This is a genomic window from Egibacteraceae bacterium (assembly GCA_035540635.1).
In the GTDB taxonomy this organism is placed as follows: Bacteria; Actinomycetota; Nitriliruptoria; order Euzebyales; family Egibacteraceae; genus DATLGH01.
On sequence record DATLGH010000108.1, the window covers coordinates 1 to 57,235 of the forward strand.

General features: G+C 72.9%; 55 protein-coding genes (1 of these 55 cut by a window edge). 34 read left to right on the plus strand and 21 right to left on the minus strand.

The window, feature by feature from the left end; genetic code table 11:
• The first annotated feature begins 144 nt into the window (after nt 1-144).
• The 8 genes from VM324_16260 to VM324_16295 all read left to right on the plus strand — a co-directional run bounded on the left by VM324_16260 (nt 145) and on the right by VM324_16295 (nt 9,079).
• Nucleotides 145-2,064, plus strand: coding sequence for a DNA topoisomerase subunit B (locus VM324_16260; protein ID HVM00844.1), 1,920 nt, complete (start codon nt 145-147; stop codon nt 2,062-2,064).
• Between the two features lie 225 nt (nt 2,065-2,289).
• Nucleotides 2,290-4,242: a M48 family metallopeptidase gene (locus tag VM324_16265; protein ID HVM00845.1), complete on the plus strand. Its 1,953-nt coding sequence runs from the start codon at nt 2,290-2,292 to the stop codon at nt 4,240-4,242.
• A gap of 74 nt (nt 4,243-4,316) precedes the next feature.
• Nucleotides 4,317-4,748, plus strand: coding sequence for an OsmC family peroxiredoxin (locus VM324_16270; GenBank protein HVM00846.1), 432 nt, complete (start codon nt 4,317-4,319; stop codon nt 4,746-4,748).
• Between the two features lie 63 nt (nt 4,749-4,811).
• Entirely contained in the window at nt 4,812-7,202 is a 2,391-nt protein-coding gene (locus VM324_16275) for a DNA topoisomerase (ATP-hydrolyzing) (GenBank protein HVM00847.1), read from the plus strand.
• A 59-nt stretch (nt 7,203-7,261) separates the two neighbouring features.
• Entirely contained in the window at nt 7,262-7,576 is a 315-nt protein-coding gene (locus tag VM324_16280) for a hypothetical protein (protein HVM00848.1), read from the plus strand.
• A 129-nt stretch (nt 7,577-7,705) separates the two neighbouring features.
• Nucleotides 7,706-7,810 (plus strand): MetS family NSS transporter small subunit, encoded by a 105-nt coding sequence (locus tag VM324_16285; GenBank protein HVM00849.1) that lies wholly within the window; start codon nt 7,706-7,708, stop codon nt 7,808-7,810.
• 2 nt (nt 7,811-7,812) lie between these two features.
• Nucleotides 7,813-8,439 carry a nitroreductase family protein gene (locus tag VM324_16290; GenBank protein ID HVM00850.1) on the plus strand — a complete coding sequence of 209 codons (627 nt, stop codon included), beginning with the start codon at nt 7,813-7,815 and terminating at the stop codon, nt 8,437-8,439.
• 37 nt (nt 8,440-8,476) lie between these two features.
• Nucleotides 8,477-9,079, plus strand: a complete 603-nt coding sequence (locus VM324_16295) for an isochorismatase family protein (protein ID HVM00851.1) — start codon at nt 8,477-8,479, stop codon at nt 9,077-9,079.
• 43 nt (nt 9,080-9,122) lie between these two features.
• Here VM324_16295 and tal read toward each other — a convergent pair whose 3' ends face one another.
• The 3 genes from tal to VM324_16310 form a co-directional block, all read right to left on the minus strand.
• The gene (tal, locus tag VM324_16300) at nt 9,123-10,196 is read right to left on the minus strand and encodes a transaldolase (GenBank protein ID HVM00852.1); all 1,074 of its coding nucleotides are present in this window, start codon (nt 10,194-10,196) and stop codon (nt 9,123-9,125) included.
• A 5-nt stretch (nt 10,197-10,201) separates the two neighbouring features.
• Entirely contained in the window at nt 10,202-12,199 is a 1,998-nt protein-coding gene (gene tkt / locus VM324_16305) for a transketolase (GenBank protein ID HVM00853.1), read from the minus strand.
• Nucleotides 12,200-12,275: 76 nt separating this feature from the next.
• Complete coding sequence (locus tag VM324_16310; GenBank protein ID HVM00854.1) at nt 12,276-12,653, minus strand: DUF2203 domain-containing protein; 378 nt, start codon at nt 12,651-12,653, stop codon at nt 12,276-12,278.
• A gap of 176 nt (nt 12,654-12,829) precedes the next feature.
• Here VM324_16310 and VM324_16315 point away from each other — a divergent pair, with 176 nt between their 5' ends.
• The 9 genes from VM324_16315 (at nt 12,830) to serC (ending at nt 20,590) form a co-directional block, all read left to right on the plus strand.
• Nucleotides 12,830-13,807 (plus strand): COX15/CtaA family protein, encoded by a 978-nt coding sequence (locus tag VM324_16315; GenBank protein ID HVM00855.1) that lies wholly within the window; start codon nt 12,830-12,832, stop codon nt 13,805-13,807.
• On the plus strand, nt 13,804-14,703 hold the full coding sequence (locus tag VM324_16320; protein HVM00856.1) for a heme o synthase: 900 nt from the start codon (nt 13,804-13,806) through the stop codon (nt 14,701-14,703). Before VM324_16315 ends, VM324_16320 begins: the two co-directional genes overlap by 4 nt.
• A gap of 14 nt (nt 14,704-14,717) precedes the next feature.
• A complete protein-coding gene (gene fabF / locus VM324_16325; protein HVM00857.1) occupies nt 14,718-15,995 on the plus strand; it encodes a beta-ketoacyl-ACP synthase II in 1,278 nt (425 codons plus the stop codon).
• A 16-nt stretch (nt 15,996-16,011) separates the two neighbouring features.
• Nucleotides 16,012-16,302, plus strand: coding sequence for an acyl carrier protein (locus tag VM324_16330; GenBank protein HVM00858.1), 291 nt, complete (start codon nt 16,012-16,014; stop codon nt 16,300-16,302).
• Nucleotides 16,299-17,210: an ACP S-malonyltransferase gene (locus VM324_16335; protein HVM00859.1), complete on the plus strand. Its 912-nt coding sequence runs from the start codon at nt 16,299-16,301 to the stop codon at nt 17,208-17,210. Before VM324_16330 ends, VM324_16335 begins: the two co-directional genes overlap by 4 nt.
• On the plus strand, nt 17,207-17,941 hold the full coding sequence (gene fabG / locus VM324_16340) for a 3-oxoacyl-ACP reductase FabG (GenBank protein HVM00860.1): 735 nt from the start codon (nt 17,207-17,209) through the stop codon (nt 17,939-17,941). Before VM324_16335 ends, fabG begins: the two co-directional genes overlap by 4 nt.
• Before the next feature lie 78 nt (nt 17,942-18,019).
• Nucleotides 18,020-18,241 carry a hypothetical protein gene (locus tag VM324_16345; GenBank protein HVM00861.1) on the plus strand — a complete coding sequence of 74 codons (222 nt, stop codon included), beginning with the start codon at nt 18,020-18,022 and terminating at the stop codon, nt 18,239-18,241.
• A gap of 3 nt (nt 18,242-18,244) precedes the next feature.
• A complete protein-coding gene (locus VM324_16350; GenBank protein ID HVM00862.1) occupies nt 18,245-19,378 on the plus strand; it encodes a PQQ-dependent sugar dehydrogenase in 1,134 nt (377 codons plus the stop codon).
• Between the two features lie 96 nt (nt 19,379-19,474).
• Nucleotides 19,475-20,590 carry a phosphoserine transaminase gene (gene serC / locus VM324_16355; protein HVM00863.1) on the plus strand — a complete coding sequence of 372 codons (1,116 nt, stop codon included), beginning with the start codon at nt 19,475-19,477 and terminating at the stop codon, nt 20,588-20,590.
• Nucleotides 20,591-20,594: 4 nt separating this feature from the next.
• Here serC and VM324_16360 read toward each other — a convergent pair whose 3' ends face one another.
• The 4 genes from VM324_16360 to VM324_16375 form a co-directional block, all read right to left on the minus strand.
• Nucleotides 20,595-21,374 (minus strand): hypothetical protein, encoded by a 780-nt coding sequence (locus VM324_16360; protein ID HVM00864.1) that lies wholly within the window; start codon nt 21,372-21,374, stop codon nt 20,595-20,597.
• 93 nt (nt 21,375-21,467) lie between these two features.
• Complete coding sequence (locus VM324_16365) at nt 21,468-23,120, minus strand: AarF/UbiB family protein (GenBank protein HVM00865.1); 1,653 nt, start codon at nt 23,118-23,120, stop codon at nt 21,468-21,470.
• Nucleotides 23,121-23,172: 52 nt separating this feature from the next.
• Complete coding sequence (locus VM324_16370; protein HVM00866.1) at nt 23,173-23,934, minus strand: class F sortase; 762 nt, start codon at nt 23,932-23,934, stop codon at nt 23,173-23,175.
• 26 nt (nt 23,935-23,960) lie between these two features.
• On the minus strand, nt 23,961-24,362 hold the full coding sequence (locus VM324_16375) for a hypothetical protein (protein ID HVM00867.1): 402 nt from the start codon (nt 24,360-24,362) through the stop codon (nt 23,961-23,963).
• Between the two features lie 195 nt (nt 24,363-24,557).
• Between VM324_16375 and VM324_16380 the strand changes: the two genes are divergently transcribed.
• Genes VM324_16380 through VM324_16395 form a run of 4 tightly spaced genes read left to right on the plus strand, consistent with a single transcriptional unit; the run spans nt 24,558 to nt 30,160 of the window.
• Nucleotides 24,558-26,570, plus strand: coding sequence for an elongation factor G (locus tag VM324_16380; GenBank protein HVM00868.1), 2,013 nt, complete (start codon nt 24,558-24,560; stop codon nt 26,568-26,570).
• A gap of 35 nt (nt 26,571-26,605) precedes the next feature.
• Nucleotides 26,606-28,027 (plus strand): pyridoxal-dependent decarboxylase, encoded by a 1,422-nt coding sequence (locus VM324_16385; GenBank protein ID HVM00869.1) that lies wholly within the window; start codon nt 26,606-26,608, stop codon nt 28,025-28,027.
• On the plus strand, nt 28,024-29,727 hold the full coding sequence (locus VM324_16390) for a glycerol-3-phosphate dehydrogenase/oxidase (GenBank protein HVM00870.1): 1,704 nt from the start codon (nt 28,024-28,026) through the stop codon (nt 29,725-29,727). The genes VM324_16385 and VM324_16390 overlap by 4 nt, the downstream gene beginning before the upstream one ends.
• 10 nt (nt 29,728-29,737) lie before the next feature.
• A complete protein-coding gene (locus tag VM324_16395) occupies nt 29,738-30,160 on the plus strand; it encodes a DUF1697 domain-containing protein (GenBank protein HVM00871.1) in 423 nt (140 codons plus the stop codon).
• Nucleotides 30,161-30,408: 248 nt separating this feature from the next.
• Here VM324_16395 and VM324_16400 read toward each other — a convergent pair whose 3' ends face one another.
• Together VM324_16400 and VM324_16405 are read right to left on the minus strand one after the other, a co-directional pair.
• Entirely contained in the window at nt 30,409-31,314 is a 906-nt protein-coding gene (locus VM324_16400) for a hypothetical protein (GenBank protein ID HVM00872.1), read from the minus strand.
• Nucleotides 31,311-31,901, minus strand: a complete 591-nt coding sequence (locus VM324_16405) for a sigma-70 family RNA polymerase sigma factor (protein ID HVM00873.1) — start codon at nt 31,899-31,901, stop codon at nt 31,311-31,313. Before VM324_16405 ends, VM324_16400 begins: the two co-directional genes overlap by 4 nt.
• 238 nt (nt 31,902-32,139) lie before the next feature.
• Between VM324_16405 and VM324_16410 the strand changes: the two genes are divergently transcribed.
• From VM324_16410 to VM324_16440, 7 genes are all read left to right on the plus strand, one after another.
• Nucleotides 32,140-33,267 (plus strand): aminotransferase class I/II-fold pyridoxal phosphate-dependent enzyme, encoded by a 1,128-nt coding sequence (locus VM324_16410; GenBank protein ID HVM00874.1) that lies wholly within the window; start codon nt 32,140-32,142, stop codon nt 33,265-33,267.
• A 417-nt stretch (nt 33,268-33,684) separates the two neighbouring features.
• Nucleotides 33,685-33,882, plus strand: coding sequence for a hypothetical protein (locus VM324_16415; protein HVM00875.1), 198 nt, complete (start codon nt 33,685-33,687; stop codon nt 33,880-33,882).
• A 743-nt stretch (nt 33,883-34,625) separates the two neighbouring features.
• Nucleotides 34,626-35,243, plus strand: coding sequence for a sigma-70 family RNA polymerase sigma factor (locus tag VM324_16420; GenBank protein HVM00876.1), 618 nt, complete (start codon nt 34,626-34,628; stop codon nt 35,241-35,243).
• Nucleotides 35,244-35,299: 56 nt separating this feature from the next.
• Nucleotides 35,300-36,301 carry a CU044_5270 family protein gene (locus tag VM324_16425; GenBank protein HVM00877.1) on the plus strand — a complete coding sequence of 334 codons (1,002 nt, stop codon included), beginning with the start codon at nt 35,300-35,302 and terminating at the stop codon, nt 36,299-36,301.
• 189 nt (nt 36,302-36,490) lie between these two features.
• Entirely contained in the window at nt 36,491-38,905 is a 2,415-nt protein-coding gene (locus VM324_16430; GenBank protein HVM00878.1) for a family 10 glycosylhydrolase, read from the plus strand.
• Between the two features lie 140 nt (nt 38,906-39,045).
• The gene (locus VM324_16435; GenBank protein HVM00879.1) at nt 39,046-41,334 is read left to right on the plus strand and encodes an S-layer homology domain-containing protein; all 2,289 of its coding nucleotides are present in this window, start codon (nt 39,046-39,048) and stop codon (nt 41,332-41,334) included.
• Nucleotides 41,335-41,386: 52 nt separating this feature from the next.
• Nucleotides 41,387-42,349 (plus strand): zinc-binding dehydrogenase, encoded by a 963-nt coding sequence (locus VM324_16440; GenBank protein ID HVM00880.1) that lies wholly within the window; start codon nt 41,387-41,389, stop codon nt 42,347-42,349.
• A gap of 15 nt (nt 42,350-42,364) precedes the next feature.
• Here the strand turns inward: VM324_16440 and VM324_16445 are convergent, their stop codons facing one another.
• Genes VM324_16445 through VM324_16465 form a run of 5 tightly spaced genes read right to left on the minus strand, consistent with a single transcriptional unit; the run spans nt 42,365 to nt 47,138 of the window.
• The gene (locus VM324_16445; GenBank protein ID HVM00881.1) at nt 42,365-42,928 is read right to left on the minus strand and encodes a type 1 glutamine amidotransferase domain-containing protein; all 564 of its coding nucleotides are present in this window, start codon (nt 42,926-42,928) and stop codon (nt 42,365-42,367) included.
• Nucleotides 42,925-43,050 carry a hypothetical protein gene (locus tag VM324_16450; protein HVM00882.1) on the minus strand — a complete coding sequence of 42 codons (126 nt, stop codon included), beginning with the start codon at nt 43,048-43,050 and terminating at the stop codon, nt 42,925-42,927. The genes VM324_16445 and VM324_16450 overlap by 4 nt, the downstream gene beginning before the upstream one ends.
• Nucleotides 43,051-43,066: 16 nt before the next feature.
• Entirely contained in the window at nt 43,067-44,263 is a 1,197-nt protein-coding gene (gene glgA / locus VM324_16455) for a glycogen synthase (protein ID HVM00883.1), read from the minus strand.
• Nucleotides 44,260-45,495, minus strand: a complete 1,236-nt coding sequence (gene glgC, locus VM324_16460) for a glucose-1-phosphate adenylyltransferase (protein ID HVM00884.1) — start codon at nt 45,493-45,495, stop codon at nt 44,260-44,262. The genes glgA and glgC overlap by 4 nt, the downstream gene beginning before the upstream one ends.
• 41 nt (nt 45,496-45,536) lie before the next feature.
• On the minus strand, nt 45,537-47,138 hold the full coding sequence (locus tag VM324_16465; GenBank protein HVM00885.1) for a hypothetical protein: 1,602 nt from the start codon (nt 47,136-47,138) through the stop codon (nt 45,537-45,539).
• 169 nt (nt 47,139-47,307) lie between these two features.
• Here VM324_16465 and VM324_16470 point away from each other — a divergent pair, with 169 nt between their 5' ends.
• The gene (locus VM324_16470; GenBank protein HVM00886.1) at nt 47,308-48,198 is read left to right on the plus strand and encodes a fumarylacetoacetate hydrolase family protein; all 891 of its coding nucleotides are present in this window, start codon (nt 47,308-47,310) and stop codon (nt 48,196-48,198) included.
• Between the two features lie 79 nt (nt 48,199-48,277).
• Nucleotides 48,278-49,483, plus strand: coding sequence for a cupin domain-containing protein (locus VM324_16475; protein HVM00887.1), 1,206 nt, complete (start codon nt 48,278-48,280; stop codon nt 49,481-49,483).
• Here VM324_16475 and VM324_16480 read toward each other — a convergent pair.
• The 4 genes from VM324_16480 to VM324_16495 form a co-directional block, all read right to left on the minus strand.
• Nucleotides 49,417-50,160: a hypothetical protein gene (locus VM324_16480; GenBank protein HVM00888.1), complete on the minus strand. Its 744-nt coding sequence runs from the start codon at nt 50,158-50,160 to the stop codon at nt 49,417-49,419. The genes VM324_16475 and VM324_16480 overlap by 67 nt on opposite strands.
• 59 nt (nt 50,161-50,219) lie before the next feature.
• Nucleotides 50,220-50,447, minus strand: coding sequence for a hypothetical protein (locus VM324_16485; protein HVM00889.1), 228 nt, complete (start codon nt 50,445-50,447; stop codon nt 50,220-50,222).
• 76 nt (nt 50,448-50,523) lie between these two features.
• The gene (locus tag VM324_16490; protein ID HVM00890.1) at nt 50,524-51,012 is read right to left on the minus strand and encodes a DUF456 domain-containing protein; all 489 of its coding nucleotides are present in this window, start codon (nt 51,010-51,012) and stop codon (nt 50,524-50,526) included.
• A 22-nt stretch (nt 51,013-51,034) separates the two neighbouring features.
• Nucleotides 51,035-51,256 (minus strand): hypothetical protein, encoded by a 222-nt coding sequence (locus VM324_16495; GenBank protein HVM00891.1) that lies wholly within the window; start codon nt 51,254-51,256, stop codon nt 51,035-51,037.
• Here VM324_16495 and VM324_16500 point away from each other — a divergent pair.
• Nucleotides 51,255-51,857, plus strand: coding sequence for a hypothetical protein (locus tag VM324_16500; GenBank protein ID HVM00892.1), 603 nt, complete (start codon nt 51,255-51,257; stop codon nt 51,855-51,857). The genes VM324_16495 and VM324_16500 overlap by 2 nt on opposite strands.
• Nucleotides 51,858-51,930: 73 nt before the next feature.
• Here VM324_16500 and VM324_16505 read toward each other — a convergent pair whose 3' ends face one another.
• Both VM324_16505 and VM324_16510 read right to left on the minus strand, forming a co-directional pair.
• Complete coding sequence (locus VM324_16505) at nt 51,931-53,007, minus strand: glutamate--cysteine ligase (GenBank protein ID HVM00893.1); 1,077 nt, start codon at nt 53,005-53,007, stop codon at nt 51,931-51,933.
• Nucleotides 53,007-54,194, minus strand: a complete 1,188-nt coding sequence (locus VM324_16510) for an amidohydrolase (protein ID HVM00894.1) — start codon at nt 54,192-54,194, stop codon at nt 53,007-53,009. The genes VM324_16505 and VM324_16510 overlap by 1 nt, the downstream gene beginning before the upstream one ends.
• Nucleotides 54,195-54,319: 125 nt before the next feature.
• Here VM324_16510 and VM324_16515 point away from each other — a divergent pair, with 125 nt between their 5' ends.
• Together VM324_16515 and VM324_16520 are read left to right on the plus strand one after the other, a co-directional pair.
• Nucleotides 54,320-55,225 carry a sigma-70 family RNA polymerase sigma factor gene (locus VM324_16515; GenBank protein ID HVM00895.1) on the plus strand — a complete coding sequence of 302 codons (906 nt, stop codon included), beginning with the start codon at nt 54,320-54,322 and terminating at the stop codon, nt 55,223-55,225.
• Nucleotides 55,226-55,321: 96 nt separating this feature from the next.
• Nucleotides 55,322-55,900 (plus strand): phosphatase PAP2 family protein, encoded by a 579-nt coding sequence (locus VM324_16520; protein HVM00896.1) that lies wholly within the window; start codon nt 55,322-55,324, stop codon nt 55,898-55,900.
• On the opposite strand, the gene VM324_16525 is transcribed toward VM324_16520, so the two are convergent.
• On the minus strand, nt 55,884-56,399 hold the full coding sequence (locus VM324_16525) for a YetF domain-containing protein (protein ID HVM00897.1): 516 nt from the start codon (nt 56,397-56,399) through the stop codon (nt 55,884-55,886). The genes VM324_16520 and VM324_16525 overlap by 17 nt on opposite strands.
• Before the next feature lie 462 nt (nt 56,400-56,861).
• On the opposite strand from VM324_16525, the gene VM324_16530 reads away from it, so the two are divergent.
• Nucleotides 56,862-57,235 carry the 5' end (the start) of a transglycosylase domain-containing protein gene (locus VM324_16530; protein ID HVM00898.1) on the plus strand. 1,546 nt of this gene lie beyond the right edge of the window, so the window shows 374 of its 1,920 coding nt (coding positions 1-374); its start codon is at nt 56,862-56,864; its stop codon lies off the right edge, out of view.

The following is a 57,235-nucleotide window of genomic DNA, read 5'->3' on the forward strand; positions in this document are numbered from 1 at the left end:
TCCCCGCGTCAAGCGTCCACCCGGCCGCCCCCCCCGGCGGTTCCCCGGCGTCCACGAGGTCGCCTGCGTGGCTTGCGCGGGAAGTCGCGGCGGGCCGGGCAGAATGGGCCTGGGAACCCCCCGACAGGAGCGTGACCGACCGCCGTGACCTACACCGCCAAGTCCATCAGCGTGCTCGAGGGCCTGGAGGCCGTCCGCAAACGCCCCGGCATGTACATCGGCTCGACCGACGTCGGCGGCCTGCACCACCTCGTGTGGGAGGTCGTCGACAACGCCGTCGACGAGCACCTCGCGGGCTATGCCCGCACGGTGACCGTCACGGTGCGGGCCGACGGCGGCGTCGAGGTGACCGACGACGGGCGCGGCATCCCGGTGGAGCGTCACCCGAAGGAGCGCAAGCCCGCGGTCGAGGTCGTCCTGACGAAGCTCCACGCCGGTGGCAAGTTCGACCAGCAGGCCTATGCCGTGTCGGGCGGACTGCACGGCGTCGGCGTGTCGGTCGTGAACGCGCTGTCGGCCCGCACCGAGGTGGAGGTCGCACGGGACGGGGTGCGCTCCGCGATCGCCTTCGCGCGCGGCAAGCGGACGAAGGCACTGCACGCGATCGGCAAGACGCGGCGCACCGGCACGCTCGTGCGCTTCTGGCCGGACACCGAGATCTTCGACACGGTCGTCTTCGACGTCGAGCGGATCGCCACCCGCCTGCGCGAGACCGCCCTGCTGAACCCGGGCCTGCGCATCGAGCTCTCCGACGAGCGCGACGGCCGCAAGGAGACCTTCCACTTCAGGCGAGGCCTTCCCGACTTCGTCGCGGAGCTGCTCGGGGACGCCGAGCCGCTGCTGTCCAAGGCCGTGAGCATCACGCGGGAGGAGACACTCGACGGCAAGGCGCTGGCCTGCGACATCGCGGTGAACTGGACCGCGGGCGGCTACGACACGCGGGTGCGCAGCTACGTCAACGTGATCCGCACCGCCGAGGGGGGCGCGCACGAGGAGGGTTTTCGCAAGGCGATCACCGGCACCCTGAACCGGTGGGGGCAGGTCAACGGCGCCTTCAAGAAGAACGACCCGACGCTGACCGGCGACGACCTGCGCGAGGGCATGGTCGCCGTGGTCAGCGTCAAGATGCCCGACCCCCAGTTCGAGGGCCAGACGAAGGGCAAGCTCGGCAGCGCGATCATGCGGCGCTTCGTCGAACGGGCGGTCAACGACGCGCTGGGGGAGTGGCTCGACGCCAACCCCACGCTCGGTCGAAAGATCGTGCGCAAGGGCCAGGTCGCCGCGAAGGCGCGGGAGGCCGCCCGTCACGCCCGCGACCTCACCCGTCGCAAGGGCATCCTCGACGCGACGTCGGCCGGGCTGCCGGGCAAGCTCGCCGACTGCTCGTCGCGCAACCCCGAGGAGTGCGAGCTCTACCTCGTCGAGGGCGACTCCGCGGGCGGGTCGTCGAAGATGGCGCGCGACCGTCACACCCAGGCGATCCTGCCGCTGCGGGGCAAGGTGCTGAACGTCGAACGTGCGCAGCTGCGCCGGGTCCTCGCGAACAACGAGATCGGCAACCTCATCAAGGCGATCGGCACGGGTATCGGCGACGACTTCGACTACTCGCGCCTGCGCTACCACAAGGTCTGTCTGCTCGCGGACGCCGACGTCGACGGCGGCCACATCACCACGCTGCTGCTCACCTTCTTCTACCGGCTCATGCCGAAGCTCGTCGACGGCGGTCACCTCTACCTCGCGCAGCCACCGCTCTACCACCTGCGTGCCGGTAAGAAGAGCGCCTACGCGATGAGCGACCGTGAGCGCGACCGGCTGCTGCGCACCGAGTTCAAGGGCAGCGCGGGCAAGGTCGACATCGGCCGCTTCAAGGGGCTCGGCGAGATGGACCCAGAGCAGCTGTGGGCCACGACCATGGACCCGGCGCGGCGCACTCTGCTCCGGGTGAACATCGAGGCCGCCGAGCGAGCCGAGGAGGTCTTCTCGCTGCTCATGGGCGAGTCCGCCGCCGACCGGCGGGAGTGGATCGAGGCGAACGCCCGCTACGCCGACAACGTCGACGTGTGACCTCCAGTTTGGTTCCGGGCACGATCCGATGGGTTGATCGCCGCGCCGGCCGGGTGAGAACTCCCGCGCATCCGCAGGATCTCGAGGCGGTGGCTCCGCCGGGATTTCCAGACCGGCAACAGAAACCGTCAAAATTGAGGATGTTAGCGCTCTCCGGCAACCCCACAGTTGTGTGGAACGCGGCACCTCTGGGCCGGTGCCGCCGCAGGATGGAGGCGGGTTGTGGTGGGGTCGAGGTCGGTCACGGGGCGGGCGGTGCTCTCACTTATTCTGCTCATGGGGTTCTACGTCCTGGCGGCAGGCGTGCTCACGGGGCTCTACGCGCTGAACGCGCTCGTGCTGACCGCAACTGGACGGCTGTACTTCGCGCTCGTCGCCTTCTCCATCCTCACCGCCCTCGCGGTCCTGCGGGGAGTGACCTCGGTTCTCCGCCGTGTGCCGGACGCGGAGGAGGGCGTCGCGGTCACCCGGCCGCAGCAGCCGGGCCTGTGGGCCCTCGTCGAGCAGGTCTCCGGGGAGATGGGCACCCGCGCGCCCGACGAGCTGCGGGTGACGAGCGACGTGAACGCCTACGTGTCGGAGGCGGGAGGTCTGCTCGGCCTGCGGCGCGGACGCCGGCGCATGGTCATCGGACTCGGCCTCCTCGACGTCCTGACCGTCGACGGCCTGCGATCGGTCGTCGCCCACGAGTTCGGCCACTACGCGGGAGGGGACACCCGGTTGGGCCCGCTCAACTACCGGGCCGGCGCGTCGATGGGCCGCACCATCGCCCACCTCGGCAGCGACACCCTGCTCGGGAGGGTGTTCGCCGCCTACGCGGACCTGTACCTGCGGGTCAGCCTCGCCGTGCGACGCCGGCAGGAGCTCGGCGCGGACGCCGCGGCGGTGCGGGTGGGCGGCCGGTCCGCGCACATGCGCGCGCTCACCGACACGACCGCCGGTGGGGTCGCCTACGCCTACTTCGTCGACCGTTACCTCCGGCCGATTTGGGAGGCCGGGCGAGCTCCCCGTAACGTCCACGACGGCTTCCGACGGCTGTGGGCCGCCGTGAACGACCATCCTGAGCTGCTCGGCGCGATCGACGACGCCCTCGGGCGGGAGCCGCATCCCCTCGACTCGCATCCGCCGCTCTGCCACCGGCTGGCCGGTGCCCGGTCGCTGCCCGACCGGCTGCGAGCACCCGAGGATGCCCCCGCACGCGCGGTGCTCGAAGGGGCGGAGCAGCTCGAGGAGGAGGTCTCCCGTGAGCTCTGCGCTCGTGCGGCAGGCGTGACCGCCGACCGTTGCCTCGAGTGGGACGAGGTCGCCGCCGTCGTCTACGGCCCCATGCTCGCCGGCCGTGCGCGCCACCTGCTCGACGCGGTCGCGCGGGTCGACGGCGGACCCGCGCCCGCGGACCTCGCCCGGCTCCTCGCCGTGCTCGAGAGCGACGCGGTCCTGCCGCTTGCGGTCGGCCTCGCCGGTGACCTCGACGGCGTGCCGGCCTGTGACCGGGGCGAGGTCCAGGCGGCGGTCCTCGCCGCCGGCGTTTATGCGGCGTTCGGGTCGGCACTCGTCGACGCGGGGGCCCGCTGGCACCTGTCCTGGTCGGGTCCCCTCACGGTGCAGGCCACCGACGCCCGCCCCCTCGACGTCGACGGCGTGGTGCGCACCGCCCTCGACGAGCCCGAGCGGATGGCTGAGGTCCGCGCCACGCTCGCCGCTGAGGGCGTCGGGCTGTGGTGGGCGCCGCGCCACCTCCCGCCGCAGCAGCCTCCCGCCGCGCCCGAGCTCGTCGGCGTCATCACCGACGTCGGCCACGACCGCAAGCGCGCGGACGCGCTGCTGCTCGACGACGAGCTCGTCGTCGTGCGCGCCCGCTCGAGCGCCTGGGAGCGAATGTCGTCGGCCCTCGCGGCCAGCGCCGGGATGCGCCGCGGGGCCGCCACCGACGACCGTCTCGCGCGGCTGTTCGCGCGCCCGCTCGACGAGGCGGTCGCGGAGGACCCGCACAACCGGCGGCTGCGGTGGGACGACGTGGTCGCCGCCCGCGTGCGCCGGCGCCTGGGCGGGTGGCGCCTCGAGCTCGCGCTCGTGGACGGGCAGGGACTGCGACTCGACGCGACCTCCCTGTCGCCGCCGCGCCGGGCCGTCGCGGCGGCGCTCGGCGACCTGCTCGGCGACCGCTTCGTGCGCTGAAGGACCGCGCGGGGAGTGCCGTCCCGCCAGGCGCGGTAGGTTCCCGGGAGCCCCGACACCGAAAGGACCCTCCCATGCCGACCGACCGCCAGGCCACGACGATCTGGCAAGGCGACCTCGCCTCCGGGACCGGCCAGACGACGCTCGACACGACGAACGTGGCCGGGCCCTTCGAGGTGTCGTGGCCCTCGCGCGCCGAGGAGCCGAAGGGCCGCACGAGCCCCGAGGAGCTGCTGGCCGCCGCGCACTCCGCCTGCTTCTCCATGGCCCTGTCCAAGGAGCTCGCCGACATGGGCAACCCGCCGGAGCGCCTGGAGACCTCGGCGGTCGTGACGTTTGTTCCCGGCACCGGGGTGACGGCGAGCAGGATCACCGTCAGGGGCACCGTGCCGGGTCTCGACACGGACGGGTTCACCCGCGCGGCGGAGGCCGCGAAGACCGGCTGCCCCATCTCGGGGGCGTTGGCCGGCAACGTCGACATCACCCTCGACGCGCAGCTCGCCTGATCCCGCCGTCGGCCGTGGGGTGACATCCGTGGAAGGCCTCCCTCGGCGATGCAGAATGCGCCCATGAGCAACCAGCCGAGCCTTCTGGAGTCGGGCGGCACGGTCGTTGACGTCGACATCGCCGACCGCATGGAGGCGTCGTTCCTCGACTACTCCATGTCGGTCATCGTCGGTCGTGCCCTGCCCGACGTGCGTGACGGACTGAAGCCGGTGCAGCGCCGCATCCTGTTCGCCATGTGGGAGGCGGGGCTGCGCCCGGAGCGGCCCTACCGCAAGTGCGCGTCCGCCGTCGGCGACGTCATGAAGAAGTACCACCCCCACGGCGACGCGTCGATCTACGAGGCGCTCGTGCGGATGGCCCAGGACTTCTCGTTCCGGGAGCCGCTCGTGGACGGGCACGGCAACTTCGGCTCCATCGACGGCGACGGTGCAGCGGCGATGCGCTACACCGAGGCGCGTCTGTCCCCGATCGCGATGGAGCTCCTCGCCGGCATCGACGAGGACACGGTCGACTTCGTACCCAACTACGACGGCTACGAGCAGGAGCCGGTCGTCCTGCCCGCCCGCTTCCCGAACCTTCTCGTCAACGGGGCGAGTGGCATCGCCGTCGGGATGGCCACCTCCATACCGCCGCACCACCTCGGCGAGACGATCAACGCGTGCCTGCATCTGGTCAGGCGGCCTGACGCCACCGTCGACGAGCTCATGGAGATCGTGCCCGCGCCGGACTTCCCCACCGGCGCCCGCATCCTCGACACCCCCGGCATCCGCGACGCCTATCTCACCGGCCGCGGTGCCATCACGATGGAGGCCGTCGCCACGACGGAGACGCGCTCGGGCGGGCTGCCCCGCATCGTCGTCACCGAGATCCCCTACCAGGTGAACAAGGCGGCGTTGCTCGAGCGCGTCGCCGACCTCGTCAAGGACAAGAAGCTCGAGGCCATCCGGGACCTGCGCGACGAGTCGAGCCGCGACGGCATGCGGGTCGTCATCGAGCTGAAGCGCGGCGAGCAGCCGGCCCACGTCCTCGACCGGCTCTACAAGCTCACCGACCTGCGGACGAACTTCAACGTGAACCTCGTCGCCCTCGTCGACGGCCAGCCCCGCACCATCGGGCTGCGCGAGTGCCTGGTCGCCTACCTCGTTCACCAGCGGCAGGTGCTCACCCGCCGCACGACGCACCGCCGCGACAAGGCGGCCGCCCGCGCCCACGTGCTCGAGGGTCTGCTCGCCGCCCTCGACCACCTCGACGAGGTCATAGCCCTGATCCGCGCGGCCGACACCGTCGAGGACGCCCGCGCCCAGCTCGTCGAGCGCTACGCGCTGACCGAGACGCAGGCCAACGCGATCCTCGACATGCAGCTGCGGCGCCTGGCGGCGCTGGAACGCCGCAAGATCGCCGACGAGCACCGTGAACTCGTCGCGCTCGTCGCCGAGCTCGACGCCATCCTCGCCGACCCCGCGAAGCTCGACGGCCTGCTGACCGGCGAGCTGCGGGCTCTCCGAGACCGGCACGTCAACCCGCGGCGCAGCCGGCTCGTTGCGCCCGGCACCGCCGAGGACGACGCGCTCGCCGACGCCGCCCTGCCCGAGCTCGCCGCGCAGGAGGTGACCGTCTACGTCACGGCCGGCGGCTACCTCAAGTCGGTCGGCCGCCGCCGCACGACCAAGCCCCACACCCACCCGAGGGACCCGCTCGCCGCGGTCGTGCGCGCGACCACCGACGACACGCTGCTGCTCGTGGACGCCGACGGCAACGGCTACCGCGTCTCGGTCGGCGACGTGCCCGTCACCACCATGCGTCAGCGGGGCGCGACCGTGGCGCAGCTGCTTGGGGACGGCGCCGCCGCGCCCCTCGTCGGGGCGATCCGCCTCGACGACGCGGACACGGTCGTGACCGTGTCCGCCGGTGGGCTCGTCAAGCGCAGCGCGGCCGGCGAGTACGAGGGACGGACCCGGTCGATGGTCGCTGCTGGTGTCCGCGACGACGACGCGCTCGTGTGGCTCGGAGCCTGCCGGGACGACGACCACCTGCTGCTCGCCCACGACGGGGGGCAGGTGATCCGCTTCCCCGCCGCGGACGTCCGCACGACCGGGCGGGCCGCGCAGGGCGTCGCGGGCATCGCCGTGCCCGAGGACGCCCGGGTCGTGGCCGCCTCGGTCGCGCCCGACGGTGACGACGGTGACCGCGAGGTGGTGACCGTGGCAGCCGACGGCAGCGCGAAGCGAGCGCCCCTCGCCGAGTACCCCCTGCAGGGCCGGGGCGGGAAGGGGGTGCAGACGGGGGTCGTGCCGCTCGCGTGGTGCGGGGCGGCCGCCGACCTGCACGTGCTCACCGCGGCGGAGCCGGCCGTGCTGCGGCCGGCCGACGTCCAACCCGGCCGGCGCGCGGGACCGGGGTTCCCGGCGACCGGTCCCGTCACCGGTCAGGTCGTGGCCGAGCGGACCGAGTGATTGCGCTCGTCGCGAAGGGGTATCCGGACCACAGGAAACCGACGACTCAGGAGGTTTGCGTGTCAGAGCACGAGTTCCAACCGCACGAGCACGACGCTGTCGTGCACAGCCACCCCCATTACCACGTCACCCACAACTGGAGCGATCAGGCGCAGACGTTCATGCACCTGAGCTCCCAGCACGAGCACGAGCACGACCACGCCGCCATCGATCACGCGCACTTCCCGCACCAGGACTTCGACAAGGAGCACCCGCAGGAAGCGCACGACCACGACCACGACGAGCCGGTGAAGGAGCGAGCCCCCGCGAAGGCGGCCGCCAAGAAGGCAACCGCGAAGAAGACCGCGAAGAAGGCCGCCGCGAAGAAGGTCTGAACCGGCACGGGCGCGGGTCGCGATGGAAGGTGAGGAGTGGGGGACCCGCGCCGGGTTCCTGCCCGCCGCGGGCATCGCCCTGTCGTTCTCGCGCTGGCCGTCCACGTTCGCCGACGCGGAGCCCCGGTCGTGAGCCCGGCGGCCATCGTCGTCATGCTCGTCGCCATGGTGGCGATCTGGGGCGCGCTGGCGGCCAGCGTCGCTTGGGCCGTCCGCGGGGAGCGCCGCCGGTAGCCGTGGACCTCGCCGAGGTCGTCCGCCGCCGCCGGATGGTGCGCCGCTACCGCCCCGACCCGGTCGAACCGGCCGCCCTGACAAGGATCCTCGACACCGCCCGCCGGGCGCCGAGCGCCGGCTTCTCCCAGGGCCAGCACTTCGTCGTGGTCACCGACCCCGGTGACCGCGCGCGGCTTGCGGCGGTGTGCGGCGAGCCGGCCTACGCCGCCGCGGGCTTCGAGCCGTGGTTGTCGAGCGCGCCGGTGCACGTCGTCCCGTGCGTTCGTCGGGCCGAGTACCTCGCGCGCTACCGGGCACCGGACAAGGCCTCCTCGACGCCTCCGGACGAGTGGCGGGTGCCGTTCTGGTGGGTCGACGCCGGCGCGGCGCTCATGCTCCTGCTCCTGGCTGCGGTGGACGAGGGGCTCGGCGCGGGGCTGCTCGCCGTCGACGACGTCGCGGGCGTTCGCGCCCTGCTCGCGCTCCCGGCCGACGTCGAACCCCTCGGCGTGGTCACAATCGGCCATCCCGCACCCGACCGGCGCTCCCGCTCGCTCGACCGCGGCCGCCGGCCCCTCGACGAGGTGGTGCACGACGGTCGCTGGCGCTCCGGGCGCGACGAAGACGCCGGCGGCCGAGGGTGCTAGACAGGAAGGAGGACCCCCCGCGAGCCAGAGGAGCGCCATGACGTCCGACCCGCAGGGCGTCGACTACGACGAGCGCACCGCCCTCGTCGTCGTCGACGTGCAGAACGACTTCGCCGATGCGAACGGCAGCCTCTACGTGCAGGGCGGGGAGGAGGTCGTGGCCGCGGCCAACCGCGAGATCGCACGCGCCCGGAGCGCGGGAGCGCTCGTCGTCTACACGCAGGACTGGCACCCGGAGACGACCCCGCACTTCGCGAAGGACGGTGGGGTGTGGCCCACCCACTGCGTCCAGGACACGTGGGGGGCGGCGTTGCACCCCGGCCTCCGCGTCGAGGGCCCGGTCATCCTGAAGGGCGTCGACGGTCAGGACGGCTACTCCGGCTTCTCCGTCCGCGACCCGCAAAGCGGCGAGCAGCAGCCGACCGCGCTCGAGCAGATCCTGCGCGACCACGGGATCGAACGCGTCGTCGTCGTGGGGCTCGCGCAGGACGTCTGCGTCAAGGAGACCGCGCTGGACGCCCGCAGGCTCGGGTTCGACACCGTCGTGGTGCGCGACGCCACCGCGGCGGTCAACCTCCAGCCGGACGACGAGCAGCGCGCCTACGAGGCGATGAAGGACGCGGGCGCCGCCATCCGCTGAAGGCCGCCACGCCGCCCTGGGACCCCGGTCCGCGTCCCCGACCTCAGGCGACGTGGCGGGCGACGGTGGCGACGGCCGACTCGAACGAGGCGACGAACTTCTCGACGCCCTCGGCCTCGAGCTCCTTCGTGATCTGCTCGAGGTCGACGCCCTGATCGGCGAGGCGATGCAGCTGGTGGCGGGCTTCCCCGCCCGCGCCGGACAGCCGGTCCTCCACGGTGCCGTGGTCGCGGAACGCGTCGAGCGTCGACTCCGGCATGGTGTTCACCGTGTCGGGTCCGGCGAGCTCGTCGACGTAGAGGGTGTCGGGCAGGTCGGGGTTCTTCGTCGACGTCGACGCCCAGAGCGGTCGCTGCACCCGGGCCCCCGCTTCGGCGAGGTCGGCGAAGTCCGCGCCGCCGAAGATGCGCTGGAACGACTCGTAGGCGACCCGGGCGTTGGCGATGCCCGCGGTGGCGAGCACGGCGTGCGTGCCCCCGAGGCGCTCGTCGACCTTCGTGTCGACGCGGCTGACGAAGAAGGACGCGACGCTCGCGACGTCGGGCGGCGCGCCGGCCTCGGCCCGGGCCCGCAGGCCGGCGAGGTAGGCCTCCGCGACGGCTTCGTAGCGGGTCACGTCGAAGAGCAGGGTGACGTTGACGTTCACCCCCTCGGCGATGAGGCGGGTGATGGCGGGCAGGGCCGGCTCGGTGCCGGGAACCTTCACCATGAGGTTGGGGCGGTCGAGCTCCCGGAAGAGCACAAGGGCCTCGCTGACGGTCTCCTCGGTGTCGAACGCCTTCGAGGGGTCGACCTCGATGGAGACGAAGCCGTGCCCGCCGTCCGACTCCCGGTAGCGCGGCAGGAACAGGTCGCAGGCCGCGACCACGTCGGCCTTGATGAGCGCCCACAGCGCCTCATGCGGGTCGCTGCCCGAAAGCTCGCGCAGCTGCGCGGCATAGGCGTCGTCGGAGGCGATCGCCTGCTCGAAGATCGTCGGGTTGCTCGTGAGGCCGTCGATGTCACCCGCCGCCACGAGCCGGCTGATGGAGCCCTGCGGACCGAGCGCCGAGCGCCGGATGGAGTCCAGCCAGACCGACTGGCCGAGCGCGCGCAGGCGGCGGAGGGTGTCGGACACCGCGATCAGTTCCCGATGTCCTCGCCGGTGACGAGGTCCTCGGCCGCGTCGGCGACCCGCTCGGGGGTGAAGCCGAAGTAGCGGTAGAGGTCCTCGGCGGGGGCGGAGGCGCCGAAGCGGTCGAGCGCGACGTGGTCGTCGGCCCAGCGCGACCAGCCGAAGCTGCCTGCGGCCTCCACCGACAGCACGGGAAGGAAGGAGGGCAGCACGGACTCGCGGTAGTCGAGATCCTGCGCCTCGAAGAGCTCCCAGCACGGCATCGACACGACGCGCGCACGCACGTGGCGGTCGCCGAGCTGCTCGGCGGCCTCGACGGCGAGGCTCACCTCGGTGCCCGTGGCCACGAGGACCACGTCGGCATCGCCGTCGCCGTCCTCGGGGAGCACGACGTACGCACCGCGGCTGACGTCCTCGATGCTCGTGTTGGCAAGGGGCGGGACGCCCTGGCGGCTCAGGGCGAGCAGCGTCGGGCCGTCCATGCGCGCCAGGGCGTGCCGCCACGCGCCGGCGACCTCCCGGCCGTCGGCGGGTCGCATGACGTGGAGGTGCGGTATGGCCCGCAGGCTCGCGAGGTGCTCGATCGGCTGGTGCGTCGGACCGTCCTCGCCGAGACCGATGGAGTCGTGCGTCATGACGTAGATCACCGGCAGGCCCATGAGGCACGCGAGGCGCAGCGACGGGCGGAGGTAGTCGGTGAAGATGAGGAAGGTGCCGCCGAAGGGGCGGAACCCCCCGTGCAGGGTCATCCCGTTCATCATGGCGCCCATGGCGTGCTCGCGGATGCCGTAGTTGATGTTGCGCCCGCTGTAGTCACCCTTCACGACGTCGCCGCTGTCCTTGATCGTCGTGAGGTTCGACCCGGCGAGGTCGGCGGAGCCGCCGATGAGCTCGGGCACCGCGCCCGCGAGCGCGTTGATGACCGTCCCGGAGCTCTTGCGGGTCGCCTCCTTCTCCGCGTCGGCGAAGTCGGGCAGCGCGTCCTCCCAGCCGTCGGGGAGTCGGCCGGCGAGCACGCGCTCGAACTCTGCGGCGAGCTCGGGGTGCGCCTCCCGGTAGGCCTCCAGCCGGTCGGTCCACTGGCGCTGGAGCTCGGCGCCCCGCTCGGTCTGGTCGGCGTGGTCGCGGACCTGGGGGGGGACGGTGAAGTCCTCGCTGTGGGGCCACTCGAGCTGCTTCTTCGCGCCGGCGATCTCCTCCGCGCCGAGCGGCGAGCCGTGGGCCTTGGCGGTGTTGGCCGCGTTCGGTGCGCCGTAGCCGATGATCGTGGGGACGCGCACGAACGTCGGACGGCCGTCTGCCGAGGCCGCCTCCTTGAGGATCCCGTCGAGCTCGGCGGCGTCGTTCACGTCGGTCACCTCGAGGACCCGCCAGCCGTAGGCGGCGTAGCGCGCGCAGGTGTCCTCGCCGGTGAACGACAGCTCGGTGCTCCCGTCTATCGTGATGCCGTTGTCGTCCCAGCACACGATGAGCTTGTCGAGCCCGAGGTGGCCGGCGAGGCTCGACGCCTCGCCCGACAGGCCCTCCATGAGGTCCCCGTCGCTCGCGATCACCCAGGTGCGGTGGTCGACGATGTCGAATCCCGGCCGGTTGAAGCGCTCGGCGAGCATGCGCTCGGCGAGCGCCATGCCGACCGCGTTGCCGACCCCCTGCCCGAGCGGACCCGTCGTCGTCTCGACGCCCGGCGTGATGAAGTTCTCCGGGTGCCCGGGCGTGCGCGCCTCCAGCTGGCGGAAGTTGCGGATGTCGTCGAGCGACAAATCGTAGCCGGTGAGGTGCAGCAGCGAGTAGAGCAGCATCGAGGCGTGCCCGGCCGAGAGCACGAAGCGGTCGCGGTCCGGCCACCGGGGGTCGCGCGGGTTGTGCGCGAGGTGGCGGGTGAACAGCGCGTAGCCGAGCGGCGCCAGTGCCATGGGCGATCCGGGGTGGCCGGAGTTGGCCTTCTGGACGGCGTCCATGGAGAGGGTCCGGATCGTGTTCACGGCAAGCTGGTCGAGGTCGGTCACTGCGCTGTCCTTGTCGTCGGGAACTGCGGTCAGACTAGACGGCCCCGGCGGAGTTCCGGTAACCGGAGGCGTGCCCCTACACCGCGGGAAGCCCCTCGATCCTGCGCCGGCCCATGAAACCCAGCTCGGCCGGGTGGTACCACGCGAGTTCGGCTTCGCCCTCCAGCCAGCACAGGAGGACCTGCCGGCCCTCGGCGAGGGCCGGGAAGTCGATGAGCAACGGCGCGACCCCCTTCACCTGGATGCCTTGCTCGCGGAACCATTCGATCTCCTCATGTACCCGCGCCTCGAGGCTCTTAGCCTCGGCGATCCCACCGACGGCGGCGGGGTTGCCCGCGCGCAGGGCCGCACCCGCCTCGGCGAAGTCCGCCCGGAGCACGATGTAGGCGGCCGCGCGCCGCTGGACCTCGGGCATGAGCGCGCGCGCCTCGGTGAGGGTGAACAGCCGTCCCATACCAGCAGTATCGGCGTCGACGCCCGGCGCCACCACCGGCTTCGTCCCCCGCCGGCCGCCCGTTACACTGGCGCCCGACCGCACCGCGTCGCCCGCACCACCTCCGGGTCCGCCATGACGGGCGACCCGGGTCTTCCGGTGGCGCGGCGGCCGCCCCGCACGTGCCGAGGAGCTCAGTGACCGACCAGCGCTCGACGGGCTTCGGCCGCCTCGCGGTGGTCACGACCGGCCTTACCCTCGCGCTCGTCGCGCTCGGCGGGGCGGTGCGTGCCACCAACTCCGGTCTCGCATGCCCGGACTGGCCGCGCTGCTTCGGGTCGTGGATCCCGCCGGCGGACCTCAACATGTGGCTCGAGCACAGCCACCGTCTGCTCGCCGGCGTCGTCGGCATCGGCGTGCTCACCCTCACGGTGTGGGCGGTGGCGCGCTTCCGGGGACGCCCGGCAGTGCTCTGGACGTCGGTTGCCGCCCTCGTCCTCGTGGTCGCCCAGGCGGGCCTCGGCGCCCTCGTCGTCTGGCGCCTGCTGCGCGCCGAGCTCGTGACCGCCCACCTCGGCATGGCGATGGTCGTCCTCGCCTGCCTCATCGCCCTCGCCGTCGCCACCACCCATCCGGTTCCAGCCGCCGCGACCCGCGACCGGCGCCTGGCGTGGGCGAGCACCGCCGTCGCGGGGCTGTGCTTCGCGCAGATCCTCGTCGGTGGGCACGTGACCGGCATAGGCGCGGGGCTCGTCTACACCGACTTCCCACTCATGGGTGGGGCCCTCGTCCCACCGATCGGCAGCGAGCGTGAAGCCTTCCACGTCGCGCACCGCCTCCTCGCCTACCTGCTCGCGGGGGGCATCGTCGCCCTCGCCGTCGCCGCCGCGCGCCACCGCCGCAGGCTCGTGGCCGCCGGCGCCTGGACGGCCGCGCACCGGTGGCTCGTCCGGCTGCCGACGGGGGCCGTGGTGCTCGTCGTCGTGCAGATCGGCCTCGGCGTGGCGAACCTCAACAACCGCACGTCGTTCGTCACCGTCATCCCCCACCTCGCTGTGGCGAGCTGGATCTGGTCGACGCTTGTGCTCCACGCCCTCCTCGCGCACCGGCTCCCCACCGTGGCGCCCCCACCACCAGCCGACCGGGCGGCGGTCGCTCAGGAGGCGCACGCGTGACGGTCACGGACGCCCCCCGCCGGGCCGGTGTCACCGACACGGTCAAGGCCTACGTCGGGCTCACGAAACCCCGGATCATCGAGCTCCTGCTCGTCACGACCGTCCCGACGATGGTCGTCGCGCAGCGCGGCTTCCCCGACCTGTGGCTCGTCGTCGCCACGCTGCTCGGCGGCTCGCTCGCGGCGGGCAGCGCGAACACCGTGAACAGCTATCTCGAGCGTGACATCGACGGGGTGATGGCGCGCACCTCCCGGCGACCGCTCGTGAACCACCGGGTCCCGCCCCGCAACGCCCTGCGCTTCGGGGTGGTCATCGGCGTCGCGTCGTTCGCCTGGCTCGTGACCACCGTCAACGTCCTCGCAGCCGTCCTCGCCGTCATGGCGATCCTCTTCTACGTCTTCGTCTACACGGTCGGCCTGAAGCGCCGCAGCACGCAGAACATCGTCATCGGCGGGGCGGCCGGCTGCATGCCCGTGCTCGTCGGCTGGGCCGCCGTCACCGGGGAGGTGGGACTGCCCGCACTCGTGCTGTTCGCGATCGTCTTCTACTGGACCCCGCCGCACTTCTGGGCACTCGCGCTGCGCTACCGCGAGGACTACGCGAAGGCGGGGGTGCCCATGCTGCCGGTGGTGGCCGGCGTGGCCGAGACCGCCCGCCAGATCTTGCTGTACGCGATCGTGCTCGTCACCGTCACCCTCATGTTCGGCCCGATCGGCGGCATGGGGACCATCTACTTCGTCGCGGCGACGGTGCTCGGCGCGGTGTTCGTCGGCTACGCCGTCCAGCTCGTGCGGGAACGCAGCGAGGAGGTCGCCATGCGCCTCTTCCGCTACTCGATCACCTACCTCGGGCTGCTCTTCACGGCCATGGCCGTCGACGCCCTCGTGCTGGGCTGACCCGCCGCGAGGTCGTGGACGCGCATCGCGCCGTCGTCGTCACCGGGGTCGGTGCGGTCACGCCGTACGGGGTCGGGGTGGCGCCCTTCTGGGCCGGACTGCTCGCGGGACGGCCCACGGCCGGGCCGATCACCCGCTTCGACGCGAGCGGCTTCGCTGTGCGCATCGCCTGCGAGGTCCCGGCGTTCGACCCCTTCACGCGCCTTCCCCCCAGGCTCGTCCGCCAGCTCGACCGCTTCGCCCAGTTCGCGCTGGTCGCCGGGGAGGAGGCCCTCGCCGGTGCGGGGCTGCTCGGCTCGCCTGCCGACGCCGGCCTGCACCTGCCCGTCGAGGGGGTCGACCCCGAGCGCGTGGGGGCGGTCGTCGCCTCGGGCAGCGGGGGCGTGGAGGAGATGAACGCGCAGGCCGACCGGTTGCGTGCGGGCGGTCCCGCACGGGTCCGGCCGTACCTGCCGATCGCCATGCCGGTGAACATGGCCGGCGCGCAGCTCGCCATCCGCCACGGCCTGCGTGGCCCGTCGTACGCGGTCGCGAGCGCCTGCGCCTCGGCGGGCGACGCGATCGGGGCGGGCCTCGACCTCATCCGCTGCGGGCGCGCCGACGTCGTCGTGGCCGGCGGCGCGGAGGCCGCGATCACGCCGCTGCTCGTCGCCGGCTTCGCGGCGGCGGGCACGCTGAGCCGGCGCAACGACGAACCGGAACGGGCGAGCCGCCCCTTCGACGCGGACCGCGACGGCTTCGTCGTCGGCGAGGGGGCCGGTCTGCTCGTCCTCGAACGCGCTGAGCACGCCGCCGCCCGCGGCGCCCGCGCGCTCGCGGTGCTCGCGGGCTACGGAACCTCGAGTGACGCCTTCCACCCCACGCAGCCCTCGCCGGGCGGGCGCGGGGCCGCCCGCGCGCTCGCCCTCGCGCTCGACGACGCGGGGTTGGCGCCCACCGACGTCCACCACGTCAACGCCCATGCCACCGCCACGCGCACGGGCGACCCTGCGGAGGCCGCGGCCGTCCGCGCGGTGTTCGCCGGCCACGCCGACGCGGTCGCGGTCACGAGCACGAAGTCGGCGGTCGGCCACCTCCTCGGCGCGGCCGGCGGCGTCGAAGCCGTCGCGACGGTCGAGACGCTGCGGCGCGGGGTCGTCCCCCCCAGCCAGAACCTCGACGCGCGCGACCCCGACTGTCCGCTCGACGTCGTGCACGGCGCGCCCCGGGCGCTGCGTATGCGCGCCGCCCTGTCGAGCTCGTTCGGCTTCGGCGGCCACAACGCCGTACTCGCCTTCGCGGCGAGCGGGTAGGCTCCCGGCCTACCCCATGGAAACCCGACCGACGACACACGCCGTCGAGCCACGTCTCGTGCAGGGGCTGCAGGAGCTGTTCGGGCTGCCGAGCGCCAGCGTCACCCCGCACGCCGAGCTGGAGGCCGACCTGCAGCTCGACTCCCTCGCGACCGCTGAGCTGGCCGTGTGGCTGGAGGACGCCCTCGCCGTCCGCCTCCCCGCCGACGCCGGCCAGCCGCGCACGCTCGGCGACCTCCAGGCGCTGCTCGACGCCGCGCGGGCCGAGCAGGACGTGTGCGCCGTGGACGACCCAGAGGCTCCGTGACGGGCGCAGGCGCGGTCGCGCTCGTCTTCCCCGGCCAGGGCAGCCAGCAGCCGGGCATGGCGCTGCCCTGGCGCGAGCACCCCGCGTTCTCCCGGTGGGCCGAGGCGGACTCGGTGCTCGACCGCGCCGTAACCCGGCTCGGCCTCGACGCCGACGCCGACGAGCTCCGCGAGCCCGCCACCTGCCAGGTGGCGCTGTTCGTCCACCACGCCGTCCTGCTGGCCGCGTGGCGGGCGGCGGGGGGCTCCGAGCCGGTCGCCGTCGCCGGGCACTCGCTCGGCGAGTACAACGCGCTGCTCGCGGCGGGCGTCCTCGGGTTCGCCGACGCCCTGCGCCTGGTGGACGCCCGCGCCCGTGCGACGCAGGAGGCCGCCGACGCCGCACCGGGCACCCTCGTGGCCTGCCTGGGGTTCCCCGTCGACGAGGTCACGGCCGCCTGCGCGCGCGCCGGTGCGCACGTCGCCAACGACAACGCGCCGGGCCAGGTCGTCGTCGCCGGCTCCGACGAGGCGCTCGGGCGCCTGCGCGAGGAGCTCGCCGGGTCCGACACGCGCGGCAAGGTCGTCGACCTCCCTGTCGGTGCGGCCTACCACAGCCCGCACATGGCCGCCGCGGTCGAGCCGCTCGGCGCCGCCCTCGACGCCGCGACCTTCGCCGACGCGGTCCTGCCCGTCGTGGCGAACGTCGACGCCGCCGCGCACACCGCCGCGGGGGAGTGGCCCGGCCTCCTGCGCGACCAGGTCGTCTCCCCGGTGCGCTGGCGCGAGTCCGTCGCCACGCTCGCCCGGCTCGGCGCCACCGCCGTCGTCGAGCTCGGGGCGTCCCCGGTGCTGACCGGGCTCGTCAAGCGGACCGACCGCGGCCTCGGCCGCCAGACCGTCACGACCCCGGAGGACCTCCCCTCATGACCGCTGCCCGTGCGACGTCGAACTGGGCCCTCGTGACCGGCGCGTCGAAGGGCATCGGTGCGGCCACGGCCCGGGCCCTCGCGGCCACCGGTCGCGACGTGCTCGTGCACTACGGGCGCGACGCCGACGGGGCGGAGAAGACCGCCGCCGCCTGCGCGGAGCACGGCGTGCAGGCCCGCACGGTCGCCGCGGACCTGGCCGCCGGCATCGACCCGCTGGCGGCCGCCATCGACGATGCCGGGGGGGTCGGCGTGCTCGTGAACAACGCCGGCGTGACCGCCGACGGGCTCGCGCTGTCGATGAGCGACGAGGCGTTCGCCGCTGTGCTGCAGGTCAACCTCGTCGCAGCCTTCTCGCTCTGCCGCGCGGCGCTGCGGGGCATGCTCCGCGCCCGCGGCGGAAGGGTGGTCAACGTCACGAGCGTCGTGGGCCTGCACGGCAACCCGGGCCAGGCGAACTACGCGGCGAGCAAGGCCGGCCTCGTCGGTCTCACGAAGACGCTCGCCCGCGAGGTCGGCAAGCGGGGCATCACCGTCAACGCCGTCGCCCCCGGGTTCATCGACACGGCCATGACCGCCGACCTCGAGGGCGAGGGGCTGCTCGCGCGGGTCCCCGCGGCCCGCCTCGGCACGCCCGAGGAGGTCGCGGCGGTCGTGGCCTTCCTCGCCTCCGACGCCGCCGCGTACGTCAACGGCGCCGTCGTGCAGGTCGACGGGGGGCTGTTCGCCTGAGCCTACGTTAGGCCGCACCCCCCGTACGGGAACACCGGCCAGTGATCCCCACCGCCTCCAGGGAAAGGCCAACTCGTCATGACCCGTCTTCTCCGCCTGTGCGCCGCCGCCGCGTTCGTCGCCGCCCTCGCCGGCTGCACCGGTGGGCAGGGGCCCACGCTCCCCGACATCGAACGGGAGCCGGGCGGCGGCGGGGCGGGCCTCGAGGAGCAGGACCCGGGCGGCGTCGCACCTGCGCCCTCGCCCGGTCAGAGCCCCATCGACGAGCCCGACGACTCCCAGCCGCGCACCGAAGGCTAGCGGGTGTCGGGGACACGCGCGGCCGTCGCCGCGTGCGCCGCCGGGCTGCTGCTCGCGGGTGCGTGCGACCGCGCACCCGAGACGCCCGACGAGCCCTCGGTCACGGCACCCGAGCAGCCCACGCCCGAGCCGCAACCCGGTCCCGAGCGTGGTGCCGAGGAGCCGGTCGAGGTCATAACCTCCGTCGTCGCCGCCGGTCTGGAGGTGCCGTGGGACGTCACGTTCACCGATGACGGCCGCACCTTCGTCACCGAGCGCGACAGCGGGGTGCTGAGCGAGCTCGTCGACGGGCAACGCCGCGAGGTCGCCACCCTGACGGTCGACCCCACGGGTGAGGGCGGGCTGCTCGGCGTCGCCGCCTCCCCGGCCTTCCCCTCGGACGAGACGCTGTTCGTCTACGCGACCACGTCGCGGGACAACCGCATCCTCCGGCTGCGGCTCGGCCAGGCACCGGAGCCGCTCCTGACCGGCATCCCGAGCGGGCGCGTCCACAACGGTGGCCGGCTCGCGTTCGGTCCGGACGGGATGCTCTACGCGACCACGGGGGACGCCGGCCAGCCGGCGCTCTCACCCGACCCCGGGTCGCTCGCAGGCAAGATCCTCCGCCTCACCGCGGACGGCGACGTCCCGGACGACAACCCGACCCCTGGCTCGCCGGTGTACGCGCGCGGCCTGCGCAACGCCCAGGGGCTCGCGTGGGACGCCGAGGGGACCCTCGTCGTCACCGAGCTCGGCCCCGACGTCGACGACGCGGTGCTGCGGGTGGCGCCCGGCAGCGATCAGGGCTGGAACGCCCGGTCCGCCGGTGCCGGCGCCGGCGGGCGCGACTTCCCCGAGCCCCTGACGGTCCAGCAGCCGCCGGAGGCCTCCTGGAGCGGTGCCGGGTTCCTCCGCGACGGCGCGATCCCGCAGTGGGAGGGCGACCTGTTCGTCGCCGCCCTGCGGGGCCAGCGGCTGTGGCGCTTCCCCCCCGACACCGCCGACGCCGAGCAGCTGCTCGTCGGGGAGCTCGGGCGTCTGCGGCACGTGACCAAGGCGCCCGACGGGTCGCTGTGGATCCTCACGTCCAACCGTGACGGGCGCGGGCGCCCGGCCGCTGACGACGACCGCATCATCCGCCTCGGCCCGCCCCCCTGAGGCGTCCGGCTCAGGGTTCGCCGCGCAGGTCGTCGACGCGCGCTGGCATCGGGCTCGCTTTGGCACGGGGCCCGCGGGTGGGGCAGAGTGTGGCCCATGCCCACCACGCTCTCGCTGCCCGCCGCGCTCCGACCCGCCGACGGGCGGTTCGGACCCGGACCTTCGAAGGTGCGCCAGGACGCGGTCGAGCGTCTCGCGGCCGCCGCGCCCCGACTCCTCGGCACGAGCCACCGCCAGCGCGGCGTGAAGGACCAGGTGCGCCGCGTGCGGGAAGGCCTCGCCACGCTGTTCGGGCTGCCCGACGGCTACGAGGTGGCGCTCGGCAACGGCGGCGCGACGCTGTTCTGGGACGCGGCGGTGTGCTGCCTCGTCCGCCGGCGCAGCGCGCACGCCGTCTTCGGGGAGTTCTCCGGCAAGTTCGCCGCGGCCGTGGCCGCCGCCCCCTTCCTCGACGACCCCGTGGTCGTGGAGTCCGAGCCGGGCACCCACCCGAGGCTCGAGGCACACCCCGAGGTCGACCTGTACGCGCTCACCCACTGCGAGACCTCGACCGGCGTGGCTATGCCGGTCCGCCGGCCGGCACCCGGTGGTCTCGTCGCGGTCGACGCGACGAGCGCCGCGGGGGGTCTCGCGTTCGACCCGGCCGAGGCCGACGCGTACTACTTCTCACCCCAGAAGTGCTTCGGCAGCGACGGGGGGCTCTGGGTGGCGCTGCTCTCCCCGGGCGCACTCGAGCGCATCCACGAGCTGGCCGGCACCCGCTACCAGCCGGCGATGCTCGACCTCGCACTCGCCGTCGAGAACTCCAGCAAAGACCAGACCTACAACACCCCGGCGATCGCCACGCTCTACCTCATGGGCGAGCAGATCGACTGGATGAACGCCAACGGGGGGCTCGCGTGGGCGGCGAAGGACTGCGCCGCGAAGGCCGCGGTCATCTACGACTGGGCGACGGCCTCCCCCTACGCGACGCCGTTCGTGTCCGACCCGGCGATGCGCAGCGACGTCGTGTGCACCATCGACTTCGCCGAGCCGGTGCCGGCCGGGGACGTCGCCGCGGCCCTGCGGGCGAACGGGATCGTGGACGTCGAGGCGTACCGCAAGCTCGGCCGCAACCAGCTGCGCGTCGCGGTGTTCCCGGCGATCGACCATGCCGACGTCGAGCGTCTCGTCGCGGCGGTCGACTACCTCGCGGAGCGCCTCGGGGCGTAGGGACTCACCGGCCCGCGACTCCCCGCGGTCCCGCGAGCCGCCCGAGGGCGAGGCCGAGCGCCAAGGCGCCGAGTCCGGCGAGGCCCGACGTCGACCCCGTCGCCGGCAGGGGCAGCCGTGCGGGCGCCACGCCCGGCGGCTCGGCGGTCCGCACGGTGGGGAAGGGCGCCCAGTCCGCATGGAAGGCGGCCCTCTGACCGTCGCACTCGCCGACGAAGTCGAGCGCGCCGGCGTACGCCGCCCCGTCAAGGGCGTCGGCGGGGACCTCCACACCGATGAGGAGCCGCACCGCGTCGCCCGGAGCCACCGGGCCCACGTCGTCCCACGTCACCGCGAGCTCGTCGACACGTTCCGCGGTCGGGCTCGTCGTGGTGATCCGCGACCCGGGCGGGCCGGTCATGGTGTCCCGCACGTCGGTGAGCGTGCAGCCCTCGACGCCGGCGATCACGATCGTGTAGGTGACGGTCTCACCGGGTGCCACCGGGTCGTTCGACGCCGACTTGGTGATCCGGGGGGACGCGCCGCCCTCCGCCGTCGTGTCGGTCTCGGTGCGGGCCGCGGCGGGGTCGAGGACCGCGTCGAGCACCTCGACGAGCACGTCGTTCGGGTCCCCGCCCCCGGCACCGTCACCGCCGAGCGGACCGGGAAGCGCCTCGTGGAGGCCGACGCCCGAGGCTCGTGCGGGCTCGCCGCCGTGCGTGTCGGCCGCCACCGGCGGCGCCCCGACGGCCAGCGCCCCCGCGCAGAGCAGGACAAGGGCTGCTGTCCCTGCCCCAGCCGGCATCTCGCACCTCCCGCCCCGGACCCAACCTCACCGTTGCTTGTACCTCGGTCCGGGTCGGCGCCGACAGTGTCCGCCTGGCCCGCAGCGCGGGTTTCAGCGGTGACGCCGGTGGTGCTCGTCGGTGAAGAAGATGCTGATGAGCAGGCCGAAGCCGGACAGCGCGGCGGCGAGGAACAGGATCATCGCGAGGGCCGGGTAGCCGAAGATCGTCGCCGGGGTCTCGACGCGCATGAGCAGGGCGGCCCCGAGGATGAGCGCGGCGAGCACGACCCCGCTCGCGACGCGGTTGGCGACCTTCTGGAACATCACCATCAGCGCCTGCTCGTCGACGGCGTCCACCTTCACCTCGAAGCGGCCCTCCGCGACGGTGTCCATGATCTTGTTCACCCGCCCCGGCAGCTCCTGCACGAATTCCTTGAGCTCGAGAACGCTGTCGAGCACCGTCCCCGCCGACGCCTCCCGCCACAGACGTCGGGACAGGATGTCGCCCACGTGGCGGCGGATCGACGCGTTCGGGTTGAAGTCGGGGTCGAGGATGTGGCCGACCTCGTCGAGGTTCAGCATGGTCTTGCCGAGCAGCGCAAGCTCCGGAGGCGGGCGCAGACCCTCCTCCGCCGAGACCCGCGACACCTCCATGACGAGGGTGCCGACGTGGGTCTCACCGGCGTCGAGGTCGTGGACCCGCGCGAGGAGCTCCGCGAGCCGGCGCTGGAACCGTTCCCGGTCGAAGCCGCGTCGCGGCTGCCCGAGGCGCATGGTGACCTCGGCGGTCTCCTCGACGCGCGCCTCGCCGACGGCGATGAGCAGGCGCACGAGGTGCTCCTGCATCTGCGGCGTGATGCGGGCCACCATGCCGAGGTCCAGCAGGGCCAGGCGGTCGTCCTCGGTGAGCAGGACGTTGCCGGGGTGCGGGTCGGCGTGGAAGAACCCGTTGACGAGGATCTGTGTGAGGTACGCGCGGAACAGCTGGTCGGCGAGCTGGACGCCGTCGAGCTCCATACGGCCGAGTGGTCCGAGCTCGGTGACCTTGCGGGCCTTCACGAAGTCCATCGTGAGGACGCGCGTGGTGGTGTAGTCCTCGACGGGCTGGGGCACGAGCAGCCGGTCGTAGTCGCGCAGGTCCTGGCCTAGCCGCTGGAGGTTGCGGGCCTCCGTCTGGAAGTCGAGCTCGCGCAGCAGCGAGCGCCGGAACTCGTCCAGGAACGCCGAGAACCGGTAGTGGCGCCCGACGTCGGTGTGGCGGTCGAGCTGCTCGGTGACGGTCTGCAGCGCGTCCATGTCCTCCGTGATCCGCTCGCGGATCCCCGGGCGCTGGACCTTCACCGCAACGAGGCGCCCGTTGCGCAGAGCCGCCTTGTGCACCTGGGCGAGGCTCGCCGCGGCGATCGGCTCCGGATCCCAATCCGAGAAGGCCTTGGACAGCCGCACACCGAGCTCGCTCGCGACGATCTCCTCGGCCTGCTCGACGGGGAACGGCTCGACGTCGTCCTGGAGGCGGGACAGGGCCTTCAGATAGGCCGGCGGCAGAAGGTCCGCGCGCGTGGACAGCAGCTGGCCGAGCTTGATGAAGGTGGGGCCCATCTCCTCGAGGTCGGCCGCGAGCTGCACGGCCTCGGGGGGCGTGTCGTCGGGGTCGGCGCCCTCGTCGAGGCCGCCGCCCTTGAAGGCGTCCGTCCCGGCGTGACGCAGCAGCAGCTGGACGATGTCCTTGTAGCGGCCGATATGGCTCAGCGTGACGCGACTCATGGCTCGACTTACTCTTCCCCGGGGCCTCGGACCCGACGCGCCGGCAGGGCGCCTACCGGGCGGAGGCGTAGACGACGACGTTGTCCCGGTGGGCGTTCTGCGAACGGTCGAACTCGCCCCCGCAGGTGATGAGGCGCAGCTCCGAACCGGCGGTCTCGCCGTACACGCGGTCGTGCGGGAAGGCCTCCTTCGGGTGGCGCTCGACGCGGGTCACGGCGAACGTCGCCGTCCGGCCGTCGGCGAAGCGGACCTCCACCAGGTCACCGGGGGACAGCTCGCTCAGCCGGTGGAACACCCCCGGCCCGGAGCGCGAGGTGACGTGGCCGGCGACGACGGCAGGGCCGGGTTCGCCCGGCACCGGGCTGTAGCGGTACCAGCCCGCCCGCGAGAAATCGCGCGGGACCTCCATCGTCCGGTCGGCGTTGAGGCCGAGGCTGAGCAGCGGCGTGGAGACGCCGATGGCCGGTATCTCGAGCCTGCTGCCGGCCACGGCCGCGTCGCCCTGCTGGGCGAGCGCCTCCGACGACGCCGCCACGGCCGCCCGCTCGGCGGTGTTCGCCTCCGGCCCCTCGGGTGCAAGAGACGGTCCGGCATCCGGCACGGGGGCCGCCGGCTCGGGTTCCTCCGGCGCCTCCGCAGGTGGCTGCGCCGGCTGCGCCGGTGCTGGGGGGCCAGCGGACGGCTCGACCTCGGCCACCTCGGCCGGCGCCGGCCGCCCCCCGCACCCGGCCACGAGCAGCACGATCACGAGCACCGCCGCCGGCGGCACGGGGCGGCGCCGGTTCGGCGTGCGGGGGACCCGCCGCGTGCGCATGCCGGACGCGGTTGCGGGCAGGACGACTAGCCGTCGCTTCCTCGAGCGGCGGCGGTGGCGCGGCGTCGCGCGACGAGAGCGCCCGCGCCGGCCAGGGTCACACCCCCGAGGAGCAGGAGGGGCAGCGGGCTTGTGCCTTCCTCGAGCGGGCCCCCGCCCGCGGCGACGGCTCCGCGTGGCGTCTCGGTGATCTGGGGGGCGCCGGGGGCGGGAGCGACACCACGGTCGTCGTTGTCGTCGCCGGGGTCGTCGGGGGCGGGAAGACCCGGAAGACCCGGCAGGCCGCCGGGGTCCGGCAGGATGCCGCCCGGGTCGGGCAGCTGGGCGTGCGCCGGCGCGCTCGCGACGGCGAAGGCAGCGACGAGGGCCAAGGTGAACAACGTCGTGAGGCAGATGGCCAGGGGACGCGACACGGAACGGTGGGTCACGGAAAGGCCTCCGGGAAAGGGGAGTTGTGCGGGCTTCCGCAGAACTACCAGGCGACGACGCCCCCGTAAACCCCCTTTGCGGCAGGAGATAGTCGCGGACAACCCCGACGACCCCTACCCCGGGCGTGCGGCCGCGGCGTAGCATGACGCAGCAGGTGCCTGCCGTGCGGAAGCGCGCCGTCGAAAGGGGTCCCTATGGCCGAGACCGTGCCGAGCGACCGGATCCGCAACGTCGTGCTCCTCGGCCACGGTGGCGTGGGCAAGACGAGCCTCGCCGAGGCGCTGCTCGCCGCAGCCGCCGGGACCGAGAAGCGCGGAGGCGTGCTCGACGTCGAACCGGAGGAGCGCGAGCGCGGCTATTCCCTCGGCCTCGGTGTCGTGTCGTTGCGGTGGCGCGACCACAAGGTCAACCTGCTCGACGCGCCAGGGACGCCGGACGCCATCGGCGACGCCTTCCCCGCGCTGTCGGCTGCCGACATCGCCCTTTTCGTCATCGACGCCACGGCCGGCGTGCAGCCGCAGCACGACGTCCTCTGGGACGCCTGCGCCCGCCTCGGCCTTCCTCGGATGGTCCTGCTCAACAAGCTCGACAAGCAAAACGCCGCCTACCAGAGGAACATCGATGCGCTGCGCGAGCGCTACGGCAAGCCGCTCGCGCCGGTGCACATGCCGATCGGCGTCGGCGACGACTTCAACGGGGTCATCGACCTCCTCCACGCGACGGCCGTGGCGCGCGTCGGGGGCGAGCGCCGGGAGGTGCCGATCCCGGAGGAGCGGGCGGAGCAGGCCGCCCGCAACCGGGAGTTCCTCGTCGAGGCGATCGTCGAGCAGGACGACGACCTGCTCCTGCGCTACCTCGAAGGCGACGAGCCCGACACGAAGGAGCTCGCCCGCTGCTTCGCCCGCGGCATCCGCTCCGGCGGTTTCTTCCCGGTGCTGTGCGCGTCCACCGAGCAGGGCATCGGCGTGCGCCTGCTCGCCGACTTCCTGATCGAGGAGTGCCCGTCGCCGGCGGACCGCGCAGGCGGCGGGGCGGCCGACGGCCCTCCGGCGGCGTACGTCGCGAAGACCCTGTCGGACCCCTACGTCGGGCGCATCACCGTCCTGCGCGTCGTGCGCGGACGCCTGTCGGGCGACGACGCCATGACCGTCGGGCGTACGGGCGGCCGGGTCCGCCTGCGCCAGCTTTTCACCTTGCGCGGTCGGGAGCAGACGCCTGTCAGCGGGGCGCCGAGCGGTGACATCGTCGCGGTGGCGAAGCTCGAGGACGTCGCCACCGGTGACGTGCTCACCGCCGGTCCGCCCGTGAGCGTCGACACGATCGCCGCCCCCGAGCCGTTCCACCGCGTCGCGGTCGAGCCCGCCTCAGCCGGCGACGAGGACAAGCTGTCCACCGCCTTGGCCCGCGTCGCCGAGGAGGACCCGTCGCTGCGGATCGACCGCTCGGAGGAGACCGGACAGCTCGTCGTGCGCGCGTACGGACCGCTGCACGTCGCGGTCGCTCTCGCCCGCATGGAGCGCAAGTTCGGCGTGCACGTGCGCGAGGTGCCACTGCGGGTCGCCTACCGCGAGACCCTGAAGGGGCCCGGCTCGGGGATCGGCAAGCACGTGAAGCAGTCCGGCGGCCACGGCCAGTACGGCATCGCGCAGGTCGAGGTGGAGCCCCTGCCCCGTGGCGCCGGCTTCATCTTCGAGGACCGCATCGTCGGGGGCGTCATCCCCCGCCAGTTCATCTCCAGCGTCGAGAAGGGCGTCGTCGAGGCCATGGGGCAGGGGGTGCTCGCCGGCTACCCCGTCGTCGACGTGCTCGTGCGCCTCGTCGACGGCAAGCACCACTCGGTGGACTCCTCCGACATGGCGTTCCAGGTCGCCGGGGCCCTCGCCTTCCGCGCCGCCGCGCAGGACGCGGCCCTGGCACTGCTCGAGCCGGTCCTCGACGTCGCCGTCACGGTCCCCGACGAGCTCACCGGTGACGTCATGGGCGACCTCTCCGCGCGCCGGGGCCGCATTCAGGGCACGGAGGCCGCGGGCCCGGGGCTCACCGTCGTGCGCGCACTCGTGCCGGAGGCGGAGGTCACGAACTTCGTTCCCGAGCTGCGCTCGCTGACGAGCGGCACCGGCCAGGTCTCGGTGCGCTACGACCACCACGACGAGTGCCCGGAGCACCTCGCGCAGAAGGTCGTGGCCCAGGTGAGCCAGAGCGGCTGACCCACTGCGGGCACCGCATGCGAGACTGCGGTGCCATGGCCGGCCACCACATGCCCGCGGAGGACTTCCGGGCACACGGCCACGCAGTCGTGGACTGGATCGCCGACTACCTCGAGCGGGTCGAGGACCTGCCTGTGCACGCCGCCGTCGCACCGGGCGAGGTCCTCGACCGGCTGCCGCCCTCGGCGCCTGTCCACGGGGAGCCGTTCGCCGCCATGCTTCGCGATGTCGACGCGTTCATCGTCCCGGCCCTCACCCACTGGCAGTCCCCGCGCTTCTTCGGCTACTTTCCGGCCAACTCCTCGGGCCCGTCGGTCCTCGGCGAGCTCCTCTCGGCGGGGCTCGGCGTGCAGGGCATGCTCTGGTCGACAAGCCCCGCCGCGACGGAGCTGGAGATCCGCGTCCTCGACTGGCTGCGCATGCTCCTCGACCTGCCCGAGCGCTTCAGCCCCGACGGTGCCGGAGGAGCGGTCATCGCCGACTCCGCGTCGAGCGCCAACCTCTGTGCCCTGCTCGCCGCCCGGCACCGCGCCGGCGGGCACGATCCCCGCCTCGTCGTGTACGCCAGCCGGCACACGCACTCATCGGTCGAGAAGGCGTTGCGGGTCGCCGGTTTCGCTCCCGCGCAGCTGCGGGTGGTGGAAAGCGACGCGTCCCACGCGATGCGCCCCGATGCGCTCACGCGCCACCTCGACGAGGACCGCGCCGCGGGACGGCTGCCCTGCCTCGTCGTCGCGACGGTCGGCACGACCTCGTCGATGGCGGTCGACCCGGTCGAGGCGGTCGGCCAGGTATGCGCCGCACACGGGGTGTGGCTGCACGTCGACGCGGCCATGGCCGGGGCGGCGGCGGTGTGCCCGGAGCTGCGGTGGGTCCACGACGGCGTCTCGCACGCCGACAGCTACTGCGTCGACGCGCACAAGTGGCTGTTCACCAACTTCGACTGCACCGCCTTCTACGTCGCCGACCGCGAGGCGCTGACCGGCGCGCTCGCCGTGCACCCCGAGTACCTGCGCAACCCCGCCTCCGACGCGGGCGAGGTCGTCGACTTCCGTGACTGGCAGATCCCTCTCGGCCGGCGCTTCCGCGCCCTGAAGCTGTGGTTCGTCCTGCGCCACTACGGGGTCGAGGGCCTGCGCCACCACCTGCGCGAGCACGTCGCCCTCGCGGGCGAGGTCGCCGAGCGCGTCCGTGCCGACGCGCGCTTCACGCTCGTCGCGCACACCCTCAACCTCGTCTGCTTCACCCACCGCGACGGCGACGCCGCCAGCGCGGCCCTGCTCGACGGGGTCAACGCCTCCGGGCGGGCGCTGCTCACCTCCACCCGCCTCGACGGGCGGCTCGTGCTGCGGCTGTCCGTCGGCCAGACCCGCACGGAGCGCCGCCACGTCGACGCGGTGTGGGAGCTGCTCCAGGCGACCGCCGAGGGCCTGCCCGCCGGTGGCGCAGCCGGGTGAGCGACCCCGCGCGCCTCGGCCCGGAGCATCGCCGTGCGTCGCTGGCCCGGATGGGCGGCGAGACGTTCGACCTCGTCGTCATCGGCGGGGGCGTAACGGGCGCGGGCGTCGCGCTCGACGCGGCGACGCGGGGCCTGTCGGTCGCGCTCGTCGAGGCGCGCGACTACGCCGCCGGCACGTCGAGCCGCTCGAGCAAGCTCGTCCACGGGGGCCTGCGCTACCTCGAGCAGTACAACTTCTCGCTCGTGCACGAGGCGCTCGTGGAGCGCGGGCTGCTCCTCGGACGGCTGTGCCCGCACCTCGTGCGACCCGTCCCGTTCGTCTACCCGCTCACCCGCCGCGTGTGGGAGCGCGCCTACGTCGGCGCCGGGGTGGCGCTCTACGACCTCATGGCCGGGCTCGGTGGCGGGGCGCTGCCCCGCCACCGCCACCTCACACGCCGCCAGGCGCTCGCGCTCGTGCCGGCGCTGCGTCGCGGCCTCCTCGTCGGCGGGATCCGCTACTACGACGCGCAGGTCGACGACGCCCGCCACACCCTCGAGGTGGCCCGCACCGCGGCGCGCTACGGCGCTGCGCTTGCGACGAGCACCCGGGTCGTCGGCTTCCTCCGTGAGGGGGAGCGGGTCGTCGGCGTGCGCGCGCGCGACCTCGAGGCCGACGCAGAGCTCGCCGTGCGCGCCCGCCAGGTCGTGAACGCGACCGGGGTGTGGACCGACGACCTGCAGGCCATGGTCGGGCGTGGCCGCATCAAGGTGCGGGCCTCGAAGGGCGTGCACCTCGTCGTCCCCCGTGACCGCATCCACGCCGACGCGGGCCTCATCCTCCGCACGATGCGCAGCGTGCTGTTCGTCATCCCATGGGGCCGTCACTGGATCATCGGGACGACCGACACGGACTGGAATCTCGACAAGGCGCATCCGGCGGCCAGCCGCGCCGACATCGTCTACCTGCTCGACCACGTGAACGCGGTCCTCACCCAGCCGCTGACGAGCGCCGACGTGGAGGGTGTGTACGCGGGGCTGCGCCCGCTGCTGGCCGGTGAGTCCGAGGCGACGAGTCGGCTGTCGAGGGAGCACGCCGTGGTCCAGACCGTCGCGGGCCTCGTCACCGTCGCGGGCGGCAAGTACACGACGTACCGGATCATGGCGGCCGACGCCGTCGACATGGCGGCGCGGGGCATCGACCGTCGCGTGCCGCCCTCGTGCACGGCGGTCACCCCGCTCATCGGCGCCCCCGGCTTCGAAGCCGCGTGGAACGCCCGCTGGCGGGTCTCGGCCGGTGCAGGGCTGCACGTCGCGCGCGTCGAGCACCTCCTGCGCCGCTACGGCGCGCGCACCGAGGAGGTGCTCGCACTCATCGCCGAGCGCCCCGAGCTCGCCGAGCCGCTGCCCGGCGCCGACGACTACCTCGCTGCGGAGGTCGTCTACGCCGCCTCCCACGAGGGGGCGCTGCACCTCGACGACGTCCTCACCCGGCGCACCCGCGTGTCGATCGAGACCTTCGACCGCGGCGTGGCCGCCGCCGAGCCCGCAGCCACGCTCATGGGCGAGGTACTCGGCTGGGACGACGCACGCCGCAAGATCGAGGTCGAGCACTACCACGCGCGGGTCGCCGCCGAGCGGGAGTCCCAGCAGCAGTGGGACGACGCGACCGCCGACGCCGCACGCCTCGGCGCGCCCGACGTCCGGGGCGCCGGCTGAGGCACGCACGCTGCTGCAAAGCGGCAACGTCATCGTTGACCACGACGGCTCGGCAGCCCAGGCTCAGAGCGCGAGCGGTCAGGTTCTGGTCTCTCGCTTCGGGCTGGACGTGGCGGTCCTGGTCCGTGATGAGGCCGCGTGGCGGGGCCTCGTGGCGGACAACCCCTTGGGCGATGTGGCCACCGACGGTAGCAAGCACTTCGTTGTCTTCTGCTCTGAACCGCACGACCCTGCGGCGCTGCCACCGGCCGTCCCGCCGGAGCAGCTGGTCGCCCGGCCGAGGGAGCTGCACGTGTGGTGCCCCCAGGGCGTGCGGGACGGCCTGCTGATGAACGCCCTGGGCCGCCGCCCGCCCGCGCCGGTGACGACCTTTCGCAACTGGAACACCGTCGCCAAACTGGGAGCGATGCTTGACGACGCAGCAAGCGGATAGACCCCCGAGGCTGCCGATGGGTCGCTGGAACCCTTCGTCGCTCCGCACCGCGCCGCCGGACCCGCCCGGACAAGATGGCCCGCCACCTTCACGAGCACACCACCTATACGAATACGAGGGTTGTGAGGGACACCATCGCACCGGCTGCGGGTCGAGTACGACGCCTACAAGTCGCCACGCGCATGCGCGCCCACGTACCCAAAGTCCAGACGACACACGGTGCCAAGAGGCATGCTCACCGGTGCGGGTTAGTGTGCGGGGCCAATCAAGAGGATGCCGTAGTCGGCTTCGAGCCAGACGCGCCGGCAGAAGTCGAGCGATGGGTCGTGGGCGGCTTCCACGATGAGCCAGTCGTGGTGCAGTTCGTCGCGTGCCTGCTCGGCCAGCGTCTCAGCTTGCGCGGCGGTGAGGCAGGAGTCCAGCGCGGCGGCGGTGAGCCCGATCTCGACTTCCCGTGCCCGGTTGACGGCCGCAAGCGAGGACAGCGGTCGCAATGTGACCGGCAGCGTCGTGTCCAGGGCCGTGTGGGCGCAGTCGGCCTGCCAGCCCAGCACTACAGGGAATCCCGGGCGGTCGCCGGTGATAGAGCCGTCGATCACGCGCACTGCAAACTGGGGCTCGTCAAGCAACGCCCGCACCGAGTTCGAGTCTGCCACGCCCTCGCACAGGGTGTACGTGGCGGCGCCTACCTCCAGACCTCGGACGCCGTCCGAGCCGTCGCGGCAAGCGGCGAGAAGGTCGTCTTCTGTCATCTCTGCATCCAGGGTGAATTCGTAGGAACGTCCCGAGCCGACCGTGCCGTCCTCAGCCACGCACCAGATCTCCTCGCTGCGGAGTGTGGGACGCCAGCCTTCGTTCTTGAAGGCGTACCGCCCCGCCTCCTCGGCTTCCGCGAGGATGGTCGTCACATGTTCGGGGTTTGGCTGGAACACACCCGCAGCCAGGGCGACTGCGCCGCCAAGGAGGAAAAAGGTGGCCGCCACCACCCCCGCTGGCCGCAATGGCGAGTGAGGGCGGGGCCTCACCGGAACACGGCTCATGTGCCGTGCACGCTCGCGCAGCCGCGTCGCGGTTGGCGTGTGCGGGCTGCGGTCGATGTCCGCGGCGGGATCGGCGGCCCGGAGTAGCTCGTCGAGACGGTCGGTGTCGATCATCGTTCTGCCCTCCGGATGGGTCGGGTCAAGGCGGGTGTAGGTGTCGCTTCAGGCAACGGGGGTGTCGCTTCAGGACCGTCAGCGGTGGCATCACTGAGCGCTCCGGCAAGACGATCCCGGGCACGCTGCAGCCGCTTCCACACCGCCACTGGGGAAATCTGCAAGGTGGCGGCGATCTGATCCACGCCGAGGTGCTCCCACACATGTAGCTGCAGCACCTCTCGATCGAGCGCGCTCAGCCCGCGAAGGGCTGCACCAAGGTGCTCACGTTCGACGACCTGGGTCTCGAGGCCACGCATGGCCGCCGGGCGCACTGCCCACGTCATACGCTTGAACAGGTTGTGGCGCCGCTGCATGGCGCGCGCCTGGTTGAGGCGCACTCGGTGGGCGACCCCAAACAGCCACATCCGAGCATGCCCATCCTCTGGGATCTCTCCGATGCGCCGCCACGCCACCGCAAACGTCTCCGCCACTACGTCCTCGGCGTCCTGCCTGGACGGACACCGCCGCACCGCATAGGCCAGCACATCACCGTAATGCGCGACGAACAGCTCTTCGAAGCGCTCTTCGTCTTCCGCAGTCTTCACGCCCCTGCCTGCCTCATCCCTGTTCCGATCTGGTATGCCGCTGTTCCTTTCCCGAACATGTCCGGCACTGCAGTAATCCTGACCGGCTCGTCACCCCTGTGGCGGGCGAGTCTCGGTCTGCGCCGGCCCAGATCTACCCCGACCCGCAAGCGCAACGACCATAGCGAGCAGGTGCTGCCCCGACGCCACGACCCGATCACACCGCGGGCGACCGCGCGAACGACGGTTTAATGCCCGCATGCGTCTGCCGCCGTTCGCACTTGAGCGTTACTTCGCCCAGCATGAGTTCACCGCGCCCATGCTGCTGTGCGCATCCGACGTGGAGCCGATGACGCTGCCCGAGCTTCTCGCACTCGCCGACGACGGTCTGCGCGCCCACTGGGAGAGCCTGAGTTTGGGCTACACCGAGAGCGGCGGACATCCCCTGCTGCGAGAAGCGATCGCGTCGTCGTCCGACTCTTTGGGTGCTGAGGATGTACTGGTCTTTGCCGGCGCCGAGGAGGCGATCTTCGCGTTCGCCAACGTCACGGTCGGCCCGGGTGATCACGTGGTGGTCGTGTGGCCCGCCTACCAGTCGCTGCACGAGGTGGCCCGCGCAGTCGGCGCAGACGTGACCCTTGTCCGCCTGGAGCATGACGCCGGCTGGGCGCTCGACGCCGAAGCTGTACGTCAGGCCATGCGACCGACCACGCGCGCGATCATCGTGAACTTTCCGCACAATCCGACCGGCGCGCACATCGACCGGTCGACTTTTGATGCGCTCATCGGCTTGGCCGAGGAGTCCGGCGCCTGGCTGTTCTCCGACGAGGTGTACCGCTATCTCGAGCTGCCTCGGTCCTCGCGCCTTCCGGGGGCTGCTGAGTTGTCGGAGTCTGCTGTCAGCTTGGGCGTCATGTCGAAGAGCTTCGCCCTGCCAGGGCTGCGCATCGGCTGGATCGCCGCCCGCGACCGGCGGCTTCTGGACCGGTTGGCCGCGTTCAAGGACTACACCACGATCTGCAATGCGGCACCCAGCGAGGTGCTGGCCCTCATCGCCCTGCGCAACCTCGAACGTGTGGTTGATCGAAGCCGGCAGATTGTGGACGCGAATCTCTCGCTCCTAGACGACTTCTTCGAGCGATGCGCTGGGACGTTCGACTGGGTCCGGCCGCGCGGCGCTAGCATCGCCTTCCCCCGCTTGCTGGCGGAGACGCCGATCGAGCAGTTCGCCGAGCAGCTGATCACTGAGGAAGGTGTCGTGCTGCTCCCCGGCTCGGTCTACGGCCATCCGGGGAATCATTTCCGCCTCGGATTCGGCCGGCGCAACCTGCCGGAGGCGTTGGAGCGGCTGGAGGTGTTCGCGGACCGCCACCTCGGTGCAAGGTGACGCCTCCGTCATCTCACGGCGTTGCGAGACTCCGCCATCGCAAGCCGGCGTACAGGGCTACGCCCCACGGCGCTCGCAACATGCTCTTGACCCGGCCGCCAGGGGCCGACAGCGTCTGCCATGCCGCTCGCCATTCGGCGGCGGTGATCCCCCCCTGCAATGGGGAGCACCCAGAGGTCGGCACAGCCGTCGCCGTCCCTGGTCGGGCATGGTCACTCTAGCCTCGGCCGACCCTCAGGACCGCTCGGAGTCGACCCGCCGCGGCTCGCGGTCGTCAAGCGCGTGTGCGAGACAAGCGACGATTGCTTGGGCTATCGAGCCGTCGGGGTCGAGCGTTGGATTGAAGATGGTGACCTCGAGCCCGACTAGTTCGCCGCTCTGGGCTTGATTCCTGCACCAACCGGGCGGCTCGCACATATGATCGAGCGGCTCCCTGCTCCGCTGTTCGCGGGCCTGGCCGTCCTCACCCTCTTGGGCGGGGAGGTCCATCTGCCCTCAATGCCGATCCTGGTGAGCGCCGGTGTGGCGCTGGCGCTCACCTGGACCCGTTCGCTGCTGATCATCCTCGCGGGGGGGTTGATCGCGTACTTGGTGGCCGCCAGCCTGGCTGCGTGAACGGCACGGGGTCAGGGCGCGGCACCGATGTCGCCGGCGATGGATCGATGGTGCGGGCGTGCCCACCTCGCGGCTGGACTGTCCGGCGCCGACCGGCTCCATGGTCACAAACACGGTCCGCATGGCGAAGGTGCACAGCAGCAAGCGGCGCAAGGAAAGTCGGGCGCCGCGGTGGTGCGGGGCCAGCGCTCGGGGCCCCGGACTTGGACCAGACGACGACGAGCAGCACAGCAGCCTGAACCCAGGCCCGTCAGGATGAGGAGGACGAGGTGGCCGTCGACGGTGGCGTAGGCAGCCATCAGGTCCGGTGAGTGACAGCAAGGTAGACCGCCAGGAGCGTCCAGATAGTGAGAACCGCTCGGCGGGTCATGCGGAGCCAACGACCTGGACGTCCCACCTGCCGGAGGTGGTCGAGCTGGTCGAGGCGGTTGACCATGTCAGTCAGGTCCGCGACGTCCCACGTCCCGACCATCCAGGTCGGTACTCGACTGATTGATAGGAGGACCCACCCCTCCCTCCAGAGTTCGGCAAACAGGTGCGATGGAGTTGATTGATAACCCGCAACGCCAACCCTCATCAGCCAGGCTAACCGCGCGCCGCTGGACAACCCACGAACCGGCTCCCACGAAGGCACCGCCGCCACAATTGGCGGCGGTGCCTCGTGGTGTCCGGGACGGGCCGACTCTCGTCGCGACTCCAGCCTGGTTGGCGACAACCTGAAACGGATCGCCTCAGCCGGACACGTGTATGACGAGGAGGCCACTTTGCTGACACCATCAGATCCGATTGATGGAGATCCACTATGTCTTGTCCCCGGACAGACAAAGCGCTCGATACGTGAGGGGCGTACGCGGTTCGAGCGCATCTACGAGGAGAACTCGCACCTGATCCTGGCGTACGCGTTGCGCCGCACGGACACAGCTGCTGATGCGAGCGACGTGGTCGCTGAGACCTTCCTGGTCGCGTGGCGAAGGCTCGAGGACGTGCCCGAAGGCGAGCGTGCACGGCTGTGGCTGTACGCAACCGCACGGCGCGTGCTCGCCAACCACTACCGCGGCAAGCGTCGAGCACGCGAGCTCAGCGAGCGCGTGCAAGGCGAGGTTCTCCGCACCGCCGCACAGCTCGACACGACCATCGACACCGGCCCCGACGGCGACGCGCTCCAAGCCGCGTTCTCCCGTCTCAAGGACGACGATCAGGAGGTCCTGACTCTGGTCGGTGTCGAGCAGCTCGACCGTGACCAGGTCGCCGAGGTCCTCGGAGGCAGCCGAGCGAACGTCCGTGTGCGGCTGCACCGTGCTCGCCGGCGGTTCGCGAAGGAGCTGAAGAAGGTTGGTATCGACCCGCAACGCTCGACGTGAGCCGGACACGAAGTAGGTGAACGGGCACCTGTCCGTCCCGACCCGAAGGAAGCACTGTGACCCGCGACAACGAGCACCCCATCGACGACTTCGTCCGTCGGGCCGTTGGCGTGGACGAGATTGAGGTCGCCTCCGTGTGGTCGGCCAGCGTGGCCAAGCAGGCCCTCCTTCAGGAGATCACCTCGATGTCGCCCACGACGACCCGAGAACCCCAGACCAACACCCGGCCGACGCTCCGCCGCGGCTGGTTGCGTCGCCTCCCGGCACTCGCCGGCGTCGCCGCCGTGATCGCTGCCGCGCTGCTGGTCGGCCCAGCGCTTCTACTCACCCCCGATGCGCCGAGTCCGGCCGAGTTGATGCTCAGCTACGAGTCCACCGACCGCTCGCTGTCCGACGTGCTGCTCCAGGCCGCCGCCGCAGCGGGGAGCGCACCGGCGGAGGATGCACAGGCCACGACCTGGCGTGTGGAGACCTGGGCGATGACCGGCGGCAACGCGCCCGCGCAGATGCGGCCCGAGGTGCGCCAGTGGTGGCGGACGCCCGACGGGCTGTACTACCGCGCGCAGAGCGGCGACCCACTGGAGGTCGGCGACGAGCTCCGTGACCTGCCCGACGACGTTGACGGCGAGCTGGTCAGTGCTGCAGACCCGTACGGTGAACTGGCGGCACGGCTTCCCAGCGACCCGCAGGAGGCTGCAGATTTCCTGGCGGCACGAGCGACCAACCCTGACATCCCCGACGACGTCGAGGTGTTCGAGTCGGTCCGTGGCCTGCTGGACTCCCACGCCCTGAGCGGTGAGCAGCGGGCCGCCCTCTACGAGGTCCTCGCCCGGCTGGAATCGACCGAGCTCGTCGGCGAGACCGTCGACCGTGCCGGACGCACCGGCACGGCGATCGGCGTGGTCAGCGACCACAGCGGCGCGACCATCCGCTACGAGCTGATCATCGACCCGGCCTGGGGCAAGGTGCTCGCTTTCCAGGAGATCCTGCTGGAGCCGATGGTCGCCTACCCGAACATGCAAACGCCTGCCGTGGTCGAGTACATGACCTACTTCTGAAGACGGTGGCGGCAGCGAACCCACTACGCCTGCGGGCTCAGGGCGTCAGCGCAACAGCCTCGGCGTACTTCTCTGATGGTGTCATGAATGCGACCGGCGCGTGAGGCTGCGCCCAGGACGCCGGGCGGCCTGGCGCTGGCGTACGCTGCACCGCCGTGCGCTGCCAAGGGCGCCGAGGGGGTGGAGGGCATGCCGTACCCGGGGTCGTGGCCGTTCCTGGTGGCGCTCGCCGTCGCCCTGGCCGTCGCCGTTCCGGTGGCCGCCCCGGCGGCCGGCGCTGGCGCCGGCTGCCTGCAGGCGGTGTCGGCGTCAGCGCCGATCGAGCGCCTCGGCGGCCCGGACCGCTACGCGACGGCCGCTTGCGCGTCGGCGGTCGCATTTCCCGACGGGGCGGCGCACGTGCTCGTGGCGCGCGGCGACCTGGCTGGCGGGCTCTCGGACGCGCTGGCCGGCACGGTGCTCGCCCATGCCGTCGGAGGTCCGGTGCTGCTCACCGACCCCGCCAGGCTGCCGGCCGCGACCCGCGACGAGCTCGTCCGCCTCGCCCCGGGCACGGTCACGATCCTTGGGGGCCCGGCGGCCGTGTCGCCCGCCGTGAACGCCGAGGTCGCCGGCCTCGGCGTCTCCGTCCGCCGGGTCGCAGGGTCGTCGCGGGAGGCGACCGCCGCGGCCTTGTCGCAGGAGGCCGGCGCCGCCGGCACGGCGTTCGTGGTCAACGGCCGACGCCCCGCCGACTCGCTGGTGGCGGCTGCGCCCGCGGCCCGCGGCGGGGCCAAGCTGCTCCTGTCGGGCCAGCACGACCTACCGGCCGTCACCGAGCAGGCCCTTGCCGGCGTGCAGCGCGTCGTCGTCGTCGGCGGGTACGGCGTGGTGGGAGAGGCCGTCGAGGCCCACCTGCGCCGGCTCGTCGGGCCGGACGGGGTGCGCCGCGTGTCGGGCGCCGACCGGGGCGGCACGGCCGCGTCGGTGGCCCGGGCGTTTCCCTCGGCCGGCCGGCGCCTGCTCGTCGGCCAGGGTGACGCGAACCTCGTCGACGCGGTCGCTGCCGGCTGGGTCGCCGCGCGGTCCGGCGGCCCGGTGCTGTACGCGGGCCGCGACGCCCCCGGTGCGGGCACGGACCGCTGGCTGCGGCTCGGCGGCTTGCGTCCCGAGGGTGCCGCGAGCGAACCGGCCACCCGTCTCGTCGGCGGCGTGAACGTGCTGTCGGGCGCGCTCGTGACCGCGCTCGAGGCCCGCTACGAGGAGGCTCGGCGCGGCGGCCCGCGGCCCGAGCTGCGCGGCGTGTGGATCCACCTTTTCGACCCCACGCTGAAGTCGCGTTCGGGCGTAAACGCCGTGCTCGACGCGGCGGTACGTGCCAACCTCAACACCGTGGTAGTGCAGGTCGCCCGCCGCCAGGACGCCTACTACCGGTCCTCGGTCTTGCCGCGGACCCCGGACCCCGAGCTGCCGGCCGACTTCGACCTGCTCGCCCACGTCGTGCCGGCCGCCCACGACCGGGGGCTGGCCGTCCACGCGTGGATGTCGACCCTTCCGGCCTACCACAGTGTCTACGACCACCTGCCGCTGCCGCCCGACCACGTCTGGGCCCGTCACGGACCGCACACCGCCGACCCCTGGACGACACGCAGCCACACCGGCGCGCCCAGCACCTACCTCGACCCGGGCGTGCCCGCCGTCCAGGACCACGTGGCCGCCGCCCTGGCCGAGATCGCGGCCGGCTACGACGTGGACGCCGTGCACATCGACTACCTCCGCTACGACGGCGAGCAGTGGGGCTACCACCCGACCGCCGTTCACCGCTACGGGGTGCTGACCGGGCAGGCCGGCACCCCCGCGCCGTCCGACCCGGTGTGGGGCCAGTGGCGGCGCCGGCAGACGCGCGACCTCGCGCGGCGGGTGTTCCTCGAGGTCGCCGCCGTGGACCCCGACGTCGCCGTGTCAATCGCGGCCAGCACGATGGGCGCGGGTCCGGGGAGCAGCGGCGGCTATCCCAACACCCGCACGTTCCGCGACGTCTTCCAGGACTGGCCGGCCTGGCTGGCCGACGGCACGATCGACGCGGCGTTCCCGATGAACTACTTCCGTGAGCACGACACCGCCCAGCGGACCTGGTTCGACGACTGGGTGTCCTTCGAGGCGCACGTGCCGCGCCCCGGCCGCGTGCTCGCCGTCGGGCAGGCCAGCTACCTCAACTCGGTCGAGGGCTCCCTGGCACAGCTCGCCCGCGCCCGCGGTTCCAGCGACGGCGTCGTGCTCTACAGCTACCAGCAGACCACCGCGTCGGGGCACCCTGGGGCGCTGCTCGCCGCCCTCCCGCACAGGCTGTTCGTCGACCCGGCGCCGGCGCCGGCCCTCGCGCGCCACTCGTCGCCCGCCGGCCATCTGGTCGTCGTCGCCGCCGACGGCGTGCAGGTCCGCATCGCACCGGAGGGCGGGGGGCCGGCACCACCCGCCGTGCTTGCTGACGGGACGGGCCGCGCCGGCTTCCTTCACCTCGCTCCCGGCCGCTGGATCGTGACCGCTCCGGGCTTTGCCCCCGCGACCGTGACCATCACCACCCGCCAGGTCGCAACCGTCACCCTGCGGGCCGATCCGTCCTGACCCCCAACCGCTCGAGGTCACGCAGGCGGGCAGCCCCCGGTGCCGCGCTGATCTACCGCAAGAAGGCTGGCGTCGCGGTCGCACGGGATGTGCAGCCGATGCGCTATGGTCGCCCGGCCCGACGGCCGAATGGGGGGGACATGACCGGCATCTGGAGTGAACCGGCAGGGCGGCGCGGGCGCCTGCGCCGCGCCGTTGTGGTGGTCGTCGTCGCGAGCCTCGCAGCGGCGCTGGCGCCCCCGACGTCGCAGGCGCAGAGCGTGCCGGCGGTGTCGAAGGCGGTCGTCCAGGAGTCCCCGGACTACTGGACCGAGACGCTCGCCGACCCCCTCGACTACGCCAACCGCGAGGACGAGCCGCCCGACCCCGCGCACGGCAACGTGCGCCCCCGCAGGGAGGGCGGGGCGCTGCGGTGGACCAAGACCACGACGATGAACGTGGGGTTGCTGTTCGCCGGCTACGCCCCGTCGGCGTTCGCGATCGGTAGGGAGGGGCTCGCCAACCCCGTCGACGCCGCGCGGTACACGCACCTGTCGCTGCGCCTCTACGCCGAGCGGGGAGGGGCCGCCGAGATCTTCTGGGACAACTGCGGTCCCGACGCCGGCCGGTGCACGAACAGGGTGGGGTTCACCCTCCAGCCCGGGTGGCGCCACTACACCATCGACCTTCGACCGGGCGGCTGGTCGGGGCGGCCCGTGGAGATCCGGCTCGCGGTGGCCGGCGACGGCACGCCGACGACCATGGCCCTCGACTGGGCCCGCCTGTACCAGCCGGGCGAGCGGGTCACCGTCAGCTACACCGGCGGCACGCTGCACTGGGACGCCGACGCCGACCGGGCGAACAACCGCCCGGACGAGCCAGGGTGGGGCGTCCTGCACACCGGCGGCGGCACCGCGACCTTTCCCGCCGACGCCTTCCCGGCGGGGGAGTACCGGTTCTACGCCGACAGTGGTCCCTCGAGCGCACCGCTGCTCGTGGACGCCCCCGTGCCGGTGTTCTCGGCACCCCACGAGCGGGGCGGCGCCGACTACGCCGCGACGGTCACCGGCGACGCGTGGGACTTCCGGCAGCCGACCGACATCGCGGAGATCGGCAACGCGACGGACGTGCGGTTCGAGAACGGGACCCTCCACGCCCGCAACACGAGCGGTGACCCGTACCTCGTCCTGCGCACCGGAGCGCCGATCGACACCGCGCGCTTCCACCGGCTGACGGTGCGGACGACGCTCGAGGGGCCGTTCGACCTCAGCTTCTCGCCGGGAGGCGGCTCGCACGGGCGTTTCCTGTGGCGTCACGTCGGCCAGGGGCCGACGCCGTTCCTTTACGACTCCCGGGAGATCGTCGTCTACCCGGGCGTGGAGACCTACACCCTCGACCTCCACACGAAGCCGCCCGAGGCGATCAGCCCCGCCGGCAGCCCGCACCGCAGCGGCTGGGTCGGAGCGGTCGAACGGTTCCGTTACGACCCGAACGAAGACCCCGGCCCGCGCCGGTGGACGGTGAGCGAGATCAGCCTCCGCGCCGATCACGAGACCGTCGACGACGCCTTCCCCGTCGTGTGGCGCGACACCTCCGCGGGCCGCGACCGCCCGACCCGGGTCTCGCTCTACTACACCCCCGTGCGCGGCGCCACGGACGGGCAGCTCATCGCCGCCGGGCTGCGCCAGGCTCCTGGCGAGAACACCTACCGCTGGGACACCAGCGGCGTCCCGAGTGGGCGCTACTGGGTGTACGCCGTCGCGGAGCGGGACAACGGCACCGTCGGCCGGCGTTTCGCGTCGGGGCCGCTGCGGGTGACGGGGACGTACCGCGACCCGCTCATCGCGCGGGCATGCCCACCGGAAGCCATACCGCCTGCCGGGTTCACCGACGTGAGTCCCGCCAACCTTCACGCCGGCGCGATCAGCTGCACGGTCGCCTACGGCCTCGCCCGCGGGCTCGGGCCGACGACGTACGGGCCGGCCGCCGGCGTGCGCCGCGACCAGATGGCGTCGTTCGTCGGCCGTCTGCTCGAGGAGGCGGGCGTCGTCCTCGAGGCCTCCGGCAGCCACTTCACCGACACGGCGGGAAACGTCCACGCCGACCGCATCGACGCGCTCGCCCAGGCGGGCATCGTCGTCGGCGTGCGCCCCGGCGAGTACGGCCCGCGCGCGCGGGTGACGCGGGACCAGATGGCGTCGTTTCTCGTCCGCGCCTACGAGCTCGCCGCCGCCCGTGGGCTGCCCGCGCCCGCGCACGGCTTCGGCGACGTCGCGGGCAACGTGCACGAGCCCGCCATCGCGAAGGCGGCCGCCGCGGGCTTCGCCGTTGGGGTGAGCCCGAACGCCTACGGACCGCGGCGCCCCGTTCGGCGCGACCAGATGGCCTCCTTCCTCGCCCGCGTGCTCAGCCGCCTCGTCGAGGACGGGATCGTGGACGCGCGGGGCTGACCCGCGAGCGCTCGCTCCTCGGGTGCCCGGCGTTGGCGTAGCCTTTCGCGCCATGCTCGCCGTAACCGCCGCGCGCGCCACCCCCGACGACCCGCTCGCCGCGCTCGAGGTGGGCGAACATCCTGAGCCGAGCCCGCCCGACGGCTGGGAGGTCGTCGAGGTGCGCGCCGCCGCGCTCAACCATCACGACCTCTGGACGCTGCGCGGCGTCGGCGTCAGCGCGGACCGTCTGCCGATCGTGCTCGGTTGCGACGCGGCAGGGATCACGACCGACGGCCGGGAGGTCATCGTCCACGCGGTGATCGCCACGCCGGGCTGGCCTGATGAGACGCTGGCCCCCGACATGTCCATCCTGTCCGAGCGTCACGACGGCACCCACGCGGAGCGCGTGGCCGTGCCGAGCCGCAACCTCGTCGACAAGCCCCCCCAACTGTCCTTCGCCGAGGCCGCGTGCCTGCCGACCGCCTGGTTGACCGCCTACCGCATGCTCTTCGTCAAGGCCCGCGTGCGTCCCGGGAGCCGGGTCCTCGTCCAGGGCGCGGGCGGAGGGGTGTCGACAGCGGCACTGCTCCTCGGCCGGGCGGCGGGTGTGCGCATGTACGTCACGAGCCGCGACGAGGGCAAGCGGGTGCGCGCCGAGGAGCTCGGCGCGCACGCGGCGCTCGCGCCAGGTCAACGGTTGCCAGAGCGCGTCGACGCGGTCATCGAGACGGTCGGAGAGGCGACCTTCGGCCACTCGCTGCGCAGCTTGGAGCGGGGTGGCACGGTCGTGGTCGCCGGCGCCACCACGGGCTGGAACCCGCCGGCGGAGCTCAATCGCGTCTTCGCCCGCCAGTTGCGCGTCGTCGGGTCGACGATGGGAACGCGCGCCGAGCTCGTCGACCTCGTGCGCTTCCTCACCGACTCGGACGTGCGCCCGCCCGTCGACGCGCAGGTGCCGCTGCGCGACGCCCGCGAGGCGTACATGCGCATGGCCGAAGGCGAGCTCTTCGGCAAGCAAGTGCTCGTGCCCTGACGCGTGGGGCGGGCCCTATGGGGCGCGCGGCAGGCCGAGGGCGGCGAGCAGCGCCTTCATCCAGGGCCCGAGGTCGGAGGGCGTGCGGGCCGAGATGAGGTTGCCGTCGACGACGCAGGGCTCGTCGACCCAGTCGGCGCCGGCGTTCACCATGTCGTCGCGGATCGCGCCGACGCTCGTCGCCCGCCGCCCCTTGATGATGCCCGCGGAGATCGGCACCCAGCCGGCGTGACAGATGAACGCGATCGGCTTCAGCGCGGCGTCGAAGTCCTCGACGAGCGCGCGGACCGCCGGGGACCTCCGCAGCTGGTCGGGAGCGAAACCCCCCGGGATGACGAGCGCGTCGAAGTCCTCGCCGTCCACCTGGTCCACGGTCGTGTCGACCTCGACGGGACCGTGGCCCCTCTTGCCCGTCACCGGGTCGGCGGTCAGCCCGGCGACGGTCACCGCGACGTCCTCCTCGCGCAACCGGTAAACGGGATAGAGCAGCTCCATGTCCTCGAAGAGGTCCGCGGCCAGGACGAGCACGTGAGGTTGTGTGCGCATGCGTTCGGTGTACCCGCCCGCTGCCGTCGTCACGCCGCCGCGCATGGACGTCGGCGTCGATGCCCGGTCGGGCCGGTGTCGAGCTTGAGGATGTCCGGGCGCAGGCGTTCCTCGCGCTCGTCGACGCTGCGTGCGCCGACGCGACGCAGGCCCACGCCCGGGTCCTGCCGCTCAGCGTGCCTCGAGGCCCTCGTAGAGCTCCACCGTGCTGCGGGCGATCGCCGTCCAGCTGAAGTGCTCGACGGCCCGCGCGCGGCCCGCCCGGCCCATGGCCCGCGCGCGGCCCGGATCATTGACGACCCTGTCGATCGCGGCCGCGAGGTCCCGGGCGAACCGCTCCGGATCCGCGGGTGAGCCGAACGCGTCGTCCCCCGGCTCGAATGCGACGAGGTGCCCGGTCTCGCCCTCGACGACCACCTCAGGGATGCCGCCCACGGCCGATGCGACGACGGGGGCCTCACACGCCATGGCCTCGACGTTGACGAGGCCGAACGGCTCGTAGATCGACGGGCAGCAGAACACCGTGGCGTGGCTGAGCAGCTGCACGACGTCGGGTCTTGGGAGCATCTCGTCGATCCACACGACCTCCCGCCCGCCGCGCAGCGCCTCGACCCGCCCACGCACCTCGTCGGCGAGCGCGGGGGTGTCCGGGGCGCCGGCGCAGAGCACCACCTGGATGTGCGGCGCGAGGCGGGCTGCGGCGTCGAGCAGGTGCACGATGCCCTTCTGGCGGGTGATCCTGCCCACGAACATGACCGACGGCCGCTCGGGGTCGACGCCGTGGCGCGCGAGGACGTCCGTGCGCGGGTCGGGGGCGTACACGTCGGTGTCGATGCCGTTGTGGATCACCGTCACCCGGTCGGGGTCGACGGCGGGGTAGCAGGCAAGGATGTCCCCTCGCATCTGCGCGCTCACGGCCACGACGGCGTCCGCGCCCTCCACGCCGGTGCGCTCGGCGAACCGCGACAGCGCGTAGCCACCCCCGAGCTGCTCGGCCTTCCAGGGGCGCAGCGGCTCGAGGCTGTGCGTCGTCACGACGTGCGGGACGTCGTGGGCGAGCTTCGCGAGGTGGCCCGCGAGGTTCGCGTACCACGTGTGGCTGTGGACGACGTCGCAGCCGTCCACGCCGGCGACCATCGCGAGGTCGACCGAGAGGTGGCGCAGCGCCTCGACGTGCGGCGCGTCCCCGCTCAGCGCATCCCATGGTGCGTACGCTCCCGCCACGAGCGGGTCGGTGCGCGGCGCGCCGAAGCAGTGCACGGCGACGTCGACGAGCCCGGCGAGCTCGCGAGCGAGGTGCTCGACGTGCACGCCGGCCCCCCCGTAGACCTCCGGGGGGTACTCGCGGGTCAGCAGGGCGACCCTCATCCCGGCACGTGCTGGCCCTTGCCGATGACCACGACGCCTGCCTGCGAGACCGTGAACCGCTCGCGGTCGGCGGCCGCGTCGACGCCGATGCGCGCGCCCTCGGGGATGCGAACGTTCTTGTCGACGATCGCGTTGCGGACCACGGCGCCGCGCCCGACGTCGACGTCGTGGAGCAGCACCGACCCCTCCACCTCGGCGTGGGAGTGGACGAACACGCCGGGGGACAGCACCGAACCCCGCACCGTGCCCCCCGACACGACCGCCCCCGGGCTCACCATCGAGCTGAGCGCGACCCCGCGGCGGTCGGGCTCGTCGAAGACGAACTTCGCCGGCGGGGTCGGCGGCACCCAGGTGTGGATCGGCCAGCGGCGGTTGTAGAGGTTGAAGATCGGATGGACGGACACGAGGTCCATGTGCGCCTCGTAGTAGGAATCGAGGGTCCCGACGTCCCGCCAGTAGGCGCGGTCGCGGTCGGTGGCGCCCGGCACGTCGTTTCCGGCGAAGTCGTAGACGTGCGCCGCGCCTGCGTCGACGAGCATGGGGATGACGCTGCCGCCGATGTCGTGCGCGCTCTGCTCGTCGCTGGCGTCGGCGGTGACCGCCTCGACGAGAACCTTCGTCGTAAAGACGTAGTTGCCCATCGAGGCGTACACGTGGTCGGGGTCACCGGGGATGGGCTCGGGGTCGTCGGGCTTCTCGCGGAACGCCGCGACGCGGGTGCCCCCGCCGCGCTCGAGCACGCCGAACTGGTTCGCCTGCTCGATCGGCATGGGGATGGCGGCGACCGTCACCCCGGCGCCGCTTGTGATGTGCTGGTCGACCATCTGCCGGGGGTCCATCCGGTAGATGTGGTCGGCACCGAAGACGCACACGTAGTCGGGGCGTTCGTCGGCGAGGAGGTTGAAGTTCTGGTAGATCGCGTCGGCCGAACCGGCGAACCAACGCGGGCCGCGGCGCATCTGCGCGGGGACCGGGACGACATAGTTGCCGAGCAGCGGCGACAGGCGCCAGGTGGTCGCGATGTGGCGGTCGAGGCTGTGGCTCTTGTACTGGGTGAGCACGACGACGCGCCGCAGGTCACCGTTGATGAGGTTGGACAGGGCGAAGTCGATGAGCCGGTAGACCCCGCCGAACGGCACGGCCGGCTTGGCACGGTCAGCGGTCAGCGGGGCGAGGCGCCGGCCCTCACCGCCGGCGAGGACGATGGCGAGCACGTCGGGCTGGTCTGGCACGGCCTCACCCTAGCGAACTAGCGACCGAGCGGCGCCAGGGGTCACGCGAAGTTCGCGGCGAGGTCCTCGACGAGGCGTTCGAGCTCGGCGGGGCCGGTGACCGCGTGCTGGGTCACCCGCCGCCCGTGGTCGCGGAGGCTGCGAAGGTCTCCGAGCGCCTGGGCGCGCACGAGCGTGGCGAAGTCGTAGTCCCGGCCGGGGATGGCGGGCCCGGCGGGGGGCGCGTCGACGATCTGCAACGCCACCACGGTGGCGGGTCCGCCTTTGTGCAGCTGCCCGGTCGAGTGCAGGAAGCGCGGGCCCCACCCGACGGTCGTCGCGACGCGGCGACGGTCGCGCACGATGCCCCGCAGGCGCGCGAGCGCGGCGCCGTAGTCGGCGCGGGCCGGCAGGTAGGCCTGCAGGGCGAGGTAGTCGCCGGGCTTCAGCGTGTCGAGCAGCGCAGCGACGTCACCCCTCTCGGGCTCGGGCAGTCGCCCGCCGGCGTACTCGGCGAGCACCATCCGGGTGTTCGTCTTCGACTCGGTGACGTTCGGCTCGTCGAAGGGGTTCACGCCGAGCACCGCACCAGCGAGCGCGGTGGCGATCTCCCACTGCACGAACGCCCCGCCCAGCGCCGTTCGCTCGTCGAGGTCGAGGGTGAGCACCGGCTGGCCGGCGTCGGCGAGCGCGGTCGTGTCGGGGCCGACACCGCCGAGGCGGTAGGCGACGAACGCCCGGTCTTCCCCGTAGACCTCCGGCCCGCCGGGCGGCTCACCGACGACGGGCACGATGCCGACGCCGTTCTTGCCGGTGGACTCAGCGACGAGCTGCTCGACCCAGTCGCCGAGGGACGCGACCGGGTCGGGCAGCAGGAGGGTGAGCTTGTCCCGGCCGCGGCGGGCAAGACCGCCCATGAAGGCGGCGAGCTGCGCGGCTGGGTTGTCCTCGAGGGCCACGCCGGGTCCGCACCGTCGCGCCATCGCGCCACCCGACTCCCACACCGCGTCGATGTCCACGCCGACGAGGGCGGCCGGCAGCATCCCGAACAGCGACAGCGCCGAGTAGCGCCCGCCGATGTCGGGCCGGTTGTTCCACACCGCCCGCCACCCCTCGCCGCGCGCCTGGGCGTCGAGGTCCGAGCCGGGATCGGTGATCGCCGCGAGGTGCGCGGGCCCGGGGACCAGCGCGGCCGCGTGGGCAGCGACCGCCCGGGTCTCCTCGGTGGTCCCCGACTTGCTCGACACCACGACGAGCGTGTTCGTGAGGTCGCTGTCGTCGAGGGCGGCGGCGATCGCCTCGGGGTGCGTGGAGTCGAGGACGGTCAGCTGCGACGCGGCTGCCTCCCCCGCGAAGGTCCGGCTGAAGACCTCCGGTGCGAGGCTCGAGCCGCCCATGCCGGCGAGGACCACCCGCGCCAGCCCGTCGGCGCGCACCGCCCTGGCGAACACCGGCAGCCGCTCGCGCCACTCCGGATGGCCGCCGACGACGTCGAGCCATCCGAGGCGCTCCATGATGTCCTGCTGAACCCCCGGGCTCATCGACCACACCGCGGGGTCGCGGTGGAACAGGCGGCTGACGGCGTCGAGCTCCCCCAGCTCCCTGAGCGCCTGCCGGATGGGCTCGAGGCGCATGAGCACGGCGGTGTCGGGCGCGGCCGTCATGCCGCCGTACCGCGTGGGTGGCGGATCGCCGCCGTGTCGGGGAAGTCTGGCGTTCGCTGTAGGGGATGTGGCAGCCGGGCAGCCGACCGCCATGCGCGTGAGGTAGCCATGGCCGGAGCCTAGCGGTGGCAGGCTCGGGGGGCGATCGACGGGTTTGAAGGGAGCGAGCATGCGGGTGGCGCGCTGGCGCGACGGGACGGGAACGGAGTGGGTTGGCACGCTCGAGGAAGCGCGCCTGCAGCCCGTGGAGCGGGTCGAGGGAGCCCGGCAGGGCGACGCCGCGGTGGTTGCGCTGGCGAGCGCCGGCGCCCGACCGGGCCTTGCGGGTCCACCCGTCGACCCTGGCGGCGTCCGCCTCCTCGCGCCAGTGCGCCAGCCCCCTTCGGTCCGCGACTTCTCCGCCTTCGAGCAGCACGTCGCCACGGCACGCGCCGCCCGCGGCGAGGCCGTCCCCGCCGAGTGGTACGACCTGCCGGTCTTCTACTTCTCCAATCCCCACGCGGTGCACGGCCCCGACGAGGAGGTGCTGCGGCCGCAGACCACGAAGCTCGACTACGAGCTCGAGGTCGCCGCGGTGATCGGCCGGGACGGGCGCGACCTCGACGAGGCGGGCGCCCTCGCGGCCATCGCCGGCTACACGATCTTCAACGACCTGTCCGCCCGTGACGTCCAGGCCCGCGAGATGCGGGTCGGGCTCGGCCCCGCGAAGGGCAAGGACTTCGCGAGCGTGCTCGGGCCGGTGCTCGTCACCCCCGACGAGCTCGACGGCAGCCGCCTGCGCCCACGCGCGGCGATGATCGCCCGTGTGAACGGGGTGGAGTGGTCACGCGGGGAGCTCGCCGACCTGCACCACACGTTCGCCGACATGATCGTGCACGCCTCCCGCGACGCGGTCGTCCGCGCCGGCGACGTGATCGGGTCGGGCACGGTCGGGACCGGGTGCATCCTCGAGCTCGCCGCCGCGCACGGCGCGGAGCGCTACCCCTGGTTGGCCCCCGGTGACGTCGTCGAGCTCGAGGTCGCCGGCATCGGGGTGCTGCGCACGCCGATAGCCGGCTAGTGGGGCTCCGGCCCGGGTCGGGGCGGGCGCCCGCGGGTCGGCGCTCGTCTACCCTTGGGTCGTCGAGGGAGGCTGCGAGATGCCGTACTACCGTCGCGTGGGTGAGGTTCCCCGCAAGCGCCACACGCAGTTTCGGCGGCCCGACGGGGGGCTGTACGCCGAGGAGCTCGTCGGGGCGGAGGGCTTCTCCTCCGACGCGGCGCTGCTCTACCATCAGCGGATCCCCACGGCCATCGTGGCGGCGGAGGCGCTGTCCGCCGAGCCGGACCGGCTCACGCCGAACCATCCTCTGAAGCCCCGCCACCTGCGCACCCACGCGTTGAAGACGGGCGGCGACGCCGTGGGCGGGCGCCAGCTGCTGCTCGCGAACGACGACGTGCGGATCTCCTACGCCGCGGTCGACACCGCGAGCCCGCTGTACCGCAACGCCGTCGGGGACGAGCTCGTCTACGTCGAGTCGGGCACGCTCACCCTCGAGAGCGTCTACGGGTCCCTGCCCGCCGGGGCCGGCGACTACGTCATCGTCCCCGCATCGGTCACGCACCGCTGGGTGCCCAACGCCGCCGGCGGCGCCCCGGCGCGCCTGCTCGTCGTCGAGGCCACCGGCCACGTCACGACGCCCGACCGCTACCTCTCCAAGCGCGGGCAGTTCCTCGAGCACGCGCCCTACCACGAGCGCGACCTGCGCGCCCCCGGGGAGCCGCTGATCGTCGAGGACGGAGAGACCGACGTCGTCGTGCGCCACCGTGTCGGCCTGACCCGGTTCACGTACGCCGCGCACCCCTTCGACGTCGTCGGCTGGGACGGATGCCTGTACCCCTATGCGTTCAACATCGCCGACTTCGAGCCGATCACCGGCCGGATCCACCAGCCCCCGCCGGTGCACCAGACCTTCGCGGGGCCCCGGTTCGTCGTGTGCAGCTTCGTGCCGCGCATGTTCGACTACCACCCGCAGGCCGTCCCCGCGCCGTACAACCACGCGAACGTCGACTCCGACGAGGTCCTGTTCTACGTCGGGGGCAACTTCATGAGCCGGGTGGGCGCGGGCATCGAGCTCGGGTCCGCCACCCTGCACCCGGCCGGGCTCACCCACGGACCGCAGCCGGGCAGCGTGGAGGCCTCGATCGGCAAGGAGGCCACGGACGAGACCGCCGTCATGATCGACACGTTCCGCCCCCTCCACCTCGGCCCGGCGGCGCGCTCCTGCGAGGACGAGGGCTACGCCTGGTCCTGGGCGCGCGGCCTCGCGGCCGGCGAAGCCGCCCCGCCCGAGTCGATCGCCTGACCCGAGCCCGCCCGGGGGGCGAAGGTGCCAAGGCGCAGGCGCAGCGCCGCTGTCAGGGTGGGGGAGCGGCGGACCCGGAGCCAGCGCACAAGGTGGTCGTTCGGGAAGAACTCCTGCCAGTCGCGGCCGCGCGGGTCGCGGCCGAGCACGGGCTCGAGCGCGTCGAGGGACGGCTCCAGCGGCCCGAGCAGCGAGCCGTCGAGGCGCAGCTCGAGGTCGACCCACACGGGGTCGGCCATGGGGGGCCGTCCGGCCCAGGCGCCGTCGAGGCGCTCCCGCCACGCGCGCTTGTCCTCGCGCCGCCCCGGCTGCGGCAAACGGTACCCGGTGGCGTCGAGCAGGACGGGCCCCGGCGCTCGGCGCCGCCGCAGCGTCGCGACGCCGAGCGGCTCGATCACCACGCCGGGGAAGGTCCCGTCCCGGCGGGTGGCAAGGACGGCGTCGAGGCCCGCGAACCCCTTGCGGCAGACGCCGGCGTCGCGCAGGCCGGCGAGCGTCTCCTCGGCGAGGGTGTCGAGGTCGACCCACCGTGCCGGCGGGAGGGTGAACGCCAGGGCGATGCCGTCCGCCGGCGGAGCACCCGCGGCTGCCGTGCTGACGCGCTCGCGCCACGCCGGCCCGGAGCCGCCCCGGCCACGGCCGGTGGGGCGCCCGGCGACGTGGATGGCGGTGCTCACACCGGCGTCTCCGTCGCGGCCGCGCGGTCGGGGGGACGAACGCCGCGGCGAACCACGCCTCAGTCGGTGCGGTCGGTGCCCTCGGCCGCCGCGTCGAGGACGGCGATGAGCATGGGGTCGACGACGAGCTCTCCGTCGTCTCGGCCCGGCTCCCGCCGCAGGCGCCAGCCCACCGCGGTGGCGATGTACACCCGCAGCAGCCCGTCGCCGTCCCGGCCGATGACGACCGTGCGCGTGGCGTGCGCGACACGCAGCGGGAGCGATCTCGCGGAGGTGTAGACGGTCATCACCCGACTCTTCGACACGCAGCGGTCTCCGATTGAGTAACGAGCGGGACGCCTTGACGGTTCGGGTCGCTTCGGCTCAGCGGCCGAGGAGGACCCAGGCGATCCAGCACCCGATCATCATGACGCCGACGCCGAGCTCGACGAGCGCGCCGAGGCCGAACCCGATGACGACGCCCACGGTGACCTGCCAGGCGGCGCGCGGGTCGCGGAGGCGGGCGGTCTCGGCCAGCCACACACCACCGACCGCCCCGACGGGCAGGCCGAGGACGGGTATGACGACGAAGCCGACGACCGCACCGACCAGGCCCGCCAGCAGGCTCGTGGTGGGCGCACCACGGCGTGTGCCGCCCCGGTGGGGCAGCACGAGCTTCGCGACCGTGCCGACCAGGGCGAGCACGCTCATGGCGGCGAACGCGACCCTACCCACGGTGCCGAACCCCGCGATCAACCCGTACACGAGCCCGGCCGCCCACACCAACGCGAGACCGGGCCACACGGGGACGACCGTGCCGGCCAGTCCGGTGAGCATGACAAGGCCGACGAGGACGACACCGAGGAGGCTCACCACCGCCCCCGGCCCCAGGTGGTCATGCCGCGCAGGATGCCAGACCGCCGGTGCGCCCGCGCGCCGCAGCATCGACGTCGCCGAGCCGGCGCCATCGTTCGGCGGCGACTGCGCCACGGCCCTGCGCGAACTCGCCGGCACCTACGATCGACGGATCATCGAGATCGTCGAGCAGGGCCGCGCCGGCGTCGACACGCTCGTCGAGCCGGGCCGCGGCTGCCCGACCCCATAGGAGGAGCAGCATGTTCCTGCGCATCGTGCAGGCCCGATGCACCGACGAGCAGGCGGTGCGCCGGCTGTGGAAGGAATGGGCCGACGCCGCCGCGACGATCTCCGGATGGCTGGGCTCCACCGGTGGGGTCACCCGCGAGGGGACCTTGTTCCTGCTGTCGCGCTACGACTCCGCGCAGGCCGCCCGCGCACACGCCGACAGCGCGCAACACGCCGCGTGGCTCGAGGCGGCGGGCGCCGGCCTCGACGGGGCCCCGACCGTCCGGGAGACCGCCGACGTGCACGCCGTCGGCGACCCCGAACCGGCCGAGGCCGGCTTCCTCCAGATCATGGAGGCCCGGGTGGCCGACCGCCGACGGTGGGAGGAGATCGAGGAGGGTCTGGCCGACGCGTTCACCGCACACCGGCCGGACTTCGTCGGGGGCTACCGGGCATGGGTCTCCGCCGATCGGGTCTGCGCGGTGGACTACTTCACGTCCGAAGCCGAAGCCCGCGCAGGCGAGGCCAAGCCCCCGCCGCCGGATCTTCAGGCGGGGTTCGAGCAGTGGATCGCCATGCTCGACGAGATCGTCTGGCACAACATCGCCGACCCCTGGATCGCCACCGTCCCGTGACCCCGGGCGCCGGCCTCGGCCTGTTGTGCCCGGACCGGCCAGACGTGCGCGGTGCGGTGCCAGCCGCGAGCGTTCACGGGGCGATGGAAGCCGTCTCGGCGCAGATGAAGTCGACGACGTCGGTCAGCCGTTGGCGTCGCGCGAATGTGCGGCGCTGGCGCCGCGCGCCGGTTCCCCGCGCGAACGCCGCTCCGACGAGCTCCGCCACCTCCGCGTCGTCGCCTGCCTCCTCCAGGGCGGGGCGCACGTAGTCGACGAAGGACGCGATGAGGCCAGCCGCCGGCACGGCCCGGACCGCCACGACGTCGGCGAGGTCGTCTTCGAGGCCGTAGCGGGCGGCGCGCCACTTCGCCCCCCGGATGACCTCCGTGCGCACAGGCGGGGGAGGATCCCCACGCACGACCTGCTCCTGGCAGGTGCGCGCGAGCGCACGGGTGAGGGCGGCCTGGAGGACCGCCTCGTCGACGGTCGTGCAGGCGTCGGCGACGCGGAACTCGAGCGTCGCCTGGTGGGCCGACGGGCGCACGTCGTAGTAGATCTGGCCGGCGTCGAGGATGGCGCCGGTCACCACGAGCGCCTCGGTCACCGCGTCGTACTCGGCCGCCGACGAGAAACACTCAGGCACGTCGGTCGTCGGCCAGTGCCTCCAAAGGATGGAGCGGTAGCTCGCGTACCCCGTGTCGATGCGCGACCAGTACGGTGAGCTCGCCGAGAGCGCGAGCAGCGCGGGAAGCCACAACCGGGCGTGGTTGCCGACGGCGACGGCGAGATCCCGGTCGGGGATGCCGACGTGGACGTGCAGGCCGCACGTCGACTGCTCGCGGGCGACCTGCTGATGGAGCTGCCCGATCGCCTCGTAGCGCGGCGTGGCGGTGATCTTCGCGGTTCGCCAGTCGGACAGCGGGAGGGTGCCGGCAGCGGCGATCCGGCTGCCCGCGGCGGCGGCGGCACGAGCCGCCGACGCCCGCAAGCGCTCGAGCTCGGCACGGACCTCTTCGAGGGTCGTGCACACCGCCGTGGTCGTCTCCACCATGTCACGGTGGAGCTCAGGCTCGACGTCGGCGTCGTCGAGCCCCTCGGTCGCGGGGCCGCGGGTTACCGCGTCGACGACGTGGAACTCCTCTTCGACGCCGATGGTCAGGGCAGCCATCAGTGGTCCAGCAGCCGCCGGATGGTCTCGGCGAACACCGCGACGCCCGCCGGCAGGGCGTCCTCGTCCAGATCGAAGTCGGGGCTGTGGTGGGGCGCGACGAAGCCTTTTGCGTCGTTGCGCACCCCGAGGCGGAACATGCACACCGGCGCCCCGCGCTCCCTGAAGGCGAAGAAGTCCTCCGCCCCGAGGGACGGGTCGGGGTCGAGGACGACGCGCTCGTCGCCGAGCACCGCACGTGCGGCACGCTCGACGATGGTGGTGAGCGCCGGATCGTTGAAGCCGGCCGGGTAGCCGCGCTCGACGCTGACCGTCGCCGTGGCGCGATGGGTCGCGCACACGGCGCGCGCGACCTCATCGACGCGCCGCAGCAGCAGGTCACGGATCTCTGGGTGCGACGCGCGCATCGTCGCCCCGAGCACGACCGACGGAGCGATGACGTTGGGTTTCGTGCCGCCGTGGATCGTGCCGAACGTCACGACGGCCGGCTTGACGGGGTCGACTTCCCGGGTGACGACGTGGGCCACGGCCATGACGATCTGGGCGGCGATCGGCACGGGATCCACCGCGGTGTCCGGATGAGCCGCGTGCCCACCGACCCCCCGCACGGTGATCGCCACGTTGTCCGTCGAGCCGCTCACCGCGCCGCTGCGCAGCCCCACGACCCCGGCGGGATGGTGGCTCGACACGTGCAGGGCGACGATCGCCTGGGGCTCGGGGTCGTCGAGTGCGCCGGCGGCGACCATCGGGGCCGCGCCGCCACTGCCTTCCTCCGCGGGCTGGAAGTACAGGGCGACGGTGCCCGGCAGGGCCTCGACCGACACGAGCAGCTCGGCCAGTCCGAGCAGGACCGCGACGTGGGCGTCGTGGCCGCACGCGTGGGACACGCCGTCGACCTCCGACCGGTAGCCCTCGCGCCCCGCGGCCTCGGGGATCGGCAGGGCATCCATGTCGGCGCGCACGCCCACGCACCCGCCCTCCGCGCCACGGATCACTCCGACGACCCCGGTGGAGGCGATCCTCCTGTGCGGCACGCCGAGGTCTGTCAGCACCGACTCCACGTAGGCGGCCGTGCGGTGCTCCTCGAAGGCGAGCTCGGGGCAGCGGTGCAACGCTCGGCGATGCGCGCGTAGCCGTCCCCGCAGGTCGTCCGCCGCAGCGGACACGGCAGCGGTGTCGAAACGCAACGTCGTGCTCCTCCTCTTACCGCTGTCGCAGATCACCGTGACCACGCGGGAGTGCCCCGTCGGAGGTCCTTGCAATCCAACGGGTTTGGATGGGTGCGCGGATGGCGACACAAATGGGCATGGACATGCCCGAGGATCTCCTGGACCTCTACTTCGCCGACCTGGGCGACCAGCCCCTTCTCTCGCGGGAGGAGGAGACGCTCCTTGCGCAGCAGATCGAAGCGGGCCGCGAAGCCGACGAGCGGCTCGCCACGGACCGTGACATCGATGACGCCACCCGGGCGGGACTCGAGAGGGAGGCCGAGCGCGGACGCCGGGCCTTCGACCGCTTCGTGTCCGCCAACCTGCGGCTGGTCGTCGCGGAGGCGAGCAAGTTCGGCCGCCGCTCCCACCTCGGGCTCGACGAGCTCATCCAGGAGGGCAACCTCGGGCTCATCCGCGCCGTGGAGAAGTTCGACTGGCGGCGCGGGTTCAAGTTCTCGACCTACGCGACGTGGTGGATCCGCCAGGCCCTGCAGCGGGGCACCGCCGACAAGGAACGCACCATCCGCCTGCCCACCGCGGTGCACGCCAACCTCATGAAGGTGCGGGCCGCGCAGTCCCGGCTGCGGGCCGAGCTGGGCCGCCCGCCGTGCCTCGACGAGCTGTCCGACGCCACGCACCTCACCGAGGGCCAGATCCGCCAGGTGCTCGCGGCGGACTTCGCCGTGCTGTCCCTCGACAAGCCGATCTCCGAGGAGGACGACGCCGCCGAGCTCGGCGCCCTCGTGGCCCGCACGTGCGACACGCCCGCCGAAGAGGTCATCGACCGCCTGTTCATCGCGGGGGTCCTCGACACGGCGAAGCGTGAGCTGCCGCAGCGCAACTGGTACGTGCTCTGCCGCCGGTACGGGCTGGAGGGGCAGGAGCCGTCGACGCTGCAGGAGGTCGCTCAGGAGCTGGGCGTCTCCCGTGAGACCGTCCGCAAGATCGAGCAGCAGGCCCTCGGGCAGCTGCAACGCGCCATCGAACAGCCGCTCAGCCCCGTGTAGGCGGAGCGCAGCGCCCCCGTCACCGCGGGGGCATGTCCCGAGAAGCGCACCTGAGGACCCGTCCAGCACGCTTCGGGAAGCGGTGAGAGGCCCAAAGTGACCAGCCCCCTCGTGCAGCTGCGGACAAGTCGGATGCAGTCGGGCGAGGACGCTCTCGTCACGCGCCTGCTCGGCAAGGGCTCGCGGAAGGGGTCCACTCTGCCCGGCAGGGCGGGCGACGTCATCCAGCACCCTCCGGTGTGGGCGAGCTTCGCGGGCATCCTCGCGATGACCGGGCCGGGGGGGCGGCGTGCGGCGCTCAGGGGAGCAGTGGGCTACGCAGCGGCGACGCTGCTGCATCTCCCGCTCAAGGGCGTCACGGGAAGAAGCCGACCACGGGGGGCCGGGCTGTTCCACCTCGGCCCGGTGACGTCGTCGTTCCCCTCCGGGCACGCAGGCAGCGACCTCGCTTTCGTCCTCGCCGCCGCGCAGGAGGCCCCCCTTCTCGCCCTGCCCCTGACCGCGGCGACCATGGTCGTGCACTGGTCGCTGGTGCGCAGCCGGTCGCATTACCCGAGCGACGTCTTCTTCGGCGGCGTGCTCGGCATCGCGGTGGTGGTGGCCATGGCGAGGGTGTGGCCGCCGGTGCGCGGGCGTTCGGGCTCCACCTCCGTGTCCCTCAGCCCCAACCACTGACGTCCGTGAGGGTCGACCGGCGCCCGTCGGCGGGCGTTTGCGTGATGACGCTCAGCGTGCCGTCGGTCTCGAGGACGACGGCTGCGACGTCGTCGATGGAAGCGACGCCCTTCTGGCGCAGCACCTGCAGGACCTCTGCGCGGGTGACCCGCTGGTGACCCAGGGCCGCGTCGAGCAGCCGGCCCTCACGGACGAGGAGGGTGGGGCGCGCCTTCACGAGCCGCTGGAAGGCCCCCATGCGCACCGACAGGAACGCGATGGCGTACTGGAGTCCAGCAAGCAGCCCGAACGCGGCGGCACCGCTCGCCAACGAGACGTTCGGCGACACCGCGACGCTGGCAAGCACCGACCCCAACGCGACGGTCACCACGAGGTCGAAGGCGTTGAGCTTCGCGAGGGCGCGCTTGCCCGACACGCGGACCACGAGGAGCAGGATGAGATAGGCGAGGGGCGCGACGACAAGGGTGCGGGCGAGGGCGGGCCAGTCTTGGAACACCATGGACGCTGCGTACCCGTCGGGGGAGCGCGTGCACCACTGCTCGGCTCTTTCTGCGTCACGTCAGCCCGTGTGTCAACCTGTCCGGTCGGGTAGGTCCCACGTATGGATGGCTCTGCTCCGTCACGAGGTGAAGATGAGCCCCGAGACGGCTCGCTCGCTTCTGCAGCTGCCCGTCACCGCAACGTCCGCCGACGTCGAGCGCTCGTTCCGGCGCTTGGCACACGCGCTCCATCCCGACCGCGGAGGGGAACACGGAGCAGCAGGCCGAGCAGCATCCCGAGGAGCCGGTTGGAACGCTCGTCGGCCTCGTGATCGGGGCGGTCTGGGTGCCAGTCGCGCGTCGAGTAGCGCAGCTGCCGGGCTGCTCGCCAGGGAGGCGGTGCACGTGGACACGGTCGTCCGCCCGACGGACGCAGAACCCGCACGAGTGGAATGAGCACGAGCAAGCGAGTCGGAGGTTTGATGCTTCACCGTTCGGACGGTTCCGCCGCGTTGGCCTGGATGGTGGTGGGCCTGGCCATTCCCGTCGTGCTGATCCTGGTGCTCGTGACCGTGATGTTCTCGCGCATCCCCACGGCAAGCGATCGGTACGCAGAGCAGGACCGTATCGCGGAGGCGGAGGCGGAGGCGGACCGCGACGAGTCAACGGCCGCCGGGGACGGGGAGCTCGCGTTCGCGCCCCTCGAGGAGCGGTCGACCATAGTGGCGCGCGACGGGCGGCCGCTCGCCGACCTGCACGGGGTCTTCAACCGACGGGTCGTGCCGCTCGAGACGGTGCCCGACCATGTCTGGCAGGCGGTGGTGGCCGCCGAAGATCGCCGCTTCTTCGACCACGG

What these genes read in the sequence shown, in the direction of transcription:
- glgA (HVM00883.1), bottom strand. Translation starts at nt 44,263, where the DNA reads ATGAGGGTCGCCCTGCTGACCCGCGAGTACCCCCCGGAGGTCTACGGG.
- VM324_16525 (HVM00897.1), bottom strand. Translation starts at nt 56,399, where the DNA reads ATGGTGTTCCAAGACTGGCCCGCCCTCGCCCGCACCCTTGTCGTCGCG.
- VM324_16380 (HVM00868.1), top strand. Translation starts at nt 24,558, where the DNA reads ATGGCCGAGACCGTGCCGAGCGACCGGATCCGCAACGTCGTGCTCCTC.
- VM324_16475 (HVM00887.1), top strand. Translation starts at nt 48,278, where the DNA reads ATGCCGTACTACCGTCGCGTGGGTGAGGTTCCCCGCAAGCGCCACACG.
- VM324_16330 (HVM00858.1), top strand. Translation starts at nt 16,012, where the DNA reads ATGGAAACCCGACCGACGACACACGCCGTCGAGCCACGTCTCGTGCAG.
- VM324_16500 (HVM00892.1), top strand. Translation starts at nt 51,255, where the DNA reads ATGTTCCTGCGCATCGTGCAGGCCCGATGCACCGACGAGCAGGCGGTG.
- VM324_16370 (HVM00866.1), bottom strand. Translation starts at nt 23,934, where the DNA reads ATGCGCACGCGGCGGGTCCCCCGCACGCCGAACCGGCGCCGCCCCGTG.
- VM324_16345 (HVM00861.1), top strand. Translation starts at nt 18,020, where the DNA reads ATGACCCGTCTTCTCCGCCTGTGCGCCGCCGCCGCGTTCGTCGCCGCC.
- VM324_16275 (HVM00847.1), top strand. Translation starts at nt 4,812, where the DNA reads ATGAGCAACCAGCCGAGCCTTCTGGAGTCGGGCGGCACGGTCGTTGAC.
- VM324_16415 (HVM00875.1), top strand. Translation starts at nt 33,685, where the DNA reads ATGATCGAGCGGCTCCCTGCTCCGCTGTTCGCGGGCCTGGCCGTCCTC.
- VM324_16505 (HVM00893.1), bottom strand. Translation starts at nt 53,007, where the DNA reads ATGGCTGCCCTGACCATCGGCGTCGAAGAGGAGTTCCACGTCGTCGAC.
- VM324_16485 (HVM00889.1), bottom strand. Translation starts at nt 50,447, where the DNA reads ATGACCGTCTACACCTCCGCGAGATCGCTCCCGCTGCGTGTCGCGCAC.
- serC (HVM00863.1), top strand. Translation starts at nt 19,475, where the DNA reads ATGCCCACCACGCTCTCGCTGCCCGCCGCGCTCCGACCCGCCGACGGG.
- VM324_16435 (HVM00879.1), top strand. Translation starts at nt 39,046, where the DNA reads ATGACCGGCATCTGGAGTGAACCGGCAGGGCGGCGCGGGCGCCTGCGC.
- VM324_16385 (HVM00869.1), top strand. Translation starts at nt 26,606, where the DNA reads ATGGCCGGCCACCACATGCCCGCGGAGGACTTCCGGGCACACGGCCAC.
- VM324_16270 (HVM00846.1), top strand. Translation starts at nt 4,317, where the DNA reads ATGCCGACCGACCGCCAGGCCACGACGATCTGGCAAGGCGACCTCGCC.
- VM324_16410 (HVM00874.1), top strand. Translation starts at nt 32,140, where the DNA reads ATGCGTCTGCCGCCGTTCGCACTTGAGCGTTACTTCGCCCAGCATGAG.
- VM324_16310 (HVM00854.1), bottom strand. Translation starts at nt 12,653, where the DNA reads ATGGGACGGCTGTTCACCCTCACCGAGGCGCGCGCGCTCATGCCCGAG.
- VM324_16360 (HVM00864.1), bottom strand. Translation starts at nt 21,374, where the DNA reads ATGCCGGCTGGGGCAGGGACAGCAGCCCTTGTCCTGCTCTGCGCGGGG.
- VM324_16440 (HVM00880.1), top strand. Translation starts at nt 41,387, where the DNA reads ATGCTCGCCGTAACCGCCGCGCGCGCCACCCCCGACGACCCGCTCGCC.
- fabG (HVM00860.1), top strand. Translation starts at nt 17,207, where the DNA reads ATGACCGCTGCCCGTGCGACGTCGAACTGGGCCCTCGTGACCGGCGCG.
- VM324_16365 (HVM00865.1), bottom strand. Translation starts at nt 23,120, where the DNA reads ATGAGTCGCGTCACGCTGAGCCATATCGGCCGCTACAAGGACATCGTC.
- VM324_16295 (HVM00851.1), top strand. Translation starts at nt 8,477, where the DNA reads ATGACGTCCGACCCGCAGGGCGTCGACTACGACGAGCGCACCGCCCTC.
- VM324_16495 (HVM00891.1), bottom strand. Translation starts at nt 51,256, where the DNA reads ATGCTGCTCCTCCTATGGGGTCGGGCAGCCGCGGCCCGGCTCGACGAG.
- VM324_16470 (HVM00886.1), top strand. Translation starts at nt 47,308, where the DNA reads ATGCGGGTGGCGCGCTGGCGCGACGGGACGGGAACGGAGTGGGTTGGC.
- VM324_16400 (HVM00872.1), bottom strand. Translation starts at nt 31,314, where the DNA reads ATGATCGACACCGACCGTCTCGACGAGCTACTCCGGGCCGCCGATCCC.
- VM324_16465 (HVM00885.1), bottom strand. Translation starts at nt 47,138, where the DNA reads ATGACGGCCGCGCCCGACACCGCCGTGCTCATGCGCCTCGAGCCCATC.
- VM324_16515 (HVM00895.1), top strand. Translation starts at nt 54,320, where the DNA reads ATGCCCGAGGATCTCCTGGACCTCTACTTCGCCGACCTGGGCGACCAG.
- VM324_16430 (HVM00878.1), top strand. Translation starts at nt 36,491, where the DNA reads ATGCCGTACCCGGGGTCGTGGCCGTTCCTGGTGGCGCTCGCCGTCGCC.